Source organism: Pseudomonas sp. Leaf127, from assembly GCF_001423155.1.
GTDB classification, from domain to species: domain Bacteria; phylum Pseudomonadota; class Gammaproteobacteria; order Pseudomonadales; family Pseudomonadaceae; genus Aquipseudomonas; species Aquipseudomonas ovata.
Genome location: NZ_LMOA01000020.1, coordinates 1 through 56,972 on the forward strand (window position 1 = coordinate 1; position 56,972 = coordinate 56,972).

Below are 56,972 nucleotides of genomic sequence, written 5' to 3' on the forward strand. Positions count from 1 at the left end.
TTCAAGGCCGAGTTCAAGGCCGAGTGCATATTTTGATGCGCTTTTATATGCTCTGACTTTGTCGCTCTCTGTATATCGCCAAAGCCGCCAAGCGTCAGGTTTTTTTATAAGTCGAACTAATCCGTAAAAAGACAATCCCAAGTCAGCCGCGCCATAGGCCATGTTTCCTTCATGTTCTGTACCGCCAAGCCACACAGAAAGCCCCTGGTATTGTTTGCGTACCCACCCCTCTGTGTCCGTGCGGTTTCCAATTAGATTATGGCCATTTTCATAGATGTTATTGATYCCATGAGAAACAAGGGGAAGGCCRAAAAATAAGCAAAGTGTTCCTCCKGATCCCGTACAAACACCGGCCCCTGTGGCAATCTGTGCGGTGCCAGCGGCGACGCCTACGACTTTTTTACCTACYTCAAATGATTGGATGGAGAGTCTYTTGATTTCTGCTGTGATCGCATCCAAACCTTCYTGGGCATCTTTTAGTTCGGCCTTTACATCCTCTAAAATCCCTTGTGCAAAACAAGCGATCTCCCGATTAAACTGCAGCCGCAACATCCCATCCTGAATATGCCGCGCCGATAACGTACACGCTTGCCCTTGCAGCGAAATCGCCGCCTGCTCGACCTCCGCCAGCCCATGCCCGYYCGCCGCAGGCTTCTTCTCCAGCAGCGTCATGACTCGGCACTCCATGACGCATACCCGGTCGTGCCTGCCGTATGGTGCGTCCAGATAATGTCGCGGTAACGAATGGCAACATGCTCTTGCGGCTGGGCATCGCCTTGCATCAGCACATGCGGCATATCCAGGGTCAGTTCGGTCAGCAACCCGCCGCGGATTTCCACGGTGTAGAACTTCTCTTGCGCCCCGAATGCGGCGGTGCGGTAGAAATTGATGATGCAGTCAACCCGCTCACGGTTAGCCAGGGCCTGGCTCAGCAAGGGCGAAGACTTGTCGACATGCTTGGTGATGAACACCGGGCGGTGGGTGGCGTGCCGGGCGTTGTCGATATTGGCCATGTTGTGCGCGAACGACAGCACCATGATCTCGTCGCTGTGCCCGGTCTGGCATTTATTGCCCATCGAGACCGGCGTCGAACACCCCGCCGAAATCAGGCCCTGTTTCTCGCCCTTGATGGTCATATAGCCGCAGTTCGCCATGACGCGGCATTTATTGCCCATCGAGACCGGCGTCGAACACCCCGCCGAAATCAGGCCCTGTTTCTCGCCCTTGATGGTCATATAGCCGCAGTTCGCCATGACGRTCCTCCTTGATAAATGGAGGACCAGTCTATTTTCGAGCTTCCCGGCAATATGTAGGACGTGTCCGAAATGGCTGTTGCCAATGGCCATTGATGTTCAAGTTGATGAGTATTTTCAGCCTGACACCGAGTCTGATGAAAGGGTCATCAATGCCTTGCTCAGTGGAAGGGAGGACGCTGTGCTGGGTGGCGACCCGACGATGAAGCCAGCAGCAACGGTACATAGGCAGCGCCTGTAAAGCAGCCATCGCCGGCAAGCCGCCTCCCACGGTCTGATGCCAGGCACAAAATCCGGGGTGCTCATCGAACCTGTGGGAGGGGGCTCTGCCCCGGGCGGCGATCCGACGATGAGGCCATCAGGGACAGTACACAGGCAGCGGCTGTAAAGCAGTCATTGCCGGCAAGCCGCTTCCCACGATCTACCGCCCAATACACCCCCGCCACCAAGACCCACCAGCCTTGCCAGCCTCCGGCACCGCCAGCACCTGCGGCATGTCCCGCAACCGTACCCACGGCTCGTTCTGCCAATGCAGCACACTCATCGACAGCCCCGGCCACTGCAACACACTCAACACCGGCGCCAGTTGCTCATCGCTCGACGGCGGCGCATCACGCAAGGCTGCCACCACCTCATTGGTAATCCAGCGCCGCAAGCCACGCTGCTCGGGGTGATAGTGATGCACCAGCAAGGCATACACCCCCGACTCGCTGACCATCAGCTCTGACTCACACTCGCCATGGCTTTCCAGCCACAGCGTGCGGCGCTGGTCCGGATCAAGCTTGAGCGTGGTGCGCTCGTTCAAGGGCCAAGCGATGAGCTTGCTCAGGTCGCGAGCGCAGAACCAGGCCTGGTTTTCCAGGAGCAGGGCGCGGAGTTGGCGGTGGTGGCGGATGAAGATGGTGGGGGCGAATGGGTATGGATCGTTTTGCATGATAAATCTCTACGTTTGGATGGGAGTGGTGCTGACGACCAACGTAGAGAGGCGAAGAAATCCCAACGACGTCCACCAAGGCCAGCAGCCCACTCGTTCATCGAGGGGCTTGGCAGCTTGGTGAGCGCTTATCTACGTTGGGTGTTTCTTAGGCACCGAGGGAATTATACGAAATGTGTGATGAATGAATAGGTGGTCATCAACTGACAAAAAGCGTAGGACCGTAGGTTGAATGTCGTATTGTTCGATTAGTGTTGTAGGATTTTTCCTGGATTTTGGTAGTCTGTAGCCCTTCATGGAGGGCTGAATAATGTATGCAGTAATCGTCGAAAATGATATTTCAGACTGGGAAGACAAAACGGGTGATATTTACCATTTTCCGAATATGTATAAATCATTATTGTTGCCAGGAACAAAAGTGATTTATTACAAAGGCCGCATTAAGGAAAAAAAGTTCTCTAGTCAGCGTCTTAGTAATGCTCCGCATTATTTTGGCACGGCGGAAGTGGTCAAGGTCTATCCGGATGAAAGAAGCTCTAAAGCTGATTTTTTTGCGGTGATTGGTGCGTATTCAGCTTTTGCTGAAGCTGTGTCGGCAAAAAGTGGAGATGGTTATTTTGAGAGGATTCCAGACTCAAGAATAAATAATTATTGGCGGAGCGCCGTCAGGAAGATTGATGTTGATGTTTATAATTCAATTGTTGGGTCTGCTAAGCGTTTGCCGGCTGTTTTACGAGAATTTTCTTCAGGTTCTGATGAGGTTGCACTGGTTTCTCGTGTTGAAGGGGATAAAATAAAATATTTTGGTGAGCGTTACGAGCGTGACCCGATTTTAAGGCGTCAAGCCATTGCCTTTCATGGTTTGGAATGCAAGGTGTGTGGTTTTAATTTTGAAGCTGGTTATGGTGAATATGCTAAAGGGTATGTTCATGTGCACCATGTTGTTCCAATCTCGCAGTTTGAGGGGGCTAAAGTAGTCAGCCCAGAAAGCGATATGGTCCCTTTGTGCGCAAACTGTCACGCCGTAATTCATCGAAGAAGAGACAGAACTGTCAGTATAGAAGAGTTGAAGGCGATGCTTCGTATACAGTGGGTATCAAAAAAATAGGTGTTTTTTTAATGTTAGGTCTGGGGTCAAAGCACGGTGTAGGATTACAGGGCGCGCGTCCGTGCAAAAGAAGTTAGGTGTGCTGTCAGGTGCCCGAAGTGCTATAAGGTGATAGATGGTTGCAGTTGCCAATTGGTAGCTGAGGGAGGGGTAAGCCTTTACAGATTCTGTAAAGGCTGGTTTAGGTGTTTTATTGTGAGTGCGCTAACAGTATGACTGTAAAGAGTTTTTATTTCTCAGATGTTAAATCAATTACCTTTATAGAGGTGTTGTTGTCAATATATATGAGGGTGTCAGGTTTTTTTAGGTCGTCAACTAATAAATAGGAGCTTCCAGATTTCATTAGTATTTTTGCCCATCCGTTGTATTTTTTGTGCTCAATGTACAGTCTTTCTTCATGCATTATTTTTTCATATCTCAGGTAGCCTGTATAAAATGAAAGTGCTACAGCTGAGCCTGCTGCTAGATATATGTAATCTCTAAATAATCGTCTTCTTAAGGCTGATCTTTTTTTATCTAAGATTCGACGTATTTGTCGCTTAGGGCGAATGAGTATCTCAGTCTTAAGGATAGATGCAACGAGTATGGAGAAAAAAGTAACTGCTATGAGTTGACTTGTCTGCTCAATGTTTAGTCGCAGGTATGAAAAGTTAAATAAAAATGGAAAGCATATTGATATGGCTAGCCAGTAAGATACTTTCTCCAGTAGTGGGGTGTCTTTGTGTAGCTTTACTAGTTTTGAACTTGGCTTTTTAGGTCGGGCATTCCTAAATGCTAATACTCCACTTGCCACTAAGGCTGATATGGAATAATAAAATTGAGAGAGCGCAAAGGAAAAAACTTTGCTCACGGTGTAGCTTAGTGTGAGGTAGAATGCGAAAAGAGCTATAAAGCTTGCGGCGAACTCTAAAGAAATTAATGAGAGCATTTCAAACGGTATTTCTATTAAAAACCCTATGTAGTGAGCGCTTCCTAATGAAAGAAGCGCAAGTAGCAATTTGGCTAAGGTGGTTCTAGTCTTTTTGTTATTTAATGACTCCCACGATGCTGTCGGGTATTTTTTAAAGGTGTGGGGCGTGGTCATAGTGACTAAGGATCCTTGTCTGATGCTAATTAAATTTCTTTTCGATGGCCTGTCGTAAGCTACTGCTAGCTTTAAAAGTAATAAGGTTTTCTTCTAATTATTAATCTTCGAACCACCCCTTCAACCGATCCCGAAAACTTTGTATCAACGGCTCTCTCGCCCGTCCCCGCCTCAACGCCAGCGAAAACGGCGCCTGGTACCCGAACGTGGTCGGCAACAGCACTTTCAACCGTTTCTGGTCCGCCCAGAATTGCGCGTAGTGTTCCGGCAAATACCCGATATACGCCCCCGACAGTACCAGGATCAGTTGGGCTTCCATCGATTCCACGGTCGCGGCGCTGTGTTTGAAGCCGTGGCGGGCCAGTTCGGACTGGCTCCAGTAGCCGCGGCCGACCATGCGTTGCTGGGTGATGACTTCGGCGGGGATGCGGCGCTGGTCGAACAGTTCGTGGCGGTCGCTGCAGTACAGCCAGTGCTGTTCGCGGTACAGGGCCTGGTACATGAGGCCGTTCATGCGGATGGAGAAGGCGCCGATGGCCAGGTCCAGGCGGTTTTCCTGCACGCCCAGTTGCAATTGCGCCGGGCTGAGCACCGAGAGGTGCAGGTGCACGGCGGGGTGTTCCTTGCTGTAGGCGCCGATGACGTCGGCCAGTGGCAGGGCCGGGTCGCTGACGGTGGAGTCGAGCACGCCCAGGTTGAGGGTGCCGCGCAGTTCGCCCTTGAGGGCGGCGCTGTAGCGTTCGAAGCCTTCGAGTTCGGCGAGCAGGCGCAGGGTTTCCTGGTGGAACAGTTCGCCCTTGCTGGTCAGGCTGAAGCCGCCCCGGCCGCGATGGCAGAGCACCAGGCCGAGCTGGGTTTCGAGCTGGCTCATGTAGGTGCTGATGGCGGAGGTGGAGAGGTTGAGTTCCTGTTGCGCAGCGGCAAAGCCCTGGTGGCGTACTACGCAGGCGAAGATGCGCAGCAGTTTGAGGTCGGGCAGGGCAGAGGACATGGGGGCTCCGGGGTGAGGCGTGGTGAGTTTGGGGCTTATGGTCGGTGGCGCGTAGTTCGAGGTTTCAGGCAGTGGTTATGGGGTGGCGCCATCGCGGGCAGAGCCCCCTCCCACAGAGGCTGTGTTGGATAGAGAATTGCAGCGTGTCAATGGGGTTGTAGGCTGCCTTGAGTTTACAGATCACCGTTATTGCACAGGGTTTGGATTGGATAAGGCATCACGGGGCATCAGGCGCAGTGTATCCGCGGATAGTTTAGAAATCTCTGAACTGAATATTTGTTGGCAGCGATTCTTCCGTTTGTCGGCGGGCACCAGTATGGCCGTCACTTCAATGACAACCGGTGAGGCCAACTCCGTGGACACGACTTTCCACCAGCCCTTGGGCGGCAACGAGATGCCTCGTTTCGGCGGCATCGCCACCATGATGCGCTTGCCGCATGTGCAGGCCGCCGAGGCGCTTGACCGCCTGGATGCGGCGTTTGTCGGCATTCCGCTGGACATCGGCACCTCCCTGCGTTCCGGCACCCGTTTTGGCCCGCGGCAGATCCGCGCCGAGTCGGTGATGATCCGTCCCTACAACATGGCCACCGGTGCCGCGCCGTTCGATTCGCTGAACGTGGCCGACATCGGTGATGTGCCGATCAATACCTTCAACCTGCTCGACGCGGTGCGCATCATCGAGCAGGAATATGACCGCATCCTGGGCCACGGCATCGTGCCGCTGACCCTGGGCGGCGACCACACGCTGACGCTGCCGATCCTGCGCGCCATTCACAAGAAGCACGGCAAGGTCGGGCTGGTGCACATCGATGCGCATGCCGACGTCAACGATCACATGTTCGGCGAGAAAATCGCCCACGGCACCACGTTCCGCCGTGCCCAGGAAGAGGGCCTGCTCGACAGCGAGCGGGTGGTGCAGATCGGCCTGCGCGCACAGGGCTATACCGCCGAGGATTTCAACTGGAGCCGCAAGCAGGGCTTTCGCGTGGTGCAGGCCGAGGAGTGCTGGCACAAGTCGCTGACGCCGCTGATGGCCGAGGTGCGCGAGAAGGTCGGCGGGGGGCCGGTGTACCTGTCGTTCGACATCGACGGCATCGACCCGGCCTGGGCGCCAGGCACCGGCACGCCGGAAGTCGGCGGGCTGACCACCATCCAGGCGCTGGAGATCATTCGCGGCTGCCAGGGGCTGGACCTGATTGGTTGCGATCTTGTTGAAGTGTCGCCGCCGTATGACACCACCGGCAACACCTCGCTGCTGGGCGCCAACCTGCTGTACGAAATGCTCTGCGTGTTGCCTGGCGTGGTACGCCGATGAGCCGCGAAGCCGAGGTGCTGCACGCGGCGGCGGACCTGGTGGCGGCCTTTGCCAGCAACGACACGGCGCGCTATTTCGAGTGCTTCAGTGCGCAGGCCAGCTTTGTCTTTCACACCCTGGCGGCGCCGTTGAACACGCGGGCCGAGTATGAGGCGCTGTGGCAGCAATGGCAGGCCGAGGGGTTTGCGGTGCTGGGTTGTGAGTCGAGCAACGGCCGGGTGAGTGTGCAGGGGGATGCGGCGGTGTTTGTGCATGACGTGGCCACGCACATCCGCATGGCCGGGGAGGAACACCATTTGCAAGAGCGCGAGACCATCGTGTTTCGGCAGGAGGGCGGCCGCTGGCTGGCCTGGCATGAGCATTTGTCAGTAGCCAGCCCGGGTTGACGGTTGGCGGGGGGTGTAGGAGCGCGCTTGCCCGCGACCGGCTGCGTTAGCAGTCGTAAAATTTCAGCGGCCACACAATTTTTGCGAGCGCTACGCACTCGGTCGCGGGCAAGCGCGCTCCTACAGAGTGCCAGGCAAGGATTACAAGAATCAGTTTCAACCCTGCGCCCGGGGTCAACGGGCGACCATAAAGGGTCAGCGTGCCTGCGCTGGCCTTACAACAACCGTGACAGGCGCTGGAGCAGCACATGAGCCATTCGACGCGTACCGAAACCCGCATCGAGACCTTCGGGGTCGAGCAGATTCCCGACAGTCAACGCGATGCATCCCCCATTGACCTGTTTCGCCTGATCTTCGGCGGCGCCAATACCTTTGCCACGGCGGTGCTGGGCAGTTTTCCGGTGTTGTTCGGGTTGTCGTTCCAGGCCGGGGTCTGGGCCATTGTGCTGGGCGTGACGGTAGGGGCGTTGATCCTCGCGCCCATGGGCTTGTTCGGGGCGCTTAACGGCACCAACAATGCGGTGTCGTCCGGGGCGCATTTCGGTGTGCACGGGCGCATCATCGGCTCCTTTTTGTCACTGCTGACGGCGGTGGCGTTCTTTTCGCTGTCGGTGTGGAGTTCCGGTGATGCCTTGGTCGGCGGCGCCCGGCGCCTGGTCGGCCTGCCGGAAACCGACCTGAGCCTGGGGCTGGCCTATGGGCTGTTCGCGGTGCTGGTGCTGGTGGTGTGCATCTTCGGCTTTCGCTTCATGCTGTGGGTCAACAAGATCGCGGTGTGGGCGTCGAGCCTGCTGTTTCTGCTGGGCATCCTGGCCTTTGCCGGGCCGTTCGATACCGGTTACGCCGGCACGGTCAGCCTGGCGCAGCCGGGGTTCTGGGCGGCGTTCATTGGTGCGGCGCTGCTGGCGATGAGCAACCCGGTGTCGTTCGGCGCCTTCCTGGGCGACTGGTCGCGCTACATTCCGCGTGACACCGCCAAGCGCCGCATCATGCTTGCGGTGCTGGCCGCCCAGGCCGGCACGCTGATTCCCTTCCTGTTCGGCCTGTGCACCGCCACGCTGGTGGCCACCCAGGCGCCGCAGTACATCGAGGCCAATAACTATGTCGGCGGGCTGCTGGCGATCTCGCCGGGCTGGTTCTTCCTGCCGGTGTGCCTGATTGCGGTGATCGGCGGGCTGTCGACCGGCACCACGGCGCTGTATGGCACGGGGCTGGACATGTCGAGCATGTTCCCGCGCCTGCTCAGCCGCGCTGGCGCCACGCTGCTGATCGGCGTGGCGGCGATTGCCTTTATCTTCATCGGCCGCTTCACCTTCAACCTGGTGCAGAGCGTGTCGACCTTCGCGGTGCTGATCATTACCTGCACCAGCCCGTGGATGGTGGTGATGATCCTGGGCCTGGTCAGCCGCCGCGGCTTCTACCACGCCGATGACCTGCAAGTGTTCACCCGTGGCCAGCGCGGCGGGCGCTACTGGTTTCACCATGGCTGGAACTGGCGTGGCCTGGGCGCGTGGATTCCAAGCGCGGTGGTGGGCCTGTGCTTCGTCAACCTGCCGGGGCAGTTCGTCGGGCCGCTGGGCGAGTTGGCCGGCGGTATCGACATCAGCCTGCCGATCACCCTGGGCCTGGCCGCATTGCTGTACCTGACCCTGCTGCGCACCTTTCCGGAGCCGGCCTCGGTGTACGGCCCCAAGGGCGCGCACCCGATGCTGGGGCGCAAGGCCCTGAGCAACGCCGCCCCGGTGGTCACCGCCCATTCATGAGCCCGCGCAGGCGGTGAGGTCTTGCCATGCAACTGCAACTCTTTCGTACGCTATGGGGCTATCGCGGCCCCTGGCAACAGGCGCTGGACGAAGCCCGCGCCGCCGGCTTCGATGGCCTGGAAGCGCGCATTCCCGAAGACGCGAAAACCCGCGCGGACGCTGCAGCGTTTCTGCGCGCCGACCGGGTGCCGTACATTGCCATTCTGTTCACCTCGACGCCGGTGCTGCCGCAGCAATCGGCCACACCCGCCGAGCACCTGGCGGACTTCGCCCACAAGCTGCAACTGGCCGCCGAGCTGGAACCACGCTTCGTCAACGTGCTGGCCGGCAACGACCGCTGGCCGCTGGCGCAGCAGGTGGATTTCTTCGGTGAGGCGCTGGCGATTGCCCGGCGCAGCGGCCTGTTGTGCAGCTTCGAGACGCACCGGGCGCGTTCGCTGTTCAATCCGTGGCTGACCCTGCAACTGATCGAGCAAGTGCCGGACCTGCGCTTCACCAGTGACATCAGCCACTGGGTGGTGACCTGCGAGCGGCTGCTCGACGACCCCGCCGATGACCTCAGCGCCTTTGTCGAGCGTGTGCACCACATTCAGGCCCGGGTCGGCTATGACCAGGGCCCGCAAGTGCCGCATCCCGGTGCCCCGGAATACGCCGCCGCGCTGGCCTTTCATCAGCAGCACTGGGAAGCGATCTGGCGCTCGCAACAGGCCCGGGGCTTTACCGGCACCACGCTGACGCCGGAATTCGGCCCTGACGGTTACCTGCATCACTTGCCCTTTACCGATGTGCCAGTGGCCGACCTCTGGGGCCTGAATGCCTGGATGGGCCGCACGGAACGTGCGCATTTCAATGCTTTTTCCAACCGCCCCGAGGGCCTGTTGCCATGAGTGAACGTGCTGCTTTTACCCACATTCCCGTGGTCGATATCCAGGGACTGTTCAGTGCACGCCTGGAGGACCGCCAGGCGGTGGCCCAGGCCTTGGGCGAGGCGGCCCGGCATGTGGGCTTTCTGTACATCACCGGCCACGGCATCGCGCCCGAACTGATCGACAACCTGCACAAGGCGGCCGAGGATTATTTCGCCCAGCCGCTGGACGCCAAGATGCAGCACTACATCGGCGCTTCGCAAAGCCACAAGGGCTTTGTACCGGAAGGCGAGGAGGTGTACGGCACCGGCAAGCCGGACCATAAAGAGGCGTTCGACATCGGCTTCGAAGTGCCGGCCGATAACCCGCTGGTGCTGGCCGGCACGCCGTTGCTGGGGCCGAACCACTGGCCGACGCTGCCCGGTTTCAAGCCGGCGGTGCAGGCTTACTACCAGGCGGTGTTTGCCTTGGGGCACCAGTTGTTTCGCGGCTTTGCCCTGGCGCTCGGGCTGGACGAGCAGGCCTTCGATGACATGGCCCGCTTTCCGCCGTCCAAGCTGCGTTTGATTCACTACCCGTTCGATGGCGACGCCCAGGACGCACCGGGCATCGGCGCGCACACCGATTATGAGTGCTTCACCATTCTCAAGGCCGACCAGCCGGGCCTGGAAGTCATGAACGAGCAGGGCGAGTGGATCGACGCGCCGCCGCTCGAGGGCGCCTTTGTGGTCAATATCGGCGACATGCTGGAGGTGATGACCGCCGGCGCCTTCGTCGCCACCGCCCACCGCGTGCGCAAGGTCAGGCACGAGCGCTATTCGTTTCCGCTGTTCTATGCCTGCGACTACCACACCCAGATCAAACCCTTGCCCCAGTTCGCCGATGGCGAGCAGCACTATGCGCCCATCGCCATCGGCGAGCACATGTGGGCCCAGGCTTTGCAGACCTACCAGTACCTTCGCCAGCGTGTGGCCGACGGGCAGATCGCCTTGCCGGAACACGCCAGAAAGCCTTCAAGCTTCGGGCACCTGAAAAACCAGAGCGTGACTTCGTGACCTGCCTTTTCCCTCAATCTGGAATGACGACTATGCCAAGCACCCCGTTTTCGCGCCTTGCCACTTCCCTGATCGGCCTGGCGCTGTTCGCCGGCAGCGTCCAGGCGGCCCCGACTGCCACCCCCGGCACGCTCAAGGTCGGCATGGAGATTTCCTACCCGCCCTTCGAGTCCTACGACGGCGACAAGGTGGTGGGCTTCGACCCCGAAGTGTCCACCGCGCTGGCCAAGCAATTGGGTGACCTGAAGGTCGAGTTTGTCGACACGCGCTTTCCGAACCTGATCCTGGGCCTGAACGCCAACCGCTTCGACACCATCATCTCGGGCATGTACATCACCGACGAGCGCACCAAGCAGGCCGATGCCATCCCGTACGCGCAGGTGGGCGCGGCGATCATGGTGCGCAGCGACAGCACTGCCAAGCCACAGCAGCCTGAAGACCTGTGCGGCATGAAGGTCGGCCTGCAGCAGGGCACCAACTGGGTCAACCAGCTCAAGGCGGTATCGGCCGACTACTGTGCCAGGCAGAACAAGGGCGAGATCGCCATCAGCGAATTCCCCACCACCGCCGAGGCCTCGCAGGCCTTGATGTCGGGCAATATCCAGGCGCACCTGGAAATCTCCGCCGCCGCGAAGATGATCATCGACAAGGCCCGTGGCCGCATCACCATCAGCTCGGACAAGGCCCTGTACCCACAGACCCTGGGCATCTACGTGAAGAAGGGCAACAGCGAACTGCTGGAGCAACTGCGCGGCGTGGTCGAGACCTACAAGCACAGCCACGAGTACACCGAGATGCTCAAGAAGTACAACCTGGAACCGGCATGACCCCCTGAGTCACGGCCGACGCGATCTTGTGGGAGGGGGCTCTGCCCGCGATTGAGTGCGAAGCGCTCACAGAAATCCAGAGAGCGCTGAAAATCTAGGATTGGCAGCGCATTCAGAAATTTGTGAAACGCCACAATTTTACGACTGCTGCGCACTCGGTCGCGGGTAAGCGCAAGCGCGCTCCTATACAGGTCGCGGCGGTAAACGGATCGCCGTGCGGCCGATCGCCATCCATCTGTTGCACCGAGGTCATCATGGCATTCGAATGGGCCTATTTTTTCTCGCTGTTCTCCGTCGCGGCCTTCTGGAAGGCCTGCCTGACGGTGGTGCAGCTCAGCACCTTGTCCTGGACCCTGGGCCTGGCCCTAGGGTTTGTGCTGGCCAGCGCCAAGCTGTCCAGCCATGCCTGGCTGCGCCTGCCGGCCAGCCTGTACATCTGGCTGTTTCGCAGCATCCCGCTGCTGGTGCTGCTGGTGTTCGTCTACAACCTGCCGCAGCTGTTCCCGAGCGCCGGCAGCGTGCTGTCGCAACCGTTCTACGCCGGGCTGATTGCGCTGGTGCTGACCGAAACCGCCTACATGGCCGAGATTCACCGGGGCGGTTTGCTGTCGGTGCTCAAGGGTCAGCGTGAAGCGGCCAAGGCACTGGGTATTCGTGGGCTGGGCGCGCAGCGGCTGGTGATCATCCCGCAGGCGATTCGCATCTCGTTGCCGACCCTGACCAACGAATACGTGACCATTGTCAAGCTCACCTCGCTGGTCTCGGTGATCTCGCTCAGCGAATTGCTGCTGGTGGGCCAGCGTCTGTATGCGCAGAACTTCCTGGTGCTCGAAACCCTGGCGGCGGTGGCGGTGTACTACGTGCTGATCGTCACGCTGTTCGGCTGGCTGTTGCAGTGGGCCGAGCGGCATCTGGACTTGTCGCGCAAGAACGCCCAGACCCTCGACGCTAGTCAAACCCAGGCCTTGCGTCAGCCGGCGGCGGTCGGCAAGCCACGGGTGCAGGCCGCACCGGGGCAGCCCGACGCCTTGCAACTGCGCAACATCCACAAGCGCTACGGCAACCACGAAGTGCTCAAGGGCATCGACCTGAACGTGCGCCCCGGCGAGGTGATTTCCATCATTGGCCCGTCCGGCTCCGGCAAGACCTCGCTGATCCGCACCATCAATAGCCTGGAAAGCATCGAGCAAGGCGAGATCGTGCTGTTCGGCCAGGACTTCATCAAGGCCGGCAAGCGGCCCGACTCGCCGGTGATCCGCCAGGGCATCGGCCGCATCGGCATGGTGTTCCAGAACTTCAACCTGTTCCCGCACCGCACCATCCTCGACAACGTGATCCTGGCGCCGCGCTACCACGGCCTGGCCCAGACCGCCGAGCTGCGCCGCAAGGGCCATGCCTTGCTCGACCGGGTGGGGCTGCTGGCGCATGCCGACAAGTACCCGCACCAGTTGTCCGGCGGCCAGCAGCAGCGCGTGGCGATTGCCCGCGCCCTGGCGATGGAGCCTGACATCATGCTGTTCGACGAACCCACCTCGGCACTGGACCCGGAGCTGGTGGGCGATGTGCTCAAGGTCATTGGCGACCTGGCCGCCGAGGGCATGACCATGCTGATCGTTACCCACGAGATGGATTTCGCGCTGTCGATTTCCGACCGCATCGTGTTCATGGAAAACGGCCATGTGGTCACCGACGCTTCGCCGGCGGCGATCCGCCACGAGGGCGATCCGCGCGTGCAGCGCTTCATTGGTTTGCAACAGGAGGCGGTGGCATGAGCCGGTCTGAATCGACGTGTGGCGAGTTTCTGGTCAGGCAGCTGCAGGCCTGGGGCGTGGACACCGTGTTCGGCATTCCCGGCGTGCACACGGTCGAGCTGTATCGCGGCCTGCCGGGCAGCGGTATTCGCCATGTGACCCCGCGCCATGAACAGGGCGCGGGCTTCATGGCCGACGGTTATGCGCGGGTCAGCGGCCAGCCGGGGGTGTGCTTTATCATCACCGGCCCCGGCATGACCAATATCCTCACCGCCATGGGCCAGGCCTACGCCGACTCGATCCCGATGCTGGTGATCTCCAGCGTCAACGAGCGCCCGCGGCTGGGCCTGGGCAACGGTTACCTGCACGAGCTGCCGAACCAGCGCGCCATGGTCGCCGGGGTCAGCGCCTTCAGCCACACGCTGATGAACGTCGATGAGCTGCCCGCCGTCCTGGCCCGGGCCTTTGCCGTGTTCGACGGCCAGCGGCCCCGGCCGGTGCACCTCGAGCTGCCGCTGGACATCATCACCGCCAGCGCCGCACACCTGAGCGTGCAACCGCGCCGGGTCATCACTCGCCCGGCGCCGGACCCGGTCGCCATTGCCGACGCCGCTGCCCGCCTGCGCGCGGCCCGGCAGCCCTTGGTGCTATTGGGCGGCGGCTGTGTGTCAGCACTGGACGAGGTGCGTGAGCTGGTCGCCCGGCTGGACGCGCCCACCGCGCTGACCATCAATGCCAAGGGCCTGTTGCCAGGCGATCACCCTTTGTTGCTGGGCAGCAACCAGTCGCTGGTGCCGGTGCGCCAGTTGGCGCTCGACGCCGATGTGGTGCTGGCGATCGGCACCGAACTGGGCGAGACCGATTACGACGTGGTGTTCGACGGCAACTTCAGGATTGGCGGCGAACTGATCCGCATCGACATCGATGCCGAGCAATTGACCCGCAACCATGCGCCGGGGCTGGCGATTCTCAGCGATGCGGCACTGGCCGTGCGCGCCTTGCTGGCCGCACTGCCGGAACGTGCCACACAGGCTGACAGCCCTGGCGCCCAACGGGCCGCCGCCGTGCGCGCACAACTGGCCGAGGCGTTCAGCGGCTGGGCGCATTACCGCCGCTTGTTCGACTGCGTACTGGAGGTACTGCCCGAGGCGCGCTTTGTCGGCGACTCGACCCAGACGGTGTACAGCGGCAATCATTTGGTGGAACTGGACGGCCCGCGCCGCTGGTTCAATTCCTCGACCGGCTACGGCACGCTGGGCTACGGCCTGCCGGCGGCCATTGGCGCCAAGCTGGCCGAGCCAGGCCGGGCGGTGATCAGCCTGATGGGTGACGGCGGTATCCAGTTCAGTCTGCCGGAACTGGCCAGTGCGGTGGAGGCGCAGGTCGCGATCATCGTGCTGCTGTGGAATAACCACGGCTACGGCGAGATCAAGCGCTACATGGAGCGGCGCGACATCACCCCGATCGGTGTCGACATCTACACCCCGGATTTTCTGGCCATCGCCCGCGGCTTTGGCTGCGCCGCCGAACGCGCCCGCGACCACGCCCACCTGCAAGCCCTGCTGCGCCAGGCGCCGAGCGACCGGCCGCTGATCATCGAAATCAACGAAGCCCCACCCTTCGCCCCCTGATCACACCATACCCGAGGTAGGAGCGCGCTTGCCCGCGACCGGCTGCGTAGCAGTCGTAAAATTGCAGCCGTGCCACAAATTTTGAGTGTGTCAGCAGCCGTAAATTTGCAGCCGTGCCACAAATTTTGAGTGTATTAGCAGACTTAAATGTTCAGCGTTTCCGAGATCTTGCGAGCGCTACGCACTCGGTCGCGGCATTCCGGCAAGCGCGCTCACAGCTCTCAGCACCGCCCCACTCTTCATGACGGAGCCCCACCATGCACACCCCGCACTACATCAACGGCCATTGGCAAGCAGGCGAGGGCGGTGACGTCCTGGTTGTGCACGATCCTGCGCTGGGCCAGCCCTTCGCCGAGCGGGTCGCCGCCAGCCCCGCCCAGGTCGACCAGGCCGTGGCCGCCGCCCGTGCCGCGCTCCCGGTCTGGAAAACCACACCCGTGGCCGAGCGTGCGGACGTGCTGCGTAACGTGGCCGAGCACCTCGTGCAACGCCGCGATGCCCTTGTCGCCCTGCAGATGCGCAACAACGGCAAGCCCCGCCATGAGGCCGAGCTGGACGTTGACGATGCCGTGGCCACCTTTAGCTATTACGCCGACCTGATCGAAACCCAACCCACCCACCGCGACGTCGAACTGGCCGCCCCCGGTTTTACCTCGCGCACCCGGCTGGAGCCTGTCGGCGTGGTCGGTCTGATCGTGCCGTGGAATTTTCCGCTGGTCACCAGCGCCTGGAAACTGGCCCCGGCCTTGGCCGCCGGATGCACCGTGGTGCTCAAACCCTCGGAAATCACCCCGCTGATCGAACAGGCCTACGGCGAAATCGCCGATGTACTGGGCCTACCGGCGGGCGTGCTGAACATCGTCAACGGCAAGGCCGAAACCGGCGCGGCGCTGAGCAATCACCCCGGCCTGGACAAGCTGTCGTTCACCGGCAGCAACGGCGTCGGCAGCCAGGTGATGCGCAGCGCCGCCGCCTATTGCCGGCCGGTCACCCTGGAGCTGGGCGGCAAGTCGGCCTTCATCGTGTTCGACGACTGCGACCCCGACCAGGCCGTGGAGTGGATCGTCGCCGGCATTTGCTGGAACGCCGGGCAAATGTGCTCGGCCACCTCACGCCTGCTGATCCAGGACGGCATCGCCGACGTATTGATCCCGCGCCTGCAGGCTGCTTTCACCGCGCTGCGGGTCGGTAATCCATTGGCAGCAGAGGTCGACATGGGCCCACTGACCAGCCAGGCGCAATGGCACAAGGTGCGCGAGTATTTCGCTATCGCGCAACAAGAGGGCCTGCACTGCCAGGCCGGCGCAGAGGTACTGGAGGGGCCGGGCTGGTTCGTCAGCCCGACCCTGTACACCGACGTACCGGACAGCAGCCGCTTGTGGCAGGAAGAAATCTTCGGCCCGGTGCTGTGCACACAGCGCTTCGACACCGAACAACAAGCCATCGCCAAGGCCAACGACAGCCGCTTCGGCCTGGTCGCCACCGTCGCCAGCACCGACCTGCACCGCGCCGAACGCGTCGCCGATGCACTGGAAGTGGGGCATGTGTGGATCAACTCGATCCAGGCGGTGTTCGTCGAAACCTCGTGGGGCGGCAGCAAAGGCAGCGGGATCGGCCGGGAGCTGGGGCCGTGGGGGCTGGCGGCGTATCAGGCGGTCAAGCATGTGACGCGGTGTACCGACAGTAAGACGCCTCTGTAGGCGATCACCTGCCGTCTTGGCTGCACGCCAAGGCGGAGCGCTGCACACTCGGTCGTCGCTGGCACTACTTGCAAGGCCTGAAGCTCTGTTTCAGTCGCTACGATGTCGGTATCGATCAGGTCATTAAGCAAACTGGCTTGCTCTCGCGACGCTTGGCAAACTTCAAGGGCTTGAGCTACGCGGTATCGACAACTTCAGTATTTGGCTGAAATGAGTAATAGACGGGCTGGATCTGGCTATCTGGATCCAGAAGTAAGTCGTTAAACTATTCGCTGAAAAAACAGAGCGAAGGGCATTTAACCAAGGCAGCGGTTCTTGATCTCGAAGATGACCCTGGCGTTATCTTCACTGTCCTGTCACTCCTCGTGCACGGTGCGGCGTTGACCCGTATATGCAAGCTTTTCGTTTGACGTTTCAGGAGAGGTCCCGATGCCCCGAGTATTCAAGTTGATTACGTCCGTACCCATTCCTTCAAGGTCTGGTCTCACTCACCTTTACACGTCGATGCACCTGGCGGACGCTTTTGCAATCCGGCTCCCTCCGGGCACATCCCGTAGTCCAGAATTACTGGCTCGATTCATCCTGTCTCACCGGCCGGCCTGGGTTGGGTGGCTCATAAAAGTTCGAGACACTGTCGTTGCGTGCTTGGGTCTCAAGACAGCCAAACATTTGGGATCGCTTGCCAATCGGATTGGAGTGTTCAACGTTTACAGCACGAACCCGACTGAAATCCTGCTAGGAGAGGATGACAAACATCTCGACTTCCGGATATCGGTCCTATGTACTGAAGCGCCAGAAGGCAGTAACCAACTCGTGTTTTCAACGGTGGTCCACTGCCATAACGCTATAGGCCGGGCTTATATCTTCATTATTTCCCCATTTCACCGCTTGATTGTTAAGGCCAGTCTCCTCCGTGCAGCGCGCGTCGGTTGGCCCCTGGCTATTGTCCCCAAGGACAATCAGACTGGCGAAGTGAAATGACTGAGTATGCAGTCAAGCAGCCCTGGAAAGCGTGTTTCAAGATCGTCCTTTCGAAGAGCGTTCATGTGGGTTGCACCAACGCTGCGTGTGCGCATCAATCCCGCATCACGGAGGACTCGGAAATGGTGAGAGGCGCTTGATTTAGGTCGACCGCCATCTAGCTCGCCGCAGGTCGCTTCATTCACATCGGCAAGATGACGAATAATGTCCATTCGTACAGGATCGCTTAAAGCATAAAGAATACGCTCAAGCATAAACTCCTTGGCTTCCGGGTGTTTGAACGCTTTCATGAAAAACAACCTATAGGTAATATTTATAAACTGCGTGTCTGCTGAAGGCAATTGTCATCGATGATGAAGCTAGGTTGGAAGACTCTAAGATTAGGCTCGGCCCCGCCTGCATCGCATGGGCAAATCGGCTCTGTCAGTAATTCAATGACAGGTGATCTGTTAAATACTATGGGTTTGCGACAGGGGGTGATGCTTGGCTGTCTGATGACGGGCAACTTCTATTTGAAGGTATCAAGATTCTCAAGGAGCCAAGCGGACAGCGAGCGCGGTGGTTTGCCGATCAAGTCTTCCACGGTAAAGGTTCGTTCCACCAATATAGAGTCATGGAAAATGCGATCAAGTCCCAAAAGAAGATCAGCGACAAAGGGGGAGAGTCCGGCTGTAATTAATGCAGCCTGTTGTGCAGCGGGAGACTGATTGGTATAGGTGACTGTATAGCCTAACAGGCCGGATAATGCCTCGGCAACTTGCGGCATTGTCCAGTTCCGAGCCCCCGTCAAGTGATAGGCACGTTTCGAGTCTTCTGCCACCTCTTCCAGTAATGCGATACGTGCCGCGTCCGCTACATCCCGAGTGTCTATCAGGTTCACACGTCCATTGCCTGCGGCACCGGCCCAAGTGCCTGTCGCAACAGCGTTGCCTGCACGCTTGAGCACGTCCATGAACGTTGTAGGTCTCAGGACGGTAGAGGCGATAGGTTGTTGACCCAGATGTGCCTCTATCACTGAATGCCAGGCAAATGGATTGATAGCGGTCGATGGCCCCATCACCGAAAGTTTTACGATGTGCTGCACGCCCGTTTCTACGGCCGCGTCAACGAGGGCAATCTCGTTGGCGACTTGTTGTGGTGAAGTTCCGTGAGCGATGAACAGTTTATCTACACCAACGAGTGCTTTTCTGAGCGTTGACGGCTGATCAAAATCTAATTCAGCAGAAACCACCTCGTACGGGAAGGTCGCGGAGGATTTTCGACGTGTGAGCGCCAGTAGGGTGACCGGGTCCTGCGCTAACTGACTGATTAATCGCCTTCCTACACGGCCTGTGGCGCCGGCAACGGCGATGCTGAGTGGTGGCGTCTGATTAGTCGATTGATTGAGCATGACAAAATCTTCCTATACATTGGAACGATCAGTCCAGGTATAGTGGACTGATCGTTCCAGGTTGTCAAAGGGGGATTTATGAGCGGTAAACCGCAATATGATGAGGGTGCAGTCCTGAAAGCGGCGACAAATGTTTTCTGGCGTCACGGGTATGCCAATGCGTCGATTAGCGATCTGACCGAGGCAACGGGTTTGTCTCGGTCAAGCCTGTACCAGCGGTTCCATGATAAAGATGGACTCTTCAACGAATCTCTTCAGCTGTATACCGGCCGCGTATTGGCGCGAATGAAATCGACCCGAGCGCCAGGTTCCAAAGCGAGCATAGAGGCACTTTTACGTGAGTTTCTTCCGAGGGAATCTGACGTAAAGCGCCCCGCTGGTTGCCTCATCGCTCGCAGTAACGCTGAGCATGAAGACCTCACTGCTGCTGGAAAGAGAGCCGCAAACACTGCGGCTTGCCTGCAGCGGCAGATTTTTCTAGAGATTTTGAGCCATGGGCAGTCAGAGGGTGAGATTGGGGAGAGCGTTGACCTGGATCCGCTGGCTTGGTATTACTTCGGCGTATTACAGGCCGTTGTAAGTCTGCCTTCAGTCGGCGCTGATAGCCAGACACTTGCCCGCCTAATTGATCTTGCCCTGTTGGCGTGGCCTCAGGATTGTATATAAAAATCTGTATATACTAGAAGGCTCTGGATTTGTCGTGTGGTGGCGCACAGTGAAGAATAAGTACGCTGCCATTTTTAAAATAGGCCAGTGCATTTCAAGGTGCCAGCCATCATCCTGGGTCTGTTTGGGGTGCGCAATCACGATCAATTAATTAAGTGTATGACGCAGGGCGCATAATATTATTGAGCGAAAAATTTAATCGCTGCTCTTTCGACGCTAAGAAACAGTTCAGCGTTTGGGTATTTTTCTTTCATGTGCTTTTGGAATTCTGTGCGTGTATTTGATTTTGAAAGTGCTTCTTCAAATACCAAAAGATAGTGCGTTGTGAAATTGATCGCGCTGTAGGCGTCCAGTTCTTTGTTTGGAAAGCTGTGCCCTGGAATGATAATATTGGGGTTTAACTTTGCAAGCGCGTCAAGATTTTTAATCCAGTTTTTTCGGGTCTCATAAGTTGTTTCCACAGTGTAGACGTGCATTTCGTCATACGCCATGTCGCTCACTATCGCTACGCGCTCATTAGGAAACCAAAGATAGGAATTCTCATCTGTGTCTCCTTGAAGATGTTTGTGAATCTCAATGTTCGTATCTTCAAACCTGAGTTGGCTGCTGTCATACTGGGTGATAGGGACTTCGCGCGTGGCTGCCGTTGACCCAAAGATGCTTTGCCATTTTTCAAGTTTATCTTTGTAGACTTCATTTATGCGGTTCGCCACCTTGGAATTAGCTAGAACCTCGACCTGTGGAAAAGCATCCTTGAAGACCTCCAATCCTAGGAAATGGTCGGCGTGCTCGTGAGTGATATAAATGGTCTTAAGATTTTTTTTGAGTGATCGTATTCGCTCAAGAACCTTAAGTGCGTTCGCTCGAGTCAGTTGTGCATCAATGAGTAGGAGTTCGTTGGATCCTTCAACAATCACTGAATTGCCAAAAAAACCATCCTCCTCTGAGGTGAATACATGAAATGTAAGGTTGGGAAATTTGGCTGATTGGTTGGCGGAAGCATTTTCCATACTGAACAGGAGGGCGCAAATGAATAACAGTTTTTCAATGGCTATTATTTTTTTCATGTGTATTACGCCTTCGGTTGTATAAAAGCTTCGATTGAAAACAATCCTGGAACGATCGGTTCTGGATGTCAAGGGCTTGTCACATTGATGGTCCCGTTTGTCTGGGAGGCTGACGTTTTCGACGCTTGACGCGAAGGGAACCTCTGCCGCAAACCTGGACGATGCTAGAAGGAAGCATGAGACTTTTTAATCCAGAACCGAGCGAAGGTCGATGTGTAACCGCTAAGCTTCAAGGCATGAAGTTGTTGCGCGCACATGGAGGTGGATGCACGCTTCAGCGTGGTGTGGGCCAACCACTTTTTTGGGCTGTGTTTGTAGAGATCACTACGCTGACCGGGGAGGCCCCGATCAGCATGTACGCTCACCTTCGACCGCTTTAACTTCGGCGGAGGTGAGTACGCCTTCAACGAAAAGCGCACCCAGGTAGGCGTTTGGTACAAAAAATTGTTCTGCATCTACTCACGGCAAAAAAAGCGGAGTTATACCCAGTCTGACGACGCCAAGGAAAAATCGGGCAACGGCTCCCGATTTCAACTTCGCCGCGGTCGGCCTGCCGAGCCTGACCCTCATAATGCCTGTCGATCCTCTCCTTTACTAAGTGGGCGGCGTCAGGCATATCGCTACTTTTCTAAAGCGCTTTGGTGTCTAGGGCTTCGGGTTCAATAATTTTTGCGCCAGCGTCAAAGCCTCATTTTCAGTCGCTGTCATCATCATGGGGTAGCCCCAAAATTTTTCATAAATAGTTGTGAACGCCTTGCTCGCTATACGTTTGGTGAGACTTGACTCGATTTGAATTGAGGCTTTCACATACTTCTTGAGCAGATTTTTATGGCGCTTCATCCACAAAGCCATTTGTTTCATTTCGTCTGGTGTATGTTCTGGTTGCTTCTTACCCAGGCCTTCGTTGCTTAAGAGGACGAAGGCTTCATTGCGTGCAAGCAAGTCTTCGAATTCGGCAAGCGACTTCTCTTGCGTATCGTCCAGCGTGTTTTTTTGCAGCCAAACGAACGGGAATTGGGTGGCATCTATATGCATCTTTAGAGTCCTTCGATGAGTCGCCAAACCACTGTGATGTCCTGCGGTTTCAGGATACCCTGTGAGCGAGTCGGCGTAATTGCACAGGTCGGCCACACTATTGTTCGAATCAGCCAGTTTTGTTACTGGCCTAGGAAAGGGCGCACGGTAGCTATGGCGAGCATTGCTAACGAAGGTACGGTTACCCGGTGGGATGTCGATAGCATTTCTCGGCCCGTGGTTGCGCTAAGCGCTTCGATGGTCAGCAAGAACTGGGAGCAAGCGAGTCATCAACATCGTAAGGCGCAATTGCTTTATTCCGTGCGCGGTGTTCTCAATTGTGAAGTTGAAGATGGCGTCTGGATCGTTCCACCGCACAGTGCCGTATGGATACCCGGTGGTTTGCCACATGCGACACGTGGATCGGGGGAAACAGAATGTTACTGCCTATTTGTCGAACCGGACGCAGCCCCTGATCTTCCACGAGTGTGCTGCACGATTGGAGTATCTCCGCTGTTGCGTGAATTGCTGCTAAAGGCGGCGGGTTTTTTGGAAGACACGGCCTCTAGCGCGCGCGAAGACCGCCTGATCGCAACGTTATTGGACGAACTGTCGGCAGCTCCCTTGCAGGACCTGCATTTGCCACTGCCCCGCGACAGGCGTTTGCGCAGGCTCGCTGAAATGCTCTTGGCCGACCCTGCGGTTAAGATACCGGTGCATGATTGGGCCTCTCGCATAGGCATGAGTGAGCGCAGTATGAGTCGGCTTTTGCTGCAGGAAATAGGGATGAGCTTTGGGCGTTGGCGTCGGCAGTTGCATGTGATTCTATCATTGCAACGCATGATCAAAGGGGAGAGCGTGCAAGCGGTTGCATTGGAACTCGGCTATGAAGGTCCTAGTGGCTTTATCACCATGTTCCGCAAAACCGTAGGTAAGCCTCCTGTACAATATCTATCCACCCGCTCAAATAGTCTTGCTGCGCATGACTCTTTGCATGTGCCTGCGATCCTGCTGCCTGAGGACGTCAGTACGCGATCCGCGAGAAGTTGAGCGCAACTTCTGTTTCCAGTTTTTTAAACTACAACGTTCATTGCGCCTCTGTATCCCGGTGCTCGAAACATTCACAGATTCACCAACAGCGCTGCTCGCTCTTTTGTGCGCGGTACAGTGCCTCTATGCTGGTCTGCGATCACCTCTCCCATGGTGATTACGCTCAATCCCTCCCCGAAACAGCCTCGCCGTAAATATTGGCTGAACTGAAAGATAATCTGGCCAGCCCTCGCTATCGGGTAATGACTAACTGTTGCTAGATTGCGCGGGAGCGAATGCTAATCAGTTCCACTTGAGATTTATTCTTCGGTTGTTTTCCCCGGTCTGATTCCGGTTGAGTAGTCGGTCTTCAAATCCGCTTCTCGATGGTCGGCCGTCGTCTGTTTTTTCTTGATAAGGAATGGCTAATGTCGAGTTCGTTGACTTACTGCTGTGGAAGGAGCCACTGCGTGCCTAAGCGTCTGATAAACAAACCAGCTGCTGCAGCGCTGCTTGTGTTTTTAGGGGGGGCGAGTGGTGTGATGGCGAAGGAGAGCGTCGACGCTGATGAGAGCACTTCGTCTCAGGAGGTGATGGTCCTCCCATCGCTGACGATAAGCGGAACAGGAACATCCGATGCCACTACCACGGAAGGGACAGGACTTTACACCACTGGCCGGACCACCGCCGCGACTCGCTTGCCGCTAACGCTGCGGGAGACGCCGCAATCAGTTTCCGTGGTAACACGTCAGCGCATGGACGATCAAAAACTAGATTCGGTTCAGGGGGTGCTGGAGAACACCACTGGAATCTCGATTTACCAGTCAGACAGCCAACGCACGAGTTTCTATTCCCGGGGCTTTCTGATCGACAACATCCAGTATGACGGCGTACCGGCCGTCATCGGCGACGTTGTCAACGGTAGCGGTATCAGTGATCTGGAAACCGCATTTTACGACCGTGTCGAGATAGTGCGCGGCGCTAACGGTCTTCTTACCGGCACAGGCAATCCTTCTGCCGCAGTCAACCTGGTCCGCAAAAGACCAACGTCAGAGTTCTCGACGTCCACATCCATAAGCGCTGGATCGTGGGACACTTTTCGAGAAATGGGGGATATTTCCGGACCGTTGACAACAGACGGTCGTGTCCGGGCACGTGGGGTGGGGGTCAATAACGATGGCCATTCTTACCTCGATGGCTATCAATCACAAAAGCAAGCGTTCTACGGGATCATTGAGGCAGATCTCACCGACGATACCACCCTCGATATAGGGTACGACTATCAGAACAGTTCCCCAAAGCGACCGACTTGGGGCGGAACTCCCCTGTGGTTCAGCAATGGTTCAGAGGCACAATGGTCGCGCTCCAAATCTGTGGCAGCGGACTGGAACCGCTGGGACAGTACCCGCAAGAGTGCTTTTGCCGAGCTGGAACACCGATTTGATAACGGTTGGAAAGTTAACGCTGTCATGAATCAGTACCGTACCCAGTATGACACCCAGCTAATGGGCAGTTCGGGTACACCCGACCAGGAATCTGGATTAGGCACTTTTCCCAATGGCGCTTATCCGGTTGCGTTGGCCGGCGAAGGTAAAAGCCGTCAAACCACCTTTGATGTGATGGCGAATGGTCCTTTTGATTTAATGGGGCGCCAGCATGACCTGGTAGTGGGCGGGATGAGTTCTCGATACACCTCGAATAAAGACGATGTCAGCCCCTTTTTTGCAGGGTTTACACCCAGCAATATCTACGATTGGAACAGCCATTTCCCCAAGCCTGACTTTGACGCAATGACGTCAATACCGACCAACACCGAGGTTAAGCAGAGCGGCTTCTATAGCACAGCGAGATTCTCTTTGGCCGATCCATTGACGTTAATCGTCGGTGGGCGCTTCAACCGTTACGAGATTGACGAGACCGCAGGCGGGACACCGTTCAATTATAAGAAGAGTCATGAGTTTACGCCTTATGCAGGTTTGATATACGACATTAACAGTGCCTATTCCGTCTATGTCAGCTATACCGGCATCTATAATCCGCAAACATCCTTCCGAGACAGCCACGGTAACGTCCTCACGCCGACAGAAGGGAAGACCAAAGAGATTGGTATCAAGGCTGAATACCTGGACGGGCGACTGGGGGCCTCTGTCGCATTGTTTGATACCGAACTGGACAATGCCGCACAACGGGATGGCAGCCTTCTTACGCCAAGCGGTGCGCAAGCTTATAAAGGTGTTGATGGCACCAAATCCCGTGGAATCGAATTCGACATACAGGGGGAGGTTGCTGCCAATTGGAACATCTACGCCGGCGTTGCCGCTTTCACAGCCAAAGATGCGAACGACGCCAGGCTTAACGCACAGGTGCCACGCACTACCGCTCAGATGTTCACGACGTACAAATTCCCCGGAATGCTGGAGAAACTTACGCTTGGCGGAGGCGTCAGATGGCAAAGCCGCTTCTTGAGCAGCAGTACCAGCACGCGGGTAGCCGAGCAAGATCCTTATGCGTTGACGTCACTGATGGCGCGTTATGAACTGACAAATAGCATGGACGTGTCAATCAATGTCAATAATGTGTTTGATAAAAAATACGCAACGCAGAAAGGGGATTTCGACACTGTGAGTTATGGTGCACCGCGTCACACGCTCATGACATTGAACTACAAACTCTAGCTCGTCCGTGTCGGCGTGCCGTCACTGGCGCGCCTGAGGAATTTGACAGCCACTATGAATATCGCAAAAAACCTGACCCTGCGGCCTTCCGCGCAGTGCAAAGATCCCCACCGCGTTGCCGGTGTCGATACGAAGTCCGCTGCTTCCAGATATGTAGCACTGGCCATCGCTGTATCGCTAAGCGGGCTGGCCACAATTGCCTCGGCAGCGCCTCAATCCCAGACGTGTGAAACACCACCGGACGGGATAATGTTCATCACACAAGACTGCATCGATCCGCAGTTTGATCGTCCAGTAATAGATAGCCAGGAAGATTTGAAAAGCCCTGTTCTGACGCACCGCGTTTCCGGGCACTTCGAAGGCACCGATGTTAAATTCAGCTTTTTTTTCCCGCCGAAAGCCCAATGGAAGGGGCGTTTTTTCCACAAGGTATATCCCTTGGGCGATGGTAGCGTTCCGGACCACTTGATCAAATTTGGTGCCGACAGCGGTGCCTATACCGTGGACACTGTTTCGCCCTCTGGCTACCGCGCCAACGCAGCCGCTGCAAAGTTCTCGAAAGTGGTCGCTGGCGAATACTATCGATTGCCTGTTTCTCAGATCCACGGCTATATCTACGGTGGAAGCGGTGGTTCTTATCTGACTGTCGCTGCAGTCGAGAACTCGACGGGGGTATGGGATGGAGCCGTGCCTTTCGTCATCGGTGTGCCGACATCCATTCCAACCAATTTCTTTGTGCGTGCTTTCGCGCGCCTTGTACTCGAAGACAAAGCGCCACACATTGCCGACGCTATGCGCCCGGGTGGCAGCGGCGATCCTTTTGCAGGACTTGACGCCACTGAGGCCGCGGTTCTTGCGGAAGTCACGGCACTGGGGGTACCCCTGCGCGGGTGGGATAATTACGCCTACATACTGGGTCTCAACGACCCGCAGGGTTTACTCGGGTTTGCCAGTACGGTCAAAGGCATTGATCCCGGCTACGCCACTGACTTCTGGAACAAACCTGGCTACCTCGGTACCGAGCCATCTGCTCTGGGCAATCTTGTACGAAGGGCGAAGATTGACCGCGTAGTGTCGGTTCAAAAGATAGATCGTGACTCAGATGGCAAGCCTTTACGCTTGCACTTGGCGGGGCTGCCACACTTCAAAAACAGCGCTTGGTTTGACTTTACTGTCGAAGGCGCAGAGGAAGGCAACCGAAAATTGCTTGGGTCGTTAGAGGCTGAGCACGGGGTTATTACGCTGTCCGCCCAAAATGAAGCTGATACGCTCAACGTCCTGCAAAATGGGACCAGGGTTCGTGTCGACAATCGCTGGGCAATTGCGCTGACCTCCTACCATCGGCATCAGGTGCCGGCTTCTGGTGGATTTACTGCGTGGGATCAGTTTCGCAATGCAAACGGTTCACCGCGCTACCCGCAACGCCCCCAGGACGTAGGCTCGATAATCAGCGCCGGTGTCAGCGGAGGCGGTAGCTTTACCGGCAAGATAAACAGCAAGATGATAGTGATCGCCAACGCACTTGATGTCGATGCCTACCCTTGGGATGCCGACTGGTATGGCCGACGATTGAAGGCAGAAGCGGGCAATCAGTACGACGCGAAGGTGCGAATCTGGTTAAACGACAACGCAGACCATCTGGATGGCAGTGTTGTTGCTTCGGGCTCGACTGATAATCAATTTGTGAGACTCATCGATTACAACGGCATCCTCGAACAAGCCGTCAGGGATGTAAGCGCTTGGGCTGAAAACGGTATAGCGCCCCCTCGCTCCACTCAGTATGCGCTCAATAATGGCCAGGTCTCATTACCTGTAGAGGCGCCAGTAAGGCAAGGCATCCAGCCTGTCGTGAAGCTCACGTCCAGGCGTGGTGAGAGAGTCATTGCCAAGGTCGGGCAGCCCATCACGCTTCTTGGTGATATTTCAGTCCCGCCATCTGCTGGCAAAATTGTCAAAACAGAATGGAGTCAAACGGGTAACGATGATTTTTCAGACGCGCCACTTCCTCACCAGCCGTCAGAGACGCTCGCTGTACACAAGACATTCGTCTACTCGAAACCTGGCACCTACTATCCCGTGCTCCGTGTGACATCCCAGCGAGAGGGGGACAGCACGACGGAGTTTGCGCGGATCGGCAATCTGGCAAGAGTGCGCGTGATCGTGAAGTAGCAACAAGAGCTTCGTAGCGGCGCCGGGACCGGGTATCGGACAGATTTTTATCCTGTATCCATCCCGAAATGCACGAATACCAGCGGCGGCAAGCCTGTTCACCAGGTCCAGATTGCCGCCACTGGTTTTCAGGCCACCCGTGAGGGTTTGCTATTCAGATTCGTCCCGCACGGTTTAAACGATGCCCGTGAGGTAAAAGACGGCGATCACAAAGGCGACTGCAAGTGTCTTGATTAAAGTGATCGCAAATATACCGCCATAGGCCTGGCGGTGCGTCAGGCCAGTGACTGCCAACAAGGTAATAACGGCGCCATTGTGGGGCAGGGTGTCCATGCCGCCACTGGCCATAGACGCCACACGATGCAGCACTTCCAATGGAATGCCGGCTGCATTGGCTGAGGCAATGAAGCTGTCGGCCATCGCCGCCAGAGCAATACTCATACCCCCAGATGCCGAGCCGGTGATACCTGCAAGCAAGGTGACGCTAACCGCTTCATTGACCAGTGGATCAGGGATGGTTTGGAGCGCCTGAGAGAGCAAAACGAAGCCGGGCAACGCTGCGATAACCGCACCAAACCCATACTCGGACGCGGTGTTCAGCGAGGCCAGCATTGCCCCGGCCACAGCGGTTCTACTGCCTTCGGCCAGCTTGTTTCTTATGCTGCGGAAACCTAAAACTCCAACGACGACAATGCCTGACAGCAATGCGGCCTCTACCGCCCAGATACCCGTAATCTTGGCGATTTCAGTTTGTATGGGTGCGCTTAATCCCGGCAGTGTCAAGCTGTGACTGGCGCCGTACCACTGGGGAATCCAGCGAGTGAAAAAGAAATTCAGAACGCCGACCAGAACCAATGGCAACAACGCTATCAGCGGATGAGCCAGGGTAATGTCTTCTGGCGTATCCGGCTCATTACGCAGCTCGGCAGTGTCGCCATAACCCTCACCTGCACGCTGGGTGCGCCGGCGCCACAATTCCAGAAATGCCAGGCCGACCACGACCACAAAGATCGAGCCGATCAATCCCAACCACGGAGCAGCCCAAGCGGTAGTCTTGAAGAAACTGGTGGGAATAATATTCTGGATCTGCGGCGTGCCGGGTAGCGCATCCATTGTGAACGAGAACGCACCGAGGGCGATTGTTGCCGGCATTAGCCTTTTGGGAATGCCGACTTGGCGAAACATCTCGGCGGCGAACGGGTAAACTGCGAACACCACTACAAATAGTGAAACCCCTCCATAGGTCATCAACGCGCACACGGCCACAATGACCGGAATCGCCTGTTTGCGCCCTAGCAGTCGAATGGCAGCAGCAACAATTGAACGGGAAAACCCCGACAGCTCGATCAATTTACCGAACACGGCACCGAGCAGAAAAACCGGAAAGTAGAGTTTGATGAAGCCGACCATCTTGTCCATGAACAGACCCGTGAAGGCCGGCGCCACGGCGCTCGGATCGGTCAGCAGGACTGCGCCAAGCGCGGCGATCGGGGCGAAGAGGATAACGCTGTAGCCACGGTATGCGGCGAGCATCAACATACCAAGAGCCGCGAGGGCAATCAGGATACTCATGAAATCTCCAGTTGCTGGCTCATTGGCCAGCGATTGTTGTTGTTTTATGAATTCGGCCTTAAGCCACTGGTGTCGCGTGCGGTATGCAATCGGTTAGCGAGTACTTGTTTGGAAACATGTTTCTGCTCAGTCGATTCAGGGTTTGAGCGCAAACCGCAACTGGTGCCCGCGCCGACTCAGCAACCGTTCGTTGCGCGCCTTATCCCAGCGATAGAACCCTTGACCGCTGCGCAGGCCGGTATGGCCCGCCGCCACTTTTTCCTTGAGCAGTTCAATGACGTCGGTACCTTGTGCCAATTGCGGCATCAGGTGAGTCGATATGTCTACGAAGGTGTCCAGCCCGGCCATATCGGCCGCCTCTAGTGGGCCAACCATGCCGTAGCGGCGCCCTAGTGAGGCCCGCATGACCCGATCCACTGTGTCGGCATCGGCGATACCACTCTGGACGATATGCAGCGCTTCTCTCAGCAGGGCAAATTGAAGACGATTTCCAATAAAGCCGGGTGCCGCTTTCTCCAGTACGACAGCTTCCAAATCCATGGCCTCGAGCATCCCACGCACTTTTTCGACAAGGTACGGATCGGTGGCAGTACCGGGAACCAATTCCACTAGCGGAATAAAATGCGGAGGATTCCAGAAGTGTGCGATGAACAGCCGCTCCGGGTGCTCCAGACCCTCTGCGAGACTGTCCGGCGGAAAACCACTGGTATTGCTGGCGAACACGCAGTCAGGTCTGACGATGCCTTCCAGCTCCCGATAAAGGGACTGTTTTAGCGGCAGGCGCTCGGGTACAGCCTCGATGAGTAGATCCACATCTGCCAATGCAGTCAGCGTGCTGACCGGTATCAGGCGTGACAACGTCACGTCCCGGTCAGCTTCGTCAAATTGGTCGGCGGTAACCAGTTCGCTGAGGATCACGCCAGCGACCTTCGGAATCTCCGCCAGCCGCTCAAGTTGTGGGTCGTATAGCCTCACCTGCAATCCGTGACGTGCAAGGTGTAGCGCGATTCCAACCCCCATGAGGCCAGCTCCCAAAATGGCAGTGGACGCGAAAGCGGTGGTGGTGGAAGTGTCCATATTATTGATTCCTTATTCATGCGCCAATGGTAGCGCTACGTGCTGACTGCCAATGATGATCGGCGTGTAAAGACGCTCCGCGCATCACGGCGGATTATCCGTGCGTAGACAGCGCCTGATGCCCTGATCAATAGCATTATCGATGATGTTTGTTCTGTGGGCTTCGCACTAAAATTCGTTCGCGGCGGGTCGAAACTAAAACGCCCGCCTTAATCGCTATCAGTTCAATCCCGAAACGATGGAGGCCCTGTTGATTAAGCGATTAAAGAATATTCTGTGCGTGCGGGTGCCTTTGAAGTTGATCTCGGCGATGAATGTTTCACGGCTACCGGAGACGTTGAAACCCTCGTCGGGCGCGACTCCATTTTGACGTGCGGACACGGCTTCTAAATAGCCGCTGGCGCGCTTATCCAAATCAGTCATGTCCTTGCTACGCTCCTTTTCACGAGGGACCGCGAAACCCTCAGGCCCCCGAGTATGGGCGTGGGAAATTGATCTGTTAATTTTGTTTTTCTTATGCATTGATTTGCAAAACGAATAAATGATTCATCAAAAGACGCAGGCCCTTGATTCATTGAGGCGATTCTCTGCCCTGGCAAATTATCCAGTCGCAGAAAAGCGTTGATTTGATAAAAGATCGCAATGAGGCATCAAAGGGGATCAGCGTTGCCAACCTTTACGAGGTATCCGCTATAACCCTGGGTGCTAATGTATTGGTAGTAGGGTTAGGGATACCGCCGCTAATCCGAAGAAATAAGGCAGCACAGACGGGCAGTGGCAACGAGTGACTAAAAATCACTCTGCCAGGTTGACTTGTGCGGCCTCGTCAAATTTCAACCGGGCAGCTTCAACATCAGGCAATTTATCAACCGTCCATTTATGCAATTCGCGAAATGGCTGCTGAAGTGTGCGTCCCAGTGCGGTGATCTCATATTGGACCGCCACAGGCGAGAACGAGATGATCTGGCGCAAGACTAGACCATTTCGTTCTAGCCGCCGTAGGGACTGTGTGAGTGCTTTCTGGGTGACGCCCTCCAAGCGGCGTCTAATAGCGTTAAAGCGATGTGGCCCGTCATCAAGCACGGCCAGAACCATCATTGACCACTTATCAGCAATCTGGTCGAACAGGGCTCGACTTGGACATTGTGACGAAAAGCATTGCGGCTCTAATTCCAGCATTGAAGTGTCCTCATGTATACCTAGGCTACGCTTGGTGCCTAATTGACCATTAGGTTTATAAAATATACTTATATGGCTTCCAAAAGCAAAGGAAGTCCATCCCATGTCGACACTTGATGCCAGCGTTTTATTTCGTCCTCTTTCCATCGGGTCGCTTGATCTGAAGAATCGGATCGTGATGGCCCCTATGACCAGGCAATTTTCGCCTGATGGCATTCCTGGCGAAGGGAGCGCTGCATATTACCGGCGCAGGGCTGAGGGGCGAGTTGGGTTGATTTTGTCAGAAGGCACTGTCGTTGATCGGCCCGCTTCACGTAATGGTCCCGGCATTCCTTTTTTTCATGGTGAGGCAGCGCTAGCCGGATGGAAGAACGTGATTGATTCGGTTCACCGTGCTGGTGGTCGTATGGGGCCGCAAATCTGGCACACCGGCGCAGTGCGAGACGTCAGCGGCTGGGAGCCTGATGCATCCGTCGAAAGCCCATCCGGCCTCGATTCGCCAAATGAACCGCGCGGCGTGGTGATGAGTGAAAAGGACATCGCAGACGCCGTTGCTGCGTTCGCAAAGGCGGCGGCAGATGCCAAACTCTTGGGATTCGACACCGTCGAGATTCATGGGGCGCATGGTTATTTGATCGATCAGTTCTTCTGGGCAGGGACCAACCAGCGCACTGATCGTTACGGGGGACCGACGATCAAAGAACGCTCCCGATTTGCCGCTGACATCGTGTCCGCCGTTCGTCAGGCAGTCGGGCCCGAATTTCCAATCATCATGCGCGTCAGCCAATGGAAACAGCAGGACTTTGGCGTGCGCCTCGCTGAGACGCCTGCACTGATGGAGCACTGGCTGCTACCGTTGGTCGAGGCGGGTGTTGATGTTCTGCATTGCTCGCAGCGGCGCTTCTGGGACCCTGAGTTTCCCGAAATTGATGGTGAGAACGGGCTTAACTGCGCGGGCTGGGCAAAGAAAGTTACGGGGGCTACAACCATTAGTGTGGGTTCAGTAGGGCTGGATAATGATGTTACTCACGCATTCGCCGGCAAAGGATCCATCCCGGCGAGCCTGGATCGGCTTGTTGAGCGTATGGAGCGCGAAGAGTTTGATCTGATCGCAGTAGGGCGCGTTCTGCTGAGCGACAAAGATTGGGTCGCTAAAGTGGAAAAAGGTGATTACGCAGACCTTAAGGGCTTCAATCCGGCATCTTTAGCTGAATTGGTTTGAGCTGTATTGCGGTGTAAAAAAGCGTAGGTTATACAGGCTTTGGCTTTTCAGAAAACAGAGGTCTGTGGTGGCTCTGCGGAAGACGTCAGCACCTACAAATGTTGTACGGCTGGCCAATCATGTTGGCCAGTCTCCCAGCAGGGGGGCAACAGACCCTGGGGCTTTTGCCTGGCTGAGTGCTTGCCCCACAAAAGGGTGGTAAGCGCTCCATAACCTCACCTAGTCAAAAGTGGGCGGCGCGTTTAGCTGGGGTGTCGAGGCTTGCAGTTCCACGGCAACAGGGCTTCGTAATCTTCGACCGAGGATGCCTGTGGCAGGCGCTCCAGTGCGTGGCAAAGCCGCGCATAAAGCTCTTGGTCGTTGGCTTTGGTGGTCTCGACCAGGCTGTAGAGTTGAGCGCTCGCCGTCGCGTCTTTGGGCGGATCGCTGAACAACCAGTTCTTCCTTCCGATTTTGCGCTTCAATAAACTTGCGGCGTGCGTGGGCCCACCGCCCTAAACGCTCGACTCCGTCCTGCGCGCCGAGTACGTTGTACGTCAGCATCGGTCATGAGCGATACTGAAAAAGCCACCTACGTCGTGAAGACCTAGGTGGCTTTTCATTTTTGCCCCTGTCGGGTGCGAAAAAGCGCATAAAACAAGGGGGGCAGAGTCCCCACTGTCAAGTCATCGTGACATCGTGTCCGAGGATCGTGACAAAAGGGGACAGACCGATCAATCCCAGCTCAACGCGCCGCCCGTCTGATACTCGATCACGCGGGTCTCGAAGAAGTTTTTCTCCTTCTTGAGGTCCATGATCTCGCTCATCCACGGGAACGGGTTGGTGGTGCCTGGGTATTCTTCCTTCAGGCCGATCTGGGTCAGGCGGCGGTTGGCGATGAACTTGAGGTAGTCCTCCATCATCGCCGCGTTCATGCCCAGTACGCCGCGCGGCATGGTGTCGCGTGCGTATTCGATTTCCAGCTGGGTGCCTTGCAGGATCATCTGCTGGGCTTCTTCCTTCATGTCGGCGTCCCACAGGTGCGGGTTTTCGATCTTGATCTGGTTGATCACGTCGATGCCGAAGTTCAGGTGCATGGATTCGTCGCGCAGGATGTACTGGAACTGCTCGGCCACGCCGGTCATCTTGTTGCGGCGACCCATCGACAGGATCTGGGTGAAGCCGCAGTAGAAGAAGATGCCTTCGAGCACGCAGTAGTAGGCGATCAGGTTGCGCAGCAGTTCCTTGTCGGTCTCGACCGTGCCGGTCTTGAATTCCGGGTCGGAGATCGAACGGGTGTATTTCAGGCCCCAGGCGGCTTTCTTCGCGACCGACGGGATCTCGTGGTACATGTTGAAGATCTCGCCTTCATCCATGGCCAGCGATTCGATGCAGTACTGGTAGGCGTGGGTGTGGATCGCCTCTTCGAAGGCCTGGCGCAGGATGTACTGGCGGCACTCCGGGTTGGTGATCAGGCGGTACACGGCCAGCACCAGGTTGTTGGCCACCAGCGAGTCGGCGGTGGAGAAGAAGCCCAGGTTGCGCAGCACGATGCGACGCTCGTCGTCGGTCAGGCCTTCAGGGTCTTTCCACAGGGCGATGTCGGCGGTCATGTTGACCTCTTGCGGCATCCAGTGGTTGGCGCAGCCGTCGAGGTATTTCTGCCAGGCCCAGTCGTACTTGAAGGGCACCAGCTGGTTGAGATCGGCACGGCAGTTGATCATGCGCTTCTCGTCGACCGCAACGCGGGCCGAGGCGCCTTCCAGTTCAGCCAGGCCTTCAGCGACATCCAGGGCGTCCAGGGCTTGCTTGGCGCGGATCAGGGCAGCCGAGTCAGCGGCGGTGACAGCGCGCGCTTCCTTGGCCGCCGCACCACCGGCGCTGTCGAGGCGGTCCATGGCCGCTTCGTGTGCCTGGGCGGCCTGGTTGGGCTTGGCGGCGATGACTTCGCCGTCGTCCTTGTCGAATTCGTCCCAGCTCAGCATGGGGGTGTATCTCCTGCGTGAGGGTCACCTTGAGAGTGACCGATGGATTTTGAAGTAGGCGCTGCCAACGTTGCGGTGCTGCTGGCTGGCAACGGAAATAGGTCGAGTAATCTCGGGTTTTCTAAGGTGTTGGATCCGCGAGGCTGTGCATGTAGTCCAGGACGCTGCGATGCTGGCAGAGGCAAATGATCCTGGCGCCCGAATAGGGCTTTAGTTCAGATGAGCCGGTATTGCGTACATGACTGGTCATATGAGTACCCCGGATCGAGGGCGCGGATTATACAGAATATTGCACCGCACTGCCCTAGTCGTTCAGAAAAACAACCCATGAAAATGGTCTGCTTTTACACGCTTGCAAAGTGATTTTTTCTATGAAGGAAAACCACATTATCTTGCGTAAAAAGGGTCCATATTGTGTTTCTTTTTGATTCAAGGCACAACATATAGTTCGTGAGGGTTTTCACATTGCTGCGTTCATCGCAAGGATTCTGACCACGAAAAAGCAAGGTCGTTCTGATCCTGATCAAGGCTGCAGGCCTTGAATAGGTTGCGGGTACGTCCATTTTTCGTGGCGAAAATAATTGACGTACAGGCTTCAATGATGACCTTGGCAAGCGACGAATGGCGTCAGCGCAAGGACTGTCCGATGCACCGTTCGAACACGGTACGCATGGTGCTGTAATCACATACCACTGAATCGATATTCGCTTGGGTCCAGTGGTCGATGTCAACCTTCCACCAGTCGATTTCGTAGCCTGCGTTGACAATGATGTGCTCAAACATAATACGCTGGGATCGACCATTACCCTCACGAAACGGATGCACCATGTTCAGGTCGCCGAACAGCTCTGAAACGGCATTGATCAACGCTGGGCGACTCAAGCCTTCAAGCCAACTGGCATGCTCCAGTGCGCTAAACAGCTTGGTAGCCTCCGGCTGTATGCGTGATACGGTGCAAAAATGCGTCGTTGCCTTGGAAATATCGACCGTGCGCAATACGCCAGCCCAATCGTACAGGTCTGAAAACAAACGCTGATGAATGCCTTGAAGGTAGCCGAGATCATAAGGCGGCAGAGCAAATTCGATAGTATCGGCGGCCAGCTCTGACAGCGCCCGCTCGGCTTGCATCAGCGTCAGGTCGTTTCTGATACCGAGTCGATTGCGTAGCACTTGAGTATCGGGATAGCAGTAAGGGTCTTGGCCCGTACCGTATTTATCCAGCATCAGATTTTTTCGACACGATAGATTTTCAGTAATTGCTCGCGGCTCAGGCGTGGACGCTCTGCATCGGATGGCGTGGTGTCAAAACCCTCCAGTCGCAGACTGGCCGCATAATTGGATTTTCGGGTTTTGGCGCAATAAGCCTTCTTGGCTTGCAGGGAGGGCGTGGTCATAAGGCAGCCTCGATTGTGACAAGGTCGTAAGTGTAGTCAAAAAGTGCAGTTGTCGGGCGCATAAAAAAGCCCGGCTGTTTCATAAGAAACGAGCCGGGCCTACAAGGGTCAAGCCGCTTGCCTTACTGGCAAGCCTCACAATCCGGCTCGTCGATCGCACAGGCCTTCGGCACCGGTGCAGGACCGGCCGGCGCGGCTTCGCTCGGGCGAGGGGCGGCGATGGACGAGTCGTCCGGGCCGTGGCCACCGCTGGAAACGGCGTTGAGCTTGCCGGTGTTGATGGTCGACTTCTCGGTGCTGGTCGCGGCCAGGGCACGGAGGTAGTAGGTGGTTTTCAGGCCACGGTACCAGGCCATGCGGTAGGTCACGTCCAGCTTCTTGCCCGAGGCACCGGCGATGTACAGGTTCAGCGACTGCGCCTGGTCGATCCACTTCTGGCGACGGCTGGCGGCATCGACGATCCACTTGGTGTCGACTTCGAACGCGGTGGCGTAGAGCGCCTTGAGTTCCTGCGGGATGCGCTCGATCTGCTGCACCGAACCGTCGTAGTACTTGAGGTCGTTGATCATGACCGAGTCCCACAGGTCGCGGGCCTTGAGGTCGCGTACCAGGTACGGGTTGATCACGGTGAACTCGCCCGACAGGTTCGATTTCACGTACAGGTTCTGGTAGGTCGGCTCGATCGACTGCGACACGCCGGTGATGTTGGCGATGGTCGCGGTCGGCGCGATGGCCATGATGTTCGAGTTACGAATACCTTTTTGTACGCGGGCACGCACCGGCGCCCAGTCCAGGGTTTCGTTCAGGTCGACATCGATGTACTTCTGGCCACGGGCTTCGATCAGGATCTGTTGCGAGTCCAGCGGCAGGATGCCCTTGGACCACAGCGAACCCTGGAACGTCTCGTAGGCGCCGCGCTCGTCGGCCAGGTCACACGAAGCCTGGATGGCGTAATAGCTGACCGCTTCCATCGAAGCGTCGGCGAACTGCACGGCGGCGTCGGAACCGTAAGGGATGTGCTGCAGGTACAACGCGTCCTGGAAGCCCATGATGCCCAGGCCGACCGGACGGTGGCGCAGGTTGGAGTTGCGCGCCTGCGGCACCGAGTAGTAGTTGATGTCGATCACGTTGTCGAGCATGCGCACGGCCACATCGATGGTGCGCTTGAGCTTGGCGGTGTCGAGCTTGCCGTCCACGATGTGGTTCGGCAGGTTGATCGAGCCCAGGTTGCAGACCGCGATCTCGTCCTTGTTGGTGTTCAGGGTGATCTCGGTGCACAGGTTCGAGCTGTGGACCACGCCCACGTGCTGCTGCGGGCTGCGCAGGTTGCACGGGTCCTTGAAGGTCAGCCACGGGTGGCCGGTCTCGAACAGCATCGAGAGCATCTTGCGCCACAGGTCCTTGGCCTGGATGGTCTTGAACAGCTTGATCTTGCCCGGGTATTCGGTCAACGCTTCGTAGTACTCGTAGCGCTCTTCGAAGGCCTTGCCGGTCAGGTCGTGCAGGTCCGGCACTTCCGAAGGCGAGAACAGGGTCCACTGGCCGTCATCGAAGACGCGCTTCATGAACAGGTCAGGAATCCAGTTGGCGGTGTTCATGTCGTGGGTGCGACGGCGGTCATCACCGGTGTTCTTGCGCAGCTCGATGAACTCTTCGATGTCCATGTGCCAGGTTTCCAGGTAGGCGCAGACCGCGCCCTTGCGCTTGCCGCCCTGGTTGACTGCCACGGCGGTGTCGTTGACCACCTTGAGGAACGGCACCACGCCCTGGGACTTGCCGTTGGTGCCCTTGATGTACGAGCCCAATGCACGCACCGGGGTCCAGTCGTTGCCCAGGCCACCGGCGAATTTGGACAACATGGCGTTGTCGTGGATCGCATGGTAGATGCCCGACAGGTCGTCCGGCACGGTGGTCAGGTAGCAGCTCGACAGCTGTGGACGCAGGGTGCCGGCGTTGAACAGGGTCGGGGTCGACGACATGTAGTCGAAGGACGACAGCAGGTTGTAGAACGCGATGGCACGGTCTTCACGCTGCTTCTCTTCGATCGCCAGGCCCATGGCCACGCGCATGAAGAAGATCTGCGGCAGTTCGAAGCGCACGCCGTCCTTGTGGATGAAGTAACGGTCGTAGAGGGTCTGCAGGCCCAGGTAGGTGAACTGCTGGTCACGCTCGTGGTTGATCGCCTTGCCGAGCTTTTCCAGGTCGAAGCTGGCCAGCTCCGGGTCCAGCAGCTCGTTCTTGATGCCGGCGTCGATGTAGGCCGGCAGGGCCTTGGCGTACAGGTCGACCATCTCGTGGTGCGTGGCGCTGTCGGCCACGCTCAGGAAACCCAGGGCTTCGGCGCGCAGGGTGTCCATCAGCAGGCGGGCAGTGACGTACGAGTAGTTCGGCTCGCGCTCGACCAGGGTACGGGCGGTCATCACCAGGGCGGTGTTGACGTCCTTGATGGCCACGCCGTCATACAGGTTTTTCAGGGTTTCGTTCTGGATCAGCGCGGCGTCGACTTCGGCCAGGCCTTCGCAGGCTTCGGTGACGATGGTGTTCAGGCGCGCCATGTCCAGCGGCTCGAGGCTGCCGTCGGCACGGGTGATGCGGATCGACGGATGCGGCTTGATGGTCACGTCGGCGGCGGCGCGGCCGGCACGTTCCTTGGCGCGCGAATCACGGTAGATCACGTAGTCGCGGGCGACCTTCTGCTCGCCGGCGCGCATCAGGGCCAGTTCGACCTGGTCCTGGATTTCTTCGATGTGGATGGTGCCGCCCGAAGGCATGCGACGCTTGAAGGTGGCGGTGACCTGCTCGGTCAGGCGGGCAACGGTGTCATGGATGCGCGACGAAGCGGCGGCATTGCCGCCTTCAACTGCGAGGAACGCCTTGGTGATGGCGACCGTGATCTTGTCGTCGGTGTACGGGACGACAGTGCCGTTACGCTTGATTACACGCAATTGACCGGGGGCGGTCGCGCTCAGGTCCTGTTGGGCCTGGCTCGCGTGCGGCGCGCTGGCCGGCTGATTCTCGCGAGTTGTGTCTGTCTGCATGGGGGTCTCCACAGTCTTTGAGTATGTTCGGGCAATACTGCCCACCGTGCCGGCGGGTACCGGCTTGAGGAGGGTTGGGCGCCGCTCCCCGGCTTGAAAAGTCAAAGGCACCGGGAAGGCCCAGTGCCTGGAAATCATTTGAAGAATGCCGGTCGGTCATTGCAGGACGTGCGTAGTGGTGGTCCTGTGAACCTCAGCCCTTGGCGCGAGCGCTTGGTCTGTGAAACCGGTGGTAAGTTCAACCTCGACGGTTCGATAAAAAGGCTTGAAACCTGACTTGAAGTTGTGCTTTTGATTTTGGGGCTAAACCCCACATGTAGGGTCTGTTGCGTTCAGGGGCTACAAGATAATGCGTTTTGCGCGGTACTTCAACGCACTGCCTGTGGATAGGTTGTGAGTAAAGCTGTGCATGATTACCCCTCAGCCCGCATAACTTATGGGCGGGCCGCGTTTACCTGATTTTTATATTTCCCGACGAACTGACCACTGATTTTTGCGGGCGCGAACCCTATCACAGAATTTCCAATGTGCAAGGGTGATCTGGCGTGTTTCGTGCATCACACAGCGGCCAGAAAGGAGTCTCATGAACCCAGGGGTGTTTGACGGTGAATTGCAGGCCTTTGGTCGGAGCGTATTGGCGCACGCTACGGCCCCGGCCGGTGTCCCTGTGCCGGCCTTGTTGAGGGCCGAGCGACTCGATGCGCTGCTTGAGGGCGTGTATGGAGCGGCCTTGATGGCCCGTCACAAACCGGTGTTGGTGTCGCAATGGGCCAAGTACTACTTCATGCACCTGATCCCGCCGGTGCTGGCCGCTGACCTGGCGTACGGCTGGCACTGGCCCTTGGCACTGGCAGACATTGCCCTGGCGCTGGATGAGCGCGGGGTGCCGGTGGGCCTGCAATTCCTGCAGCCGGGCGGCTTCAGGCCGGCAGTGGCGCAGGCGCCGTGGCAACGCTTTGCTGCACTGCTCGATGACAACCTGCAGCCGTTCATCGAAGCGCTGAGCGCTTATGGTCCGTTGCCGCGCGCGGTGTTGTGGAGCAGCGCGGGCGATACGCTGGAGCAGTGCCTGCGGCACCTGGAGCGCATCGACCCGGCCCTGGCGCAGGACGGCTGGCCGTTGCTCAGGCACTCGCGACGCAGCGATGGCCGCGCCAATCCGCTGTTCAATACGGTGACCCATGTGGCGCAGGCCGAGGGTGCGCCACGTCGCCAACGGCGCAGCTGTTGCCTGAGTTACCAGGTGCAATGGGTCGGGCGTTGCGAGCACTGCCCGTTGCCGTGCGACTGATTCAGCGGGCAATGGCCACCAGGCTCAGCAGGTGGTCGTTGTGCAGGCCGAACTGGCCCTGCAACTGCTTGCCGTGGTGCCACTCCGCGGACAGGTCGCAGAGCAGGCCCAGGCGTACCTGACCATCGGCGGACCATTCCAGCACATGTGCGTCCTCGAAATAGAAACGCTTGCCCACCAGCGGGTACAGCGCCTTGAACAGTGCTTCCTTGATCGAGAAGGTCAGGGTGACGCACAGCGCGATCTGCTCGGCGGGCAGGTTGTGCAGGCGGGTCAGCTCCTCGGCGGTGAGGATCTCGCCGGCCAGGCGCCGGGCACGCTCGGCATCGAGCAGGTGTTCGGCGTCCAGGCCCAGGCCGCGCCAGTGCGCCTGCTGCGCAACGATGGCGGCGGCCCAGCCGGTGCTGTGGGTGATCGAGCCGCAGATACCGGCTGGCCAGACCGGCGCGCGGTCTTCGCCGATGGCCGGCACACAGGCACGGCCATCGAGCCGGCGCAGGGCGTCACGGGCACACAGGCGCCCGGCGAGAAACTCGGTCTGACGCTTGGCAACCGAGCGCTGGATACTGGCCGGCGGGTCGATCTGGCAACGTTGCCAGTCTTCAGGGAGCAGTTGCCCGGGATCGAAATGCGCGCTTGTTAATACCACCCCTTCAATCGCATAGGGCAGAGGCCAGTCCGGCTTGAGATCGGGGCAACAGGTGGGCAAGGATGAGGTCATGGGCTGCAAGTTCTATCGCTAAACAGGTGTCTGGTATAGGGGGCGTAGGAGCGCGCTTGCCCGCGACCGAGTGCGCAGCGCTCGCAGAGATAGATGAAACGCCACAAATTTACGACTGCTAACGCAGCCGGTCGCGGGCAGAGCGCGCTCCTACGGCAAGGTGTGGGATCAGCCAAAGATTTTCTTGAAAAACGCCTGCATGTCGGCCCACGAGCGCTGGTCGGCTTCCTTGTTGTAGCCGATGTCCGGGCCGCCATGGTCGCCGTGGCTCAGGCGGTCGGCATCCGGGTTGGTGAAGCCATGCTTGGCGCCTTCGAGGCTGACGAATTTATAGTCGGCACCGGCCGCGTCCATTTCCTGCTTGAACGCGGCGACGTCCTTGGCCGTGACCATGCTGTCGCTGGCGCCGTGTTCGACCAGCAGCGGCACCTTGATGCCCGGTCTGGCCGGGCTTTGGGCCGCCAGCGCACCGTGGAAGCTGACCACGCCGGCCAAGGGCTCGCCGCGACGGGCGGCGTCGAGCACCACCTTGCCGCCGAAGCAGTAGCCGATGGCGGCGATCTTGTCCGGCTGGGTCTGCGGTTGTTTCTTCAGTTGCTCAAGGCCCGCATCGAAGCGCTGGTTGGCCGCATCGCTGTCCTTGAGGGCCGCCTGCATGAAGGCCATGGCATCCTTGGGGTGTTCGGTGTTCTTGCCGTCGCCGTACATGTCGATGGCCATGGCGCTGTAGCCCAGTTCGGCCAGGTCACGGGCGCGGCGCTTGGCGTAGTCGTTCAGCCCCCACCATTCATGCACCACCAGCACGCCCGGGCGCGGGCCCTTGATGGCATCGTCGTAGGCGTAGTAAGCCACCAGCGGCGTGCCGTCGGCACTCTTGTAGTTGACCTGCTCGGTCTTGATCGCAGCCTGGGCCAGTCCGGCCAGGCCCATGAGGGTCAATCCAATCAAGACGCGCATGCGAGAATCCTTTTCAATACCATTGGGAAGGCCAAGCCTAGCCGATTTGCGGGTATCGATGCACGGCAGGTTCAGTCGAAGTTCAGGGCCTGGCCATTACTGTGGGGCCATAGCGTGGCAATGTCGGTTGGGCGTATGGCGCCGCCGCCGAAGGTCGTTATCATGAGCGCCTGCGCATCGGGCTTGAACGATGGCCGGTTTTTTCATCCTGAAGGGGTCATGGACGCCCGGGAGAGAGCATGAAGTTGTTGGTGGTCGAGGACGAGGCGCTGCTGCGCCACCATTTACACACGCGCCTGGGCGAGGCGGGCCATGTGGTGGAGGCGGTGGCCAATGCCGAAGAGGCGCTGTACCAGGTCGGGCAGTTCAACCACGACCTGGCGGTGATCGACCTGGGCCTGCCGGGGCTGGGCGGGCTGGACCTGATCCGGCAGTTGCGGGCGCTGGGCAAGTCGTTTCCGATCCTGGTGCTGACCGCCCGTGGCAACTGGCAGGACAAGGTCGAGGGCCTGGCCGCCGGCGCTGACGACTATGTGGTCAAGCCATTCCAGTTCGAAGAGCTCGAAGCGCGACTCAATGCCCTGTTGCGCCGCTCCAGCGGCTTTATCCAGTCGACCATCACTGCCGGGCCCTTGCTGTTGGACCTCAACCGCAAGCAGGCCACGTTGCAGGAGCAGCCGCTGGCACTGACCGCCTATGAGTACCGGATTCTCGAGTACCTGATGCTGCATCACCAGCAGGTGGTGCCCAAGGAGCGGCTCATGGAGCAGTTGTACCCCGATGACGACGAGCGCGACCCGAACGTCATCGAGGTGCTGGTCGGCCGGCTGCGCCGCAAGCTCGATGCGGCAGCGGCCTTCAAACCCATCGAAACCGTGCGCGGCATGGGGTATCTGTTCACTGAGCGCTGCACATGATCCGTTCGCTGCGCCTGCGCCTGATGCTGGGCGCAGCGACCCTGGCCGTGATTTTCATGCTGCTGATGCTGCCGGCCTTGCAAGGCGGGTTCAGCATGGCCCTGCGCGGCGCCATCGAGCAGCGCCTGGCCTCGGATGTGACCACGCTGATTTCCGCCGCCAGGGTCGAGGGCGGCCATCTGCTGATGCCGTCGCTGTTGCCCGGCGAGCAGTTCAACCTGCCCGGCAGCCGCCTGCTGGGTTACATCTATAACCGCCAGGGCCAACTGGTGTGGCGTTCGCTGGCCGCTGAGGCCGAAGACATCAACTACCACCCGTACTATGACGGCCAGGGCAGCAAGTTCACCCGCATCAAGAATGCCGAGGGCGAGGAGTTCTTTGTCTATGACGTCGAGATCCGCCTGCTGGGCGGTCGCAATGTGGCGTTCAGCATCGTGGCCGTGCAGTCCTTGCGTGGTTATCAGGAAACCGTCGGCGGCTTGCGCAAGAAGCTTTACCTGGGCTTCGGTGCGGCGCTGGTGGTGTTGCTGGGGCTGTTGTGGCTGGGGCTGACCTGGGGACTGCGCGCCCTCAAGGGGGTCAGCAAGGAGCTGGACCAGGTCGAGGCCGGGGTGCGCGACAGCCTGGGCGAGGATCATCCCAGCGAGTTGCTGCGCCTGACCGACTCGCTCAACCGGCTGTTGCGCAGCGAGCGCGAACAGCGTATCCGCTACCGCGATTCGTTGGGTGACCTGGCGCACAGCCTGAAAACCCCGCTGGCGGTGCTGCAGGGCGTGAGCGAGAACATTGCCAAGCGCCCCGAGGACGTCGAGCAGGCGCGGGTGCTGCAATCGCAGATCGAGCGCATGAGCCAGCAGATCGGCTATCAGTTGCAACGTGCCAGCCTGCGCAAGAGCGGCCTGGTGCGTCACCACGTCAAGCTGCGCCCGGTGGTCGAGAGCCTGTGCAACACCTTGCAGAAGGTGTACCGCGACAAGACCGTCAGGGTCAGCCTGGACCTGCCCGATCACGGCCAGGTGCCGATGGAAGAAGCTGCGCTGATGGAAATGCTCGGCAACCTGCTGGAAAACGCCTATCGCCTGTGCCTGGGCGAGGTGCGGGTCAGCTTTGTCAGTGGTCCCGGTGGCGATGAGCTGTGCGTCGAAGACGACGGCCCTGGGGTGCCGCCCAACCAGCGTGCGCGCATCCTGCAGCGCGGCGAGCGTCTGGACCGGCAGAATCCGGGGCAGGGCATTGGTCTGGCCGTGGTCAAGGACATCATCGAAAGCTATAACGCTCACCTGACCCTGGAAGACTCGCCCCTGGGCGGCGCGTTGTTCCGGATTCACTTCATGGCCGAGTGAGGCGGGCGGGGCTGGTGTCGCCAGCCCACTGCAGGCCAGCACCCTGCATACGCGGCGGATACCCGCCACGCCTCAGCGGATTTACCTGCAATCAGGCGGAAATCCGCCACTCGCTTTTCCCGATCAGGACTATCGTCACAAGGACAACCCTTGCCACGCGGGGCTTTCAGAAAAGTTCCGCAGGCTGGCATGCGTGTTGCTATACAGGTTGCAGAGACCTGCCACGCGCAGCTCGACCAAAACAAATCCCTCCAGTGCAGGAGGGTTAGCGCTTTATAGGCAACGTCAGCATCAGATGAACTGTGCGGGCGTGCCCTTGAGGATAACTGCAATGACGACTCGTCAGCCCTTCTACAAAACGCTGTACTTCCAGGTCATCGTGGCCATCGTGATCGGTATCCTGATCGGTCACTTCTATCCGGACACCGGCAAGGCCCTCAAGCCGCTGGGTGACGGTTTCATCAAGCTGATCAAAATGGTCATCGCCCCGATCATCTTCTGTACCGTTGTCAGCGGCATCGCCGGCATGCAGAACATGAAATCGGTCGGCAAGACCGGTGGCTACGCGCTGCTGTACTTCGAAATCGTCTCCACCCTGGCCTTGGTCATCGGCCTGATCGTGGTCAACGTGGTTCAGCCGGGCGCCGGCATGAACATCGACGTCAGCACCCTGGACGCCTCCAAGATCGCCGCTTATGTGACCGCGAGCAAGGACCAGAGCATCGTCGGCTTTATCCTCAACGTGATCCCGAACACCATCGTCGGTGCCTTCGCCACCGGTGACATCCTGCAAGTGCTGATGTTCTCGGTGATCTTCGGCTTCGCCCTGCATCGCCTGGGTGCCTACGGCCGTCCGGTACTGGACTTCATCGATCGCTTCGCCCATGTCATGTTCAACATCATCAACATGATCATGAAGCTTGCCCCGATCGGTGCTTTCGGTGCCATGGCCTTCACCATCGGTGCCTACGGTGTCAGCTCGCTGGTGCAACTGGGCCAGTTGATGATCTGCTTCTATATCACCTGCGTACTGTTCGTGGTGCTGGTGCTGGGCGCGATCTGCCGTGCACATGGTTTCAGCGTCCTGAAACTGGTTCGCTACATCCGTGAAGAACTGATGATCGTGCTGGGTACGTCCTCTTCGGAATCGGCCTTGCCACGCATGCTGATCAAGATGGAGCGCCTGGGCGCACAGAAGTCGGTTGTCGGCCTGGTCATTCCGACCGGTTACTCGTTCAACCTCGACGGCACCTCGATCTACCTGACCATGGCGGCCGTGTTCATCGCTCAGGCGACCAACACCCAGATGGACATCACCCACCAGATCACCCTGCTGCTGGTGCTGCTGCTGTCCTCCAAAGGTGCTGCTGGCGTGACCGGTAGCGGCTTCATCGTCCTGGCGGCCACCCTGTCGGCCGTAGGTCACCTGCCGGTGGCCGGTCTGGCGCTGATCCTGGGTATCGACCGCTTCATGTCCGAAGCCCGCGCCCTGACCAACCTGGTCGGTAACGCCGTCGCCACCGTGGTCGTGGCCAAGTGGGTCGGCGAGCTGGACACTGACAAGCTGCAGTCCGAGCTGGCTTCCGGTGGTACCTCCATCGTTGAAACCCGTCACGAAGACGACCTGGGCGTGGCTGAAGGCCCGGCCCCGGTGAGCACCACCAAGCCTGTCGTTTAACGCTTGAGGCATGAAAAAACCCATCTTCGGATGGGTTTTTTCGTTTCAGGCAAAGGCGTTATTCGACGCGGACATGGCCACTGAAGGTCAGCGCCTGTTTGCAGCGCCGGCACAGGTAGCGCCGGCCCTTCATCACCAGCCGATGGCGTTGCGCGGTGAAGGCAAAGTCGCTGTCCGGGCACGGGCACAGGTAGATGTAACGGGTGGCCTGGCGCCGCTGCACCGTATAGCTGTGGCAGCGGTTGGGCGCCAGTTGGTAGACGCCACGCATGATCAGTTGCCATTCCTGGCCGTGGGGCTGGATGCCGGAACCGAACAACTGGTGGGCGACCAGGTGGGCCACTTCGTGCGGCACGGTCTGGCGCAGGAAGTCCTCGCTGTTTTCCTGGTACAGCTGGGGGTTGAAACGCAGTTTGTTCTCGTGCAGGTGCGCCACACCGGCCTTCTGGCCGCGCAGCTCGAAGCTGACGACGGGGCGTTTGAACGGGCGCTTAAAGAACGCTTCGGCTTGCTGGTAACAGGTTTCGACTCGGGACTTCAGTAGCTCGGGCATGCGTGACAACTCTCCAGAAGGGTCCATTATGCCGAAGGCGCCCACGGGCTGGAAACCCGATGGTCGCCTGCCCGTCCCAGGCGACCGGATGCTGTTGTGGTTCAGCCGATGTACTGCGGGCCGGCGCCCAGCCCCCACAGCACGACGGTGAAGGCCATGATCGCCACCAGCACCACCAGGCCGACCGAGAGAATGGCACTGGAGAACATGAAGCCTTCTTCAGCCGACACATTCATGAACGGTGGCAAGCCGGTGTACAGCAGGTACACCGTGTAGCCGATGGCCGCCGCGCCGGCCAGTACGCCCAGCCACAGGTGTGGGTAAAGGGCTGCCAGCCCGCCGATGAACAGCGGCGTGGCGGTGTAGGTGGCAAAGGCGATGCAGCGTGCCAGGCTCGGCCTGGCGCCATAGGTGCGCGCCATCCAGTGGATGAAGCCGCCCATGATGCCGACCCCGGCCAGCAGGGTCAGGTACGACAGCAAGGCCATGCGCAGCGCACTGACTTGCGTGAGCAGCACAGGGGGCCGTTCGTCGAGGGTCCAGCCGACCTGCGTGGTGCCGATATAGGCACACAACGGCGCAATGGCCGCCAGCAGCAGGGTGTGGGTGAGGTAAATGTGACGAATGCTTTCGTCTTCCTTGCGGATCTGCTGCCACTCGCGTTCGGGGTGAGTGAACAGGCCCCAGACATGATTGATCACAGGTTGACTCCCAATCAGCGTGCAAGACACATCCCGGCCCGGAGGGCTTGGGCACTGGCGGATCACCGCCGCCGGGACAAAGGCGGGGCCGGGGTCGGCCGGCGGGCCTCATCTGGGAGTATAGAAAGTGGTGCCCACTGCGAACGAATGCCCTTAGAGCGATTGGCAATGTGCGCGGCACGGCTAATAGCGAGGGCGATGGCATGTTCAAGGATGTCGAGGTTATGCGTAAAATAGCGGCCTTTTCAGCGGTCTTGCCGGAACCTTGCGCTCCAGGCCATTTGTCGACATCTTGCAGCGGATACCACCAGCACCATGGGCACTCTTTCAGTCAATCAGAACAAACTGCAGAAACGCCTGCGTCGGCTGGCCGGCGAAGCGGTGAGCGATTACAACATGATCGAGGAGGGCGACAAGGTCATGGTCTGCCTGTCCGGCGGCAAGGACAGCTACACCATGCTCGATGTGCTGATGCACCTGCAGAAGGTGGCGCCCATCAGGTTCGACATCGTGGCGGTGAACATGGACCAGAAGCAGCCCGGCTTTCCCGAGGACGTACTGCCGGCGTACCTGGCCGGCCTGGGCATCGAGTACCACATCGTCGAGAAAGACACCTACTCGGTGGTCAAGGAGCTGATTCCCGAAGGCAAGACCACCTGCTCGCTGTGCTCGCGCCTGCGTCGTGGCACGCTGTACACCTTTGCCGACGAAATCGGCGCGACCAAGATGGCGCTGGGTCATCACCGCGACGACATCGTCGAGACCTTCTTTCTCAATATGTTCTTCAACGGCGCGCTCAAGGCCATGCCGCCCAAGCTGCGCTCCGATGACGGTCGCAACGTGGTGATCCGCCCCCTGGCGTACTGCCATGAGAAGGACATCCAGGCCTATTCGGACTTCAAGGGCTTTCCGATCATTCCGTGCAACCTGTGCGGCTCGCAGGAAAACCTGCAGCGCCAGGTGGTCAAGGACATGCTGGTGGACTGGGAGCGCAAAACCCCGGGGCGCACCGAAAGCATCTTCCGCGCCCTGCAGAACGTCCAGCCGTCGCAACTGGCCGACCGCAACCTGTTCGACTTCACCAGCCTGCGCATGGACGAAAGCGCAGCCTCGCGCTTCGTCAATGTGGTCAACCTTCAGTGATTGACGGTAAAGGCCAGCATCGCTGAAAGCTGGCACAGCGGCCGGCCGCTTTCGGCCTGCCACTGGTTGAACGCGGCCTGCACGGCGGCCTGGTCGCGCTTGCTGCCCGGCACCTTGTCGACGATGTCCTGGGCATTGAGCGCGGCCACCACATCGTTGCTCGGCACGAAGGTGTCCTTGCCGACCATACGCAAGAAGCGCGGCGCCGACAGCCCGCCCAACTGGCTGCCGTGCTTGTGCAGGTACTGCCACAGGCCGGTGATGTCCTCGACCGGCCACTGGGCGATGAACTGCCCGAAACTGCCATGCTCCTGGGCAATGTCCAGCACCATCTGCGCATTGCGCGGCACGCTCTTGAGCTTGCCCAGGTGGCGGATGATGCGCGCATCCTGCATCAGCCGCTCCAGGTGATCGGCGCCCATCAGCACGACCTTTTCCGGGTCGAAGCCAAAGAACACTTGCTCGAAGGCTGGCCACTTGGCGTCCACCAGGCTGTGCTTGAGCCCGGCACGGAATACCCGCAGCGCCAGGGTCGACAGGTAGCGATCATCACCGATTGCCAGCAACTGGCGCGTGGTTTTCGGCACCGGCAATTGGGCTTCCAGCGCCTTGGCCGAACCGAAACGGTTAAGGCAGTATTCGTGAAGCCATTTGTAATCGAGCATCGAAACTCCTGGTAGGGCATCACCCGCAGGCCCGGCACTGTGCTGCCGTGCAGCGAACACCGGCGGTGTAGGAGCGCGCTTGCCGGAATGCCGGACCACCGCGACCGAGTGCGCAGCAGTCGTAAATTTTCAGCGTTTCCGAGATTTTGAATGTGTTTGCATCAAAAAATTGCATCGCTTCACACATTTTGCGAGCGCTACGCACTCGGTCGCGGGCAAGCGCGCTCCTACGGGTGAATTCAATAGGCAATAAAATCAGTCAGTTATTTTGTATTGGATGAGAGCAATAGCGCGGTGTTGGCCAGGCGCTGGCCGAGGGCGCGGCACAGGTCGGTTTCGTGTTTGTCCAGCGCGCGCTTGCCATCGGCGCCGGCGTGGTGGCTGGCACCATACGGGGTGCCGCCACCGGTGGTTTCTACCAGCGCCGACTCGCTGTACGGCAGGCCGGTGATCAGCATGCCGTGGTGCAGCAAGGGCAACAGCATCGACAGCAGTGTGGTTTCCTGGCCGCCGTGCAGGCTGGCGGTGGAGGTGAACACGCCCGCTGGCTTGCCGACCAGGGCGCCGGTCAGCCACAGGTTGCTGGTGCCGTCGAGAAAATACTTGAGCGGTGCAGCCATGTTGCCGAAGCGGGTCGGGCTGCCCAGCGCCAGGCCGTGGCAGTGCTTGAGGTCGTCCAGGGTCGCATACGGCGCGCCGCTGTCGGGAATCGCCGGCGCGGTGGCTTCGCAGTCGGCCGAAACGGCCGGCACCGTGCGCAGTCGGGCTTCCAGGCCGCCCCGTTCGATGCCGCGGGCGATCTGCCGGGCCATTTCGGCGGTGGCACCGTTGCGGCTGTAAAACAGCACCAGAATATAAGGTGTGCTCACGCTAGCAGCTCCAGGATGTTTTCCGGTGGCCGGCCGATCACGGCACGGTCGCCGACGACCAGGATCGGCCGCTCGATGAGTTTGGGGTGCGCGACCATGGCGTCGATCAATTGCGCGTCGCTCAAGGACGGGTCAGCCAGGTTCAGGCTCTTGTACTCGTCTTCGCCACTGCGCAGCAGTTGCCGGGCCGGGATGCCCAGCTTGTCGAGCAACTGGCGCAAGTGCGCGGCATCGGGCGGTGTCTGCAGGTAGAGGACAACCTCCGGGGCCAGGTCGCGGGCTTGCAGCAGTTCAAGCGCGGCGCGGGATTTGGAGCAGCGCGGGTTGTGATAAAGCGTCAGATCGGTCATTGGCGGGTCGCATCCATACAAGGTGGCGCGTATTCTACCTGCGCCATGTAACCGTTCGACATAGACAGTCGCCCACGGTTGCATTGCGCGATATAAGTACGGTCAGGTCAAAAGAGGAAAAGACAGATGGCAAGGCGATTGGCAGCAGTGATGGCACTGGTGGGCAGCCTGTTGCTCAGTGGGTGCGGCGCAGACCTGGGCACTGACCAGAATGGCCAGAAAGTCGCCAGCGAGCGCATCGACAAGCACTGGCTGGTGATCAACTACTGGGCCGAGTGGTGTGGTCCGTGCCGGACCGAAATCCCCGAATTCAATGCCCTGAACGAGCAGCTCAAGGGCGATAAGGTCACGGTGCTGGGGGTCAACTTCGACAACCTGCAAGGTGACGAGCTGAAAAAGGCCGCCGAGGCGCTGGGCATCAAGTTCACTGTCCTGGCCCAGGACCCGGCCGAGCGCTTTGAGCTGCCGCCGGCCGAGGCGCTGCCGGTGACCTACATCATTGATGACAAGGGCAAGATGCGCGAGCAACTGCTGGGCGAGCAGAGCGCCGAGATCATCATGGACCGGCTCAAGGCCCTGCGCCCATAGGGGCTGCACATGCAACACCAGAACTGTAGGAGCGACCAACGGTCGCGAAAAGACCCGCAAGATTCATGGCGGCATTCGCGATCGGTGGTCGCTACACGGCTATTCCGGCCAGAACCGCAGCGGCTGGCCTTCGGCCGGCCACAGCCGCAGTTGCTGGATCGGTGAGATGTCCCAGCGCCGGGTGCCGGGCAGGGCGTCGAGGAAGCGTTGTTCCTGCTCCATGACGGCTTCGACGCAGAGCTTGCGGGTCTTGCCCACCTTGTCGAACGTCAGCATCTGGCCTTGCAGGCTGTAGGACGCAAACCAGTGGTTGCAGCCAGCATTGCCGTAGGCCCTGCCGTCGCGGCCCAGGGTCATGGTCAGGTGGCTGCGGTCGATCAGCGGGCGTTCACCGATCCACTCCAGCACATAGCTTTTGTCCTGTTCGATCTGCGCCACAGGCTGCCTGGCGCAGCCGGCCAGCAGCAGCGCACCGACCAGGCCGGTCAGGGCCAGGCGTTTCATGAAGGTTGCGCCTGGCATTTGCGGCAGTAGTGCTTGTCGCCCTCGGCTTTCCAGCCCAGCTCGGCAATGCGGGCAGCGGCGGCTGGTTTCTGTGCCTTGGCGCCCAGTTTGCTCTCGACCGAGAACTCGAAGGTCAGTTCGGTGCTGCAGCTGTCACAGTTGACCTTCCACTCATGGATGATCAGTTCATCGAACACCGGCCCCTTGGCCACCGCGACCCATTGCCCGGGCGGGTTGATCAGGTGGCGGACTTTCTCGACGTTCAGGCGCATGTACAGCGACTTGCTGCCTTTGAGGGTGACCAGCAACTGGTCGCCTTCATGGATCGAGCCGCCATTGCCGGTGACCTGGTAGCGGCCCGGTGCCAAAGTGCGGCATTCGGTCAGGGTGTGTTGCGGGTTGAGCATGCTGTAACGGAAATCGTGTTCGGCCATGGGTCCTCCAAAATGCGCGCCATCTTAGCACGGGCACGCCAGCGGCAAGCCACGAGCCACAAGCGGCTGTGTCACGCCGTGACGCGCGCTTCGGCCGCCAGGCGGGCGATGGCCTTGTCCAGGTCGTTGAGGGCCTGGTCGGCCTGCGGGGCGTCCTGCTTGAGCAGGGTTTCGGCGCGCTGGCAGGCGGCACGCAGTTGCGGCACGCCGCAGTAGCGGGTGGCGCCGTGCAGGCGGTGGATGCGCTCGATCAACGCCTGGATGTCGGTGGCGCTGCGGGCGGCACGGATGGCTTCGCGGTCGGCATCCAGTGAGGCCAGCAACATGGCCAGCATGTCGGCGGCCAGGTCCGGTTTGCCGGCCGCCAGGCGCAGGCCCTCCTCGTGGTCGAGCACCAGCGGTCCCAGATGGCTGGCGGCGGCCTCGGCCGGGCTCTCCGGCTGCCCGCTGCGCAGCGCCAGCCCGGTCCACTTGAGCACCACCTGGGCCAGTTGTCGCTCGCCGATCGGCTTGGTCATGTAGTCGTCCATGCCGCTTTGCAGCAGCGAGCGTTTTTCGTTGGCCATGGCATGGGCGGTGAGGGCCACGATGGGAATGGGGCTGCTTTGCCGCTCCGCCTCCCAGTCGCGAATCGCCTCGGTGGCCTGGCGCCCGTCCATGCCGGGCATCTGCACGTCCATCAGCACCAGGTCGAAGGTGTCGTTCTGCACCGCCTGTACGGCGGCATACCCGCTGTCGACCGCGACCACAATGCCGCCCAGGTCTTCCAGCAGGGTCTGCACCAGCAGCAGGTTGGCCGGGTTGTCGTCCACGCACAGGATGCGCGGCGCCCGGCTGGGCAGCGGTACGCTGGTGTCGGCGCGCACCACCTTGGGGGTGATCAGTTCCGACAAGGCCCGGTGCAGCTTGCGGTTGCACGCCGGCTTGGCCTGCAACTGGGTATAGAGGTCCGGCACCGAGACCTGGAACACCGACTGCTCAGTGGTCGGGCACAGCACCAGCACCTTGCAGCCGAGGTTTTCCAGGTCCCAGATATGCTGGCGTAGTCGTTCGGGCGGAATGTCGTAACGGGTCACGCCCAGCACCGCCAGCTCGAACGCGGTCGGGGTCTGGTGGGCCACGGTTACGCCGTTGATCAGGCTTTCCAGGTTCTTGAAGGTTACAGGCTCCAGCCCGCAGTCTTCCAGTTGGTGCTCCAGCGCCTGGCGGGCCAGTTCATGACGCTCCAGCACGGCCACGCGCACCCCTTGCAACGGATGGTGAGCCTGATCTTCGGTGTCGTCGCGGGCCTTGGGCAGCTTCAGGCTGATCCAGAATTCCGAGCCGACCCCTGGCGTGCTGTCGACGCCGATCTCGCCGCCCATCTGCTCGATCAGACGCTTGGAAATCACCAGCCCCAGCCCGGTGCCCCCGGGCTGGCGCGACAGTGAATTGTCGGCCTGGCTGAAGGCCTGGAACAACGCCCGCACGTCCTGGCTGGACAGGCCGATGCCGGTGTCCTGCACGCTGATGCGCAGTTGCGCGCTGTCTTCGGTTTCTTCCTCGACCATGGCGCGGGCGACGATGGTGCCTTCGCGGGTGAACTTGATCGCGTTGCTGACCAGGTTGGTCAGGATCTGCTTGAGCCGCAGCGGGTCGCCGGTCAGCGCCAGCGGCGTGTCGCGGTACACCAGGCTGACCAGTTCGAGTTCCTTGGCATGGGCAGCAGGGGCGAGGATGGTCAGGGTGTCCTGCAACAGGTCGCGCAGGTTGAACGGAATGCTGTCGAGCACCAGCTTGCCGGCCTCGATCTTCGAGAAGTCGAGGATCTCGTTGATGATGCTCAGCAGGTTGTCGGCGGACTTCTCGATGGTGTTGAGGTAGTCGTTCTGGCGCGGGGTCAGCTCGCTTTTCTGCAATAAATGGGTAAAGCCCAGAATGCCATTGAGCGGCGTACGGATTTCATGGCTCATGTTGGCCAGAAACTCCGACTTGATGCGGCTGGCCTCCAGCGCCTCCTTGCGCGCCAGGTCCAGCTCGATGTTCTGGATCTCGATGGTCTCAAGGTTCTGGCGCACGTCTTCGGTGGCCTGGTCGATGCTGTTCTGCAGTTCTTCCTGGGCATTCTGCAAGGTCGAGGCCATGCGGTTGATGCCGGATGCCAGCTCGTCCAGCTCCTGGCTGCCCAGCGGTGGCAGGCGGGTTTGCAGGTGGCCTTCCTTGAGCTGGCTGACCGCCTGCTTGATGCGTCCCAGCGGCTGATTGATGCTGCGGCTCATGCGCAGCGCCAGGGCGGCGGTTATCGCCAGGCCCGTCAGGATCAGCAGCAGGCTGGCGAACAGGCTGCGGTAGCCGCGCAGCAGGGTGCCGTTGTGGGTGATTTCAAGCTCGACCCAGCCCAGCAGGCGATCAGCTTCATTGGCAATGACGGCACCGGTCAGGTGCCGCTGGTTGCCGAACACCGGCAGCAGGTAGCGGGTGGCGTCACTGCCGGTGCTGTTGACCAGTTGCGGGCCCTGGCCGGTGGGGGCCGGGTTGAGCATGCTGGGGCCGGCATGGGCCAGTACGTTGCGTTCGGCGTCCAGGAAGGTCACCGAGCGCACGTCGTCCTCCTCTAGGGTCTGGGTGGCAATGCGGTTGAGCACGGCCTTGTCGGCATGGCCCAGCGCCGGGGCGGCCAGCGGCACCAGTTGCCGGGTGATCATCTCGCCCCGGGTCAGTAGCTGGTTTTGCAATTCGTAGAGTTGCATCCAGGTGAAGTAGCCGCCCAGCACCAGCGCCATGAGGCTGGTGGGCAGGATGGTCAGCAACAGGACCCGGCTCTTGATACCCAGCTTGGTCAGCACATGCATTCTCCGGCGGCAGGTCAGGTTGGCACGCTGTCGGAAACAGACATACGGCACAGGCAGTGTAGTCATTCAATGGACGCATGTTACAGCCTTGGCGGGCCGGGCAGCGCGCCGGGCGTACGACAAAGCCGGCAGTGACTTATTCTTTTTAGTGATAAGTGCCTCACTTTGCGTGATATGGGCTTTGGGCGTTTGCCGTTATGATAGGCACCCCCGCAGTCTGGATTGCGAATACGCCATGACCCTGCAGTATCAAACCATTGCCGATTGCATCGGCAACACACCACTGGTGCGCCTGCAGCGTATCGGTGGCGACACCCGCAATACCCTCCTGTTGAAGCTTGAAGGTAATAACCCCGCAGGCTCGGTCAAGGACCGCCCGGCGCTGTCGATGATCACCCGTGCCGAAGGGCGCGGCCAGATCCAGCCCGGTGACACGCTGATCGAGGCCACCTCCGGCAACACCGGCATCGCCCTGGCGATGGCGGCGGCCATCAAGGGTTACCGGATGATCCTGATCATGCCGGACAACTCCAGTGCCGAGCGCAAGGCCGCCATGACCGCCTATGGCGCCGAACTGATCCTGGTCAGCAAGGAAGAGGGCATGGAAGGTGCCCGCGACCTGGCCGAACGCATGCAGGCCGAAGGCCGCGGCAAGGTCCTGGACCAGTTCGCCAACGGTGACAACCCGCAGGCGCACTACACCAGCACCGGCCCGGAAATCTGGCAGCAGACCGCTGGCACCATTACTCATTTCGTCAGTTCGATGGGCACCACCGGCACCATCATGGGCACCTCGCGCTACCTCAAGGAGCAGAACCCGGCGGTGCAGATCGTCGGTCTGCAACCGATGGAAGGTGCTGCCATCCCCGGTATCCGCCGCTGGCCCGAAGAGTACCTGCCGCGTATCTATGAGTCCGATCGCGTCGATCGGATCATCGACATGGGCCAGGCCGAGGCCGAGGATGTGATGCGTCGCCTGGCACGCGAAGAAGGCATTTTCTGCGGCGTGTCCTCCGGCGGTGCCGTGGCCGGCATGCTGCGCCTGTCGCGTGAAGTCGAGAACGCCGTGATCGTCGCCATTATCTGTGACCGCGGCGACCGCTACCTGTCGACCGGCGTCTACGACGCCCCCAACTGATGGCCAAACACGAACGAGGGCTGCGCTTCCAGCCTGCCGGCGGGGTGAAAAACACCCAGGTGCCGGTCGGCAAGAAGCAGCGCCTGGTCATCGAGCGCCTGGCCAGTGATGGCCGCGGGATCGGCTTCGTCGAAGGCCGCACCTGGTTTGTCACCGGCAGCCTGGCCGGCGAAGACGTCGAGGCGCGGGTGCTCAATGCCCGGGGCAAGGTGGTCGAGGCGCGCACCGAGCGGGTCTTCAAGGCCAGCGAGGCGCGTCGGCCGGCGGCCTGTGAGTATTTCGGCCGCTGCGGCGGGTGCAGCGTGCAGCACATGCCCCACGCCCAGCAACTGGCGCTCAAGCAGGAGATGCTGGCCGAGCAGCTGCAGCGCGTGGCCGGTGTAGCGCCCGAGCAATGGGCGGCGCCCCTGGTCGGCCCCGAGCTGGGTTACCGGCGCCGGGCGCGGGTGGCGGTGCGCTGGGACCAGAAGGCGCGACGGCTGGACGTCGGTTTTCGGGCGGCAGCCAGTCAGGATATTGTCACCATCGGTCATTGCCCGGTGCTGGTGCCTGAGCTGCAACCGATGATGGCGCAACTGCCGGCCTTGCTCGCACGTCTTGGCAAACCCCAGGCATTGGGGCATGTCGAGCTGTTCAGCGGCACCTCGCGCGCCCTGTTGCTGCGTCATACCGCACCCCTGGTCGAGGCCGACCTGGGCATCCTGCATGACTTTTGCAAGGCTCATCAGGCGCAGCTCTGGCTGCACGGTGACGGCGAGCCATACCCGGTCGACCCGACGCAGGCGCTGGGCTATCGGCTTGAGCCCTGGAACCTGAGCCTGGCCTGGCGCCCCGGCGATTTCATCCAGGTCAATGCGCAGGTCAACACGTTGATGATCGAGCAGGCGCTGGACTGGCTGGCGCCGCAGCCTCATGAGCGGGTCATGGACCTGTTCTGCGGGCTGGGCAACTTTGCCTTGCCGCTGGCCGGCCAGGTGCTTGAAGTACTGGCCATCGAGGGCGTGCAGACGATGGTCGAGCGCGCCGCCCTCAACGCCCAGGCCAACGGGCTGGCCAACGTCACGTTCCGCCAGGCCGATCTTTCCGGCTCGCAGGCGGTGGCAGAGGGCGCTGTAGACGGGTGTTCTGCGGTACTCTTGGACCCACCGCGCGATGGCGCCTTTGATGTGGTGCGCCAGATCGGCCAGT

The 56,972-nt window shown here is 59.2% G+C and carries 51 protein-coding genes and 1 pseudogene (1 of these 52 running past the window's edge); 24 read left to right on the forward strand and 28 right to left on the reverse strand.

The features are described 5' to 3' along the window. The 3 genes from ASF84_RS10660 to ASF84_RS10670 form a co-directional block, all read right to left on the reverse strand. Positions 1-672: DUF4225 domain-containing protein (locus ASF84_RS10660; RefSeq protein WP_056838062.1), on the reverse strand; the 672-nt coding region annotated here is incomplete at its 3' end. Further along, a complete protein-coding gene (locus tag ASF84_RS10665) occupies positions 669-1,154 on the reverse strand; it encodes an Hcp family type VI secretion system effector (protein ID WP_056839041.1) in 486 nt (161 codons plus the stop codon). The genes ASF84_RS10660 and ASF84_RS10665, both read right to left, overlap by 4 nt. Before the next feature lie 520 nt (positions 1,155-1,674). Next, a complete protein-coding gene (locus ASF84_RS10670; RefSeq protein ID WP_056838065.1) occupies positions 1,675-2,187 on the reverse strand; it encodes a BRO-N domain-containing protein in 513 nt (170 codons plus the stop codon). Positions 2,188-2,497: 310 nt separating this feature from the next. Between ASF84_RS10670 and ASF84_RS28460 the strand changes: the two genes are divergently transcribed. Next, positions 2,498-3,295 (forward strand): HNH endonuclease, encoded by a 798-nt coding sequence (locus tag ASF84_RS28460; protein WP_082481520.1) that lies wholly within the window; start codon positions 2,498-2,500, stop codon positions 3,293-3,295. A gap of 229 nt (positions 3,296-3,524) precedes the next feature. On the opposite strand, the gene ASF84_RS29065 is transcribed toward ASF84_RS28460, so the two are convergent. Beyond that, complete coding sequence (locus ASF84_RS29065; RefSeq protein WP_156684206.1) at positions 3,525-4,379, reverse strand: hypothetical protein; 855 nt, start codon at positions 4,377-4,379, stop codon at positions 3,525-3,527. 100 nt (positions 4,380-4,479) lie between these two features. Further along, positions 4,480-5,370 (reverse strand): LysR family transcriptional regulator, encoded by an 891-nt coding sequence (locus tag ASF84_RS10675; protein WP_056838067.1) that lies wholly within the window; start codon positions 5,368-5,370, stop codon positions 4,480-4,482. A 355-nt stretch (positions 5,371-5,725) separates the two neighbouring features. Between ASF84_RS10675 and speB the strand changes: the two genes are divergently transcribed. The 10 genes from speB (at position 5,726) to ASF84_RS10725 (ending at position 17,645) form a co-directional block, all read left to right on the forward strand. Further along, entirely contained in the window at positions 5,726-6,685 is a 960-nt protein-coding gene (gene speB, locus ASF84_RS10680) for an agmatinase (RefSeq protein WP_056839043.1), read from the forward strand. Further along, entirely contained in the window at positions 6,682-7,071 is a 390-nt protein-coding gene (locus ASF84_RS10685) for a nuclear transport factor 2 family protein (RefSeq protein ID WP_056838069.1), read from the forward strand. The genes speB and ASF84_RS10685 overlap by 4 nt, the downstream gene beginning before the upstream one ends. A 248-nt stretch (positions 7,072-7,319) precedes the next feature. Further along, on the forward strand, positions 7,320-8,834 hold the full coding sequence (locus tag ASF84_RS10690) for a purine-cytosine permease family protein (RefSeq protein ID WP_056838070.1): 1,515 nt from the start codon (positions 7,320-7,322) through the stop codon (positions 8,832-8,834). Positions 8,835-8,860: 26 nt separating this feature from the next. Further along, complete coding sequence (locus tag ASF84_RS10695; protein ID WP_056838072.1) at positions 8,861-9,721, forward strand: sugar phosphate isomerase/epimerase family protein; 861 nt, start codon at positions 8,861-8,863, stop codon at positions 9,719-9,721. Further along, entirely contained in the window at positions 9,718-10,755 is a 1,038-nt protein-coding gene (locus ASF84_RS10700; RefSeq protein WP_056838075.1) for an isopenicillin N synthase family dioxygenase, read from the forward strand. Before ASF84_RS10695 ends, ASF84_RS10700 begins: the two co-directional genes overlap by 4 nt. 32 nt (positions 10,756-10,787) lie before the next feature. Then, positions 10,788-11,582: an ABC transporter substrate-binding protein gene (locus tag ASF84_RS10705; RefSeq protein WP_056838076.1), complete on the forward strand. Its 795-nt coding sequence runs from the start codon at positions 10,788-10,790 to the stop codon at positions 11,580-11,582. 254 nt (positions 11,583-11,836) lie between these two features. Next, entirely contained in the window at positions 11,837-13,354 is a 1,518-nt protein-coding gene (locus ASF84_RS10710; RefSeq protein ID WP_056838078.1) for an amino acid ABC transporter permease/ATP-binding protein, read from the forward strand. Continuing rightward, positions 13,351-14,964: a 5-guanidino-2-oxopentanoate decarboxylase gene (locus ASF84_RS10715; protein ID WP_056838080.1), complete on the forward strand. Its 1,614-nt coding sequence runs from the start codon at positions 13,351-13,353 to the stop codon at positions 14,962-14,964. The genes ASF84_RS10710 and ASF84_RS10715 overlap by 4 nt, the downstream gene beginning before the upstream one ends. 257 nt (positions 14,965-15,221) lie before the next feature. Beyond that, positions 15,222-16,664, forward strand: a complete 1,443-nt coding sequence (locus ASF84_RS10720; protein WP_056838082.1) for an aldehyde dehydrogenase family protein — start codon at positions 15,222-15,224, stop codon at positions 16,662-16,664. Positions 16,665-17,093: 429 nt separating this feature from the next. Further along, positions 17,094-17,645 (forward strand): DUF2867 domain-containing protein, encoded by a 552-nt coding sequence (locus ASF84_RS10725; protein ID WP_056838084.1) that lies wholly within the window; start codon positions 17,094-17,096, stop codon positions 17,643-17,645. Here ASF84_RS10725 and ASF84_RS28465 read toward each other — a convergent pair. Beyond that, positions 17,624-17,935, reverse strand: a complete 312-nt coding sequence (locus tag ASF84_RS28465) for an ArsR/SmtB family transcription factor (RefSeq protein ID WP_082481553.1) — start codon at positions 17,933-17,935, stop codon at positions 17,624-17,626. The two genes, ASF84_RS10725 and ASF84_RS28465, sit on opposite strands and share 22 nt — an antisense overlap. A gap of 218 nt (positions 17,936-18,153) precedes the next feature. Further along, entirely contained in the window at positions 18,154-19,035 is an 882-nt protein-coding gene (locus ASF84_RS10730; RefSeq protein WP_056838086.1) for an NmrA family NAD(P)-binding protein, read from the reverse strand. A 78-nt stretch (positions 19,036-19,113) separates the two neighbouring features. Between ASF84_RS10730 and ASF84_RS10735 the strand changes: the two genes are divergently transcribed. Beyond that, positions 19,114-19,701, forward strand: a complete 588-nt coding sequence (locus ASF84_RS10735; RefSeq protein ID WP_056838088.1) for a TetR/AcrR family transcriptional regulator — start codon at positions 19,114-19,116, stop codon at positions 19,699-19,701. Positions 19,702-19,880: 179 nt separating this feature from the next. Here the strand turns inward: ASF84_RS10735 and ASF84_RS10740 are convergent, their stop codons facing one another. Beyond that, entirely contained in the window at positions 19,881-20,768 is an 888-nt protein-coding gene (locus tag ASF84_RS10740; RefSeq protein ID WP_056838090.1) for an MBL fold metallo-hydrolase, read from the reverse strand. A 645-nt stretch (positions 20,769-21,413) separates the two neighbouring features. Then, positions 21,414-21,803: a hypothetical protein gene (locus tag ASF84_RS10745; protein ID WP_056838092.1), complete on the reverse strand. Its 390-nt coding sequence runs from the start codon at positions 21,801-21,803 to the stop codon at positions 21,414-21,416. Between the two features lie 153 nt (positions 21,804-21,956). On the opposite strand from ASF84_RS10745, the gene ASF84_RS10750 reads away from it, so the two are divergent. The 3 genes from ASF84_RS10750 to ASF84_RS10760 all read left to right on the forward strand — a co-directional run bounded on the left by ASF84_RS10750 (position 21,957) and on the right by ASF84_RS10760 (position 27,655). Next, a complete protein-coding gene (locus ASF84_RS10750) occupies positions 21,957-22,832 on the forward strand; it encodes an AraC family transcriptional regulator (protein WP_056838093.1) in 876 nt (291 codons plus the stop codon). Positions 22,833-23,281: 449 nt separating this feature from the next. Further along, on the forward strand, positions 23,282-25,486 hold the full coding sequence (locus ASF84_RS10755; RefSeq protein WP_236709414.1) for a TonB-dependent siderophore receptor: 2,205 nt from the start codon (positions 23,282-23,284) through the stop codon (positions 25,484-25,486). 54 nt (positions 25,487-25,540) lie between these two features. Then, a complete protein-coding gene (locus ASF84_RS10760) occupies positions 25,541-27,655 on the forward strand; it encodes a Tat pathway signal sequence domain protein (RefSeq protein ID WP_236709415.1) in 2,115 nt (704 codons plus the stop codon). Between the two features lie 174 nt (positions 27,656-27,829). On the opposite strand, the gene ASF84_RS10765 is transcribed toward ASF84_RS10760, so the two are convergent. From ASF84_RS10765 to ASF84_RS10780, 4 genes are all read right to left on the reverse strand, one after another. Further along, positions 27,830-29,227, reverse strand: coding sequence for a GntP family permease (locus tag ASF84_RS10765; protein ID WP_056838096.1), 1,398 nt, complete (start codon positions 29,225-29,227; stop codon positions 27,830-27,832). Positions 29,228-29,362: 135 nt separating this feature from the next. Then, positions 29,363-30,304, reverse strand: coding sequence for a 3-hydroxyacyl-CoA dehydrogenase family protein (locus ASF84_RS10770; protein WP_082481527.1), 942 nt, complete (start codon positions 30,302-30,304; stop codon positions 29,363-29,365). Positions 30,305-30,523: 219 nt separating this feature from the next. Next, complete coding sequence (locus tag ASF84_RS10775) at positions 30,524-30,727, reverse strand: hypothetical protein (RefSeq protein WP_056838098.1); 204 nt, start codon at positions 30,725-30,727, stop codon at positions 30,524-30,526. A 372-nt stretch (positions 30,728-31,099) separates the two neighbouring features. Beyond that, complete coding sequence (locus tag ASF84_RS10780; RefSeq protein ID WP_056838100.1) at positions 31,100-31,483, reverse strand: winged helix-turn-helix transcriptional regulator; 384 nt, start codon at positions 31,481-31,483, stop codon at positions 31,100-31,102. A 103-nt stretch (positions 31,484-31,586) separates the two neighbouring features. On the opposite strand from ASF84_RS10780, the gene ASF84_RS10785 reads away from it, so the two are divergent. Further along, positions 31,587-32,705 (forward strand): NADH:flavin oxidoreductase, encoded by a 1,119-nt coding sequence (locus tag ASF84_RS10785; RefSeq protein WP_056838102.1) that lies wholly within the window; start codon positions 31,587-31,589, stop codon positions 32,703-32,705. 242 nt (positions 32,706-32,947) lie between these two features. Here the strand turns inward: ASF84_RS10785 and ASF84_RS10790 are convergent. From ASF84_RS10790 to ASF84_RS10805, 5 genes and pseudogenes are all read right to left on the reverse strand, one after another. Continuing rightward, positions 32,948-33,157, reverse strand: a pseudogene (locus tag ASF84_RS10790) (transposase domain-containing protein); the annotation flags it as partial. A gap of 261 nt (positions 33,158-33,418) precedes the next feature. Continuing rightward, positions 33,419-34,669: a ribonucleotide-diphosphate reductase subunit beta gene (locus ASF84_RS10795; RefSeq protein WP_056838106.1), complete on the reverse strand. Its 1,251-nt coding sequence runs from the start codon at positions 34,667-34,669 to the stop codon at positions 33,419-33,421. Between the two features lie 627 nt (positions 34,670-35,296). Beyond that, positions 35,297-35,893, reverse strand: coding sequence for a putative adenosine monophosphate-protein transferase Fic (locus ASF84_RS10800; protein ID WP_056838108.1), 597 nt, complete (start codon positions 35,891-35,893; stop codon positions 35,297-35,299). Further along, positions 35,893-36,063: a YhfG family protein gene (locus ASF84_RS29070; RefSeq protein ID WP_122803038.1), complete on the reverse strand. Its 171-nt coding sequence runs from the start codon at positions 36,061-36,063 to the stop codon at positions 35,893-35,895. The genes ASF84_RS10800 and ASF84_RS29070 overlap by 1 nt, the downstream gene beginning before the upstream one ends. 122 nt (positions 36,064-36,185) lie before the next feature. Next, on the reverse strand, positions 36,186-39,101 hold the full coding sequence (locus ASF84_RS10805) for a ribonucleoside-diphosphate reductase subunit alpha (RefSeq protein WP_056838114.1): 2,916 nt from the start codon (positions 39,099-39,101) through the stop codon (positions 36,186-36,188). A gap of 583 nt (positions 39,102-39,684) precedes the next feature. Here ASF84_RS10805 and fhuF point away from each other — a divergent pair. Continuing rightward, entirely contained in the window at positions 39,685-40,392 is a 708-nt protein-coding gene (gene fhuF, locus ASF84_RS10810; RefSeq protein ID WP_056838116.1) for a siderophore-iron reductase FhuF, read from the forward strand. Between the two features lies 1 nt (position 40,393). Here the strand turns inward: fhuF and ASF84_RS10815 are convergent, their stop codons facing one another. Beyond that, on the reverse strand, positions 40,394-41,113 hold the full coding sequence (locus ASF84_RS10815; protein ID WP_056838118.1) for a 4'-phosphopantetheinyl transferase family protein: 720 nt from the start codon (positions 41,111-41,113) through the stop codon (positions 40,394-40,396). A gap of 168 nt (positions 41,114-41,281) precedes the next feature. Continuing rightward, complete coding sequence (locus ASF84_RS10820) at positions 41,282-42,070, reverse strand: dienelactone hydrolase family protein (RefSeq protein ID WP_056838120.1); 789 nt, start codon at positions 42,068-42,070, stop codon at positions 41,282-41,284. Positions 42,071-42,309: 239 nt separating this feature from the next. Here ASF84_RS10820 and ASF84_RS10825 point away from each other — a divergent pair, with 239 nt between their 5' ends. From ASF84_RS10825 to ASF84_RS10835, 3 genes are all read left to right on the forward strand, one after another. Beyond that, complete coding sequence (locus tag ASF84_RS10825) at positions 42,310-42,987, forward strand: response regulator (RefSeq protein WP_056838122.1); 678 nt, start codon at positions 42,310-42,312, stop codon at positions 42,985-42,987. Beyond that, positions 42,984-44,330 (forward strand): ATP-binding protein, encoded by a 1,347-nt coding sequence (locus ASF84_RS10830; protein ID WP_056838124.1) that lies wholly within the window; start codon positions 42,984-42,986, stop codon positions 44,328-44,330. Before ASF84_RS10825 ends, ASF84_RS10830 begins: the two co-directional genes overlap by 4 nt. A gap of 331 nt (positions 44,331-44,661) precedes the next feature. After that, on the forward strand, positions 44,662-46,008 hold the full coding sequence (locus ASF84_RS10835; protein ID WP_056838126.1) for a dicarboxylate/amino acid:cation symporter: 1,347 nt from the start codon (positions 44,662-44,664) through the stop codon (positions 46,006-46,008). Positions 46,009-46,066: 58 nt separating this feature from the next. Here ASF84_RS10835 and ASF84_RS10840 read toward each other — a convergent pair whose 3' ends face one another. Further along, positions 46,067-46,561 (reverse strand): SprT family zinc-dependent metalloprotease, encoded by a 495-nt coding sequence (locus ASF84_RS10840; protein WP_056838128.1) that lies wholly within the window; start codon positions 46,559-46,561, stop codon positions 46,067-46,069. 101 nt (positions 46,562-46,662) lie between these two features. Beyond that, positions 46,663-47,262, reverse strand: a complete 600-nt coding sequence (locus tag ASF84_RS10845) for a Yip1 family protein (protein ID WP_056838130.1) — start codon at positions 47,260-47,262, stop codon at positions 46,663-46,665. Between the two features lie 315 nt (positions 47,263-47,577). On the opposite strand from ASF84_RS10845, the gene ttcA reads away from it, so the two are divergent. Then, complete coding sequence (gene ttcA / locus ASF84_RS10850; RefSeq protein WP_056838132.1) at positions 47,578-48,405, forward strand: tRNA 2-thiocytidine(32) synthetase TtcA; 828 nt, start codon at positions 47,578-47,580, stop codon at positions 48,403-48,405. Here the strand turns inward: ttcA and ASF84_RS10855 are convergent. The 3 genes from ASF84_RS10855 to arsC form a co-directional block, all read right to left on the reverse strand. Next, the gene (locus ASF84_RS10855) at positions 48,399-49,070 is read right to left on the reverse strand and encodes a DNA-3-methyladenine glycosylase I (RefSeq protein ID WP_056838134.1); all 672 of its coding nucleotides are present in this window, start codon (positions 49,068-49,070) and stop codon (positions 48,399-48,401) included. The two genes, ttcA and ASF84_RS10855, sit on opposite strands and share 7 nt — an antisense overlap. Before the next feature lie 263 nt (positions 49,071-49,333). Next, positions 49,334-49,939 carry an NAD(P)H:quinone oxidoreductase gene (wrbA, locus tag ASF84_RS10860; protein ID WP_056838136.1) on the reverse strand — a complete coding sequence of 202 codons (606 nt, stop codon included), beginning with the start codon at positions 49,937-49,939 and terminating at the stop codon, positions 49,334-49,336. Then, positions 49,936-50,289, reverse strand: coding sequence for an arsenate reductase (glutaredoxin) (gene arsC, locus ASF84_RS10865; RefSeq protein ID WP_056838138.1), 354 nt, complete (start codon positions 50,287-50,289; stop codon positions 49,936-49,938). Before arsC ends, wrbA begins: the two co-directional genes overlap by 4 nt. A gap of 126 nt (positions 50,290-50,415) precedes the next feature. Here arsC and ASF84_RS10870 point away from each other — a divergent pair, with 126 nt between their 5' ends. Next, positions 50,416-50,877 (forward strand): TlpA disulfide reductase family protein, encoded by a 462-nt coding sequence (locus tag ASF84_RS10870; protein ID WP_056838140.1) that lies wholly within the window; start codon positions 50,416-50,418, stop codon positions 50,875-50,877. A gap of 99 nt (positions 50,878-50,976) precedes the next feature. On the opposite strand, the gene ASF84_RS10875 is transcribed toward ASF84_RS10870, so the two are convergent. The 3 genes from ASF84_RS10875 to ASF84_RS10885 form a co-directional block, all read right to left on the reverse strand. Then, positions 50,977-51,381, reverse strand: coding sequence for an META domain-containing protein (locus ASF84_RS10875; RefSeq protein WP_056838141.1), 405 nt, complete (start codon positions 51,379-51,381; stop codon positions 50,977-50,979). Then, positions 51,378-51,815 carry a hypothetical protein gene (locus ASF84_RS10880; protein WP_056838143.1) on the reverse strand — a complete coding sequence of 146 codons (438 nt, stop codon included), beginning with the start codon at positions 51,813-51,815 and terminating at the stop codon, positions 51,378-51,380. Before ASF84_RS10880 ends, ASF84_RS10875 begins: the two co-directional genes overlap by 4 nt. 71 nt (positions 51,816-51,886) lie before the next feature. Further along, complete coding sequence (locus ASF84_RS10885) at positions 51,887-54,640, reverse strand: ATP-binding protein (RefSeq protein ID WP_056839048.1); 2,754 nt, start codon at positions 54,638-54,640, stop codon at positions 51,887-51,889. Positions 54,641-54,881: 241 nt separating this feature from the next. Between ASF84_RS10885 and cysM the strand changes: the two genes are divergently transcribed. Both cysM and rlmD read left to right on the forward strand, forming a co-directional pair. Further along, the gene (gene cysM / locus ASF84_RS10890) at positions 54,882-55,784 is read left to right on the forward strand and encodes a cysteine synthase CysM (protein ID WP_056838145.1); all 903 of its coding nucleotides are present in this window, start codon (positions 54,882-54,884) and stop codon (positions 55,782-55,784) included. Continuing rightward, positions 55,784-56,972, forward strand: partial view of a 23S rRNA (uracil(1939)-C(5))-methyltransferase RlmD gene (rlmD, locus tag ASF84_RS10895; protein WP_056838147.1) — the 5' portion only. Its footprint extends 167 nt past the window's final position; the window shows 1,189 of its 1,356 coding nt (coding positions 1-1,189); its start codon is at positions 55,784-55,786; its stop codon lies beyond the right edge, outside the window. The genes cysM and rlmD overlap by 1 nt, the downstream gene beginning before the upstream one ends.

What these genes read in the sequence shown, in the direction of transcription:
- ASF84_RS10745 (WP_056838092.1), bottom strand. Translation starts at nt 21,803, where the DNA reads ATGCATATAGATGCCACCCAATTCCCGTTCGTTTGGCTGCAAAAAAAC.
- ASF84_RS10880 (WP_056838143.1), bottom strand. Translation starts at nt 51,815, where the DNA reads ATGGCCGAACACGATTTCCGTTACAGCATGCTCAACCCGCAACACACC.
- ASF84_RS29065 (WP_156684206.1), bottom strand. Translation starts at nt 4,379, where the DNA reads ATGACCACGCCCCACACCTTTAAAAAATACCCGACAGCATCGTGGGAG.
- cysM (WP_056838145.1), top strand. Translation starts at nt 54,882, where the DNA reads ATGACCCTGCAGTATCAAACCATTGCCGATTGCATCGGCAACACACCA.
- ASF84_RS10705 (WP_056838076.1), top strand. Translation starts at nt 10,788, where the DNA reads ATGCCAAGCACCCCGTTTTCGCGCCTTGCCACTTCCCTGATCGGCCTG.
- ASF84_RS10770 (WP_082481527.1), bottom strand. Translation starts at nt 30,304, where the DNA reads ATGGACACTTCCACCACCACCGCTTTCGCGTCCACTGCCATTTTGGGA.
- arsC (WP_056838138.1), bottom strand. Translation starts at nt 50,289, where the DNA reads ATGACCGATCTGACGCTTTATCACAACCCGCGCTGCTCCAAATCCCGC.
- ASF84_RS10700 (WP_056838075.1), top strand. Translation starts at nt 9,718, where the DNA reads ATGAGTGAACGTGCTGCTTTTACCCACATTCCCGTGGTCGATATCCAG.
- ASF84_RS10735 (WP_056838088.1), top strand. Translation starts at nt 19,114, where the DNA reads ATGAGCGGTAAACCGCAATATGATGAGGGTGCAGTCCTGAAAGCGGCG.
- ttcA (WP_056838132.1), top strand. Translation starts at nt 47,578, where the DNA reads ATGGGCACTCTTTCAGTCAATCAGAACAAACTGCAGAAACGCCTGCGT.
- ASF84_RS28460 (WP_082481520.1), top strand. Translation starts at nt 2,498, where the DNA reads ATGTATGCAGTAATCGTCGAAAATGATATTTCAGACTGGGAAGACAAA.
- ASF84_RS10825 (WP_056838122.1), top strand. Translation starts at nt 42,310, where the DNA reads ATGAAGTTGTTGGTGGTCGAGGACGAGGCGCTGCTGCGCCACCATTTA.
- ASF84_RS10785 (WP_056838102.1), top strand. Translation starts at nt 31,587, where the DNA reads ATGTCGACACTTGATGCCAGCGTTTTATTTCGTCCTCTTTCCATCGGG.
- ASF84_RS10670 (WP_056838065.1), bottom strand. Translation starts at nt 2,187, where the DNA reads ATGCAAAACGATCCATACCCATTCGCCCCCACCATCTTCATCCGCCAC.
- ASF84_RS10740 (WP_056838090.1), bottom strand. Translation starts at nt 20,768, where the DNA reads ATGAAAAAAATAATAGCCATTGAAAAACTGTTATTCATTTGCGCCCTC.
- ASF84_RS10800 (WP_056838108.1), bottom strand. Translation starts at nt 35,893, where the DNA reads ATGCTGGATAAATACGGTACGGGCCAAGACCCTTACTGCTATCCCGAT.
- ASF84_RS10875 (WP_056838141.1), bottom strand. Translation starts at nt 51,381, where the DNA reads ATGAAACGCCTGGCCCTGACCGGCCTGGTCGGTGCGCTGCTGCTGGCC.
- ASF84_RS10820 (WP_056838120.1), bottom strand. Translation starts at nt 42,070, where the DNA reads ATGCGCGTCTTGATTGGATTGACCCTCATGGGCCTGGCCGGACTGGCC.
- ASF84_RS10665 (WP_056839041.1), bottom strand. Translation starts at nt 1,154, where the DNA reads ATGGCGAACTGCGGCTATATGACCATCAAGGGCGAGAAACAGGGCCTG.
- ASF84_RS10750 (WP_056838093.1), top strand. Translation starts at nt 21,957, where the DNA reads ATGGCGAGCATTGCTAACGAAGGTACGGTTACCCGGTGGGATGTCGAT.
- ASF84_RS10780 (WP_056838100.1), bottom strand. Translation starts at nt 31,483, where the DNA reads ATGCTGGAATTAGAGCCGCAATGCTTTTCGTCACAATGTCCAAGTCGA.
- ASF84_RS10840 (WP_056838128.1), bottom strand. Translation starts at nt 46,561, where the DNA reads ATGCCCGAGCTACTGAAGTCCCGAGTCGAAACCTGTTACCAGCAAGCC.
- ASF84_RS10805 (WP_056838114.1), bottom strand. Translation starts at nt 39,101, where the DNA reads ATGCAGACAGACACAACTCGCGAGAATCAGCCGGCCAGCGCGCCGCAC.
- ASF84_RS10730 (WP_056838086.1), bottom strand. Translation starts at nt 19,035, where the DNA reads ATGCTCAATCAATCGACTAATCAGACGCCACCACTCAGCATCGCCGTT.
- ASF84_RS10775 (WP_056838098.1), bottom strand. Translation starts at nt 30,727, where the DNA reads ATGACTGATTTGGATAAGCGCGCCAGCGGCTATTTAGAAGCCGTGTCC.
- fhuF (WP_056838116.1), top strand. Translation starts at nt 39,685, where the DNA reads ATGAACCCAGGGGTGTTTGACGGTGAATTGCAGGCCTTTGGTCGGAGC.
- ASF84_RS10675 (WP_056838067.1), bottom strand. Translation starts at nt 5,370, where the DNA reads ATGTCCTCTGCCCTGCCCGACCTCAAACTGCTGCGCATCTTCGCCTGC.
- ASF84_RS29070 (WP_122803038.1), bottom strand. Translation starts at nt 36,063, where the DNA reads ATGACCACGCCCTCCCTGCAAGCCAAGAAGGCTTATTGCGCCAAAACC.
- ASF84_RS10765 (WP_056838096.1), bottom strand. Translation starts at nt 29,227, where the DNA reads ATGAGTATCCTGATTGCCCTCGCGGCTCTTGGTATGTTGATGCTCGCC.
- ASF84_RS10815 (WP_056838118.1), bottom strand. Translation starts at nt 41,113, where the DNA reads ATGACCTCATCCTTGCCCACCTGTTGCCCCGATCTCAAGCCGGACTGG.
- ASF84_RS10695 (WP_056838072.1), top strand. Translation starts at nt 8,861, where the DNA reads ATGCAACTGCAACTCTTTCGTACGCTATGGGGCTATCGCGGCCCCTGG.
- ASF84_RS10710 (WP_056838078.1), top strand. Translation starts at nt 11,837, where the DNA reads ATGGCATTCGAATGGGCCTATTTTTTCTCGCTGTTCTCCGTCGCGGCC.
- ASF84_RS10685 (WP_056838069.1), top strand. Translation starts at nt 6,682, where the DNA reads ATGAGCCGCGAAGCCGAGGTGCTGCACGCGGCGGCGGACCTGGTGGCG.
- ASF84_RS10830 (WP_056838124.1), top strand. Translation starts at nt 42,984, where the DNA reads ATGATCCGTTCGCTGCGCCTGCGCCTGATGCTGGGCGCAGCGACCCTG.
- ASF84_RS28465 (WP_082481553.1), bottom strand. Translation starts at nt 17,935, where the DNA reads ATGAAAGCGTTCAAACACCCGGAAGCCAAGGAGTTTATGCTTGAGCGT.
- ASF84_RS10855 (WP_056838134.1), bottom strand. Translation starts at nt 49,070, where the DNA reads ATGCTCGATTACAAATGGCTTCACGAATACTGCCTTAACCGTTTCGGT.
- ASF84_RS10690 (WP_056838070.1), top strand. Translation starts at nt 7,320, where the DNA reads ATGAGCCATTCGACGCGTACCGAAACCCGCATCGAGACCTTCGGGGTC.
- ASF84_RS10795 (WP_056838106.1), bottom strand. Translation starts at nt 34,669, where the DNA reads ATGCTGAGCTGGGACGAATTCGACAAGGACGACGGCGAAGTCATCGCC.
- ASF84_RS10870 (WP_056838140.1), top strand. Translation starts at nt 50,416, where the DNA reads ATGGCAAGGCGATTGGCAGCAGTGATGGCACTGGTGGGCAGCCTGTTG.
- ASF84_RS10725 (WP_056838084.1), top strand. Translation starts at nt 17,094, where the DNA reads ATGCCCCGAGTATTCAAGTTGATTACGTCCGTACCCATTCCTTCAAGG.
- ASF84_RS10835 (WP_056838126.1), top strand. Translation starts at nt 44,662, where the DNA reads ATGACGACTCGTCAGCCCTTCTACAAAACGCTGTACTTCCAGGTCATC.
- ASF84_RS10760 (WP_236709415.1), top strand. Translation starts at nt 25,541, where the DNA reads ATGAATATCGCAAAAAACCTGACCCTGCGGCCTTCCGCGCAGTGCAAA.
- ASF84_RS10720 (WP_056838082.1), top strand. Translation starts at nt 15,222, where the DNA reads ATGCACACCCCGCACTACATCAACGGCCATTGGCAAGCAGGCGAGGGC.
- ASF84_RS10715 (WP_056838080.1), top strand. Translation starts at nt 13,351, where the DNA reads ATGAGCCGGTCTGAATCGACGTGTGGCGAGTTTCTGGTCAGGCAGCTG.